This window comes from Sneathiella sp. HT1-7, assembly GCF_020731145.1.
Taxonomy (GTDB): Bacteria; Pseudomonadota; Alphaproteobacteria; order Sneathiellales; family Sneathiellaceae; genus Sneathiella.
The window spans coordinates 1031262-1080291 of record NZ_JAJFZN010000001.1 but is presented as its reverse complement, the minus strand read 5'-3'; the positions used below and the strand labels follow the sequence as shown (position 1 = coordinate 1080291).

Genomic DNA, 49030 nt, shown 5'->3' with positions numbered 1-49030 from the left:
CACCGCCAAGCGGATGATCTCGGGCGATGTCTTGAAATAGCGGAATGGATTATGATTTTTCATTCCAGAATTTTATGGAATAGCTAAGATATGGTCAAAGCCCAATTTTCCTCTGACAGTGCCCAGCTCCGGCACCTCCTCCAGCAGGCGGTAGGGCACGTCTTGCGCCGCGCGGACATCCTCCTCCCGGGTCAACCAGTTCAATATCGGCACGTAATCCCCTCACATACATATACGCGAATATATAGCCCCAATTCTTCAATTTCCGGATGAGGCCATGCCGGGCTATTATCAAGCCATGACAGACAATCGGTCAATAGCGGAGACGGAATTAATCGGGTGAGAAAATTGCGTACCGTTTATTTATTATCGGCACCTTTACACTTCATCTCTGATTTCTCTTTTCCCCAACCCATCACCCGCACATCGCGGATAAGTTGGCGCTTATATTGGTCCGTAACATCGAGTACCTGTGCATGGGTTATTAGGTCTTCTGGCGCCTCGGCGGGGACACGTGCGGTGGTCCTAATCTTTCTGGTTTCGCCCGGCTCGATTCCGCCGTTGATTGCCAGCGAAAAATCCCCATCCGCCCAAGGAACACTGCGACCGGCAGAAAATACCTGATAGGCGACACGGATTCCCGCGATCGCCCAATCAAGCCCATTCGTAACAACTACTTCGATATTATGGCCGGAATAATCCCTCTTCTTAATGACAGCGGATTCGATCGCTACTGTCTCTTGTAGACACTGGCGAAGGAATTCAGTTCTGTCTTCGACAGCAGCACCATCAGCGGCCATTTTAGTCGGCGTATCTTTATCGGCAATGCTTCGGCCCCGCTCTAGAATTTCCTCAAGCGTGCGGCCGTCCAACGTAATATGAGCGGCCTCGACGGCGGGCTGCATGAACTGAAGAAGCTGAAAGCCTTTCGCGCCGCGAGCAGCGGGGTATTCGGTGAGCATCAAGTTTAGCAGACCCCGTCCGAAATCTTTCTTGTCCTGTTCGTTGAGGCTATCGGCCATTGCCTTGATGCTACGTTCGTATGTTTCAACCGTCGTGCCGTCCACGACATATTCTTCTGCCAAAGCTAGCGAAGAGATCAAAACTAAAGCCAATATTGTGGCCAATATGTAAATATGCACCTTGCTTTTGATCACAGCCATCATTTGCCCACTAATCTTTTTCAACACATGGATGCAACTATGATACGATTTTATGCTCTTTATTCCAACAAATAGAAGTGCAGCTATTGCTGCAGAGTCAGAATATTACGGCTCAGGTATTTGTGCCTAAATCAAAGAAAATTTATTGTATCTGGATTAGGATTTGATCAACCGCCGTATAATTTTGGACATTAATGACATAGTTCGGACTACTCCCATGGCTCTGCTCAAAACTAAAATTTGCAATGGATTTTCTTTTCTAGAATGATATCGGCTATTAGGAGGGACGGGACCCTTTGCCCTTTCACCCCCCCCGGTAGGATCTCCATAGTTGGCTTCGAAACGCCAAATAGATGACTACGAGGGAATTGCCGCCGAAACTTCATTCTTAAAAATTCTATTGTCCCGCAATGGGGATACATTGTAGAACTTGATTTCCCTAAGTTTCCTAGTAGTTAGAGTTGTAGGTAGCAAAGAAGCAGTAAAATAGACTTCGACACCATCAGGCTTGTTGAGCTAAGAACACCTAATACCATTGGTCGCGTAGCCTGATCTTCTTGCGCTGGCAATCATCTGTAAGCGATATCTTAGGCTAATCTACCAACCGTAACATTTTCGTCGATGGTGACATATGCGACCTGTTACTCCCAATAATTACCTAGACAATAGATTTTCTTTTTCTCTACTTTTTTCTTGCCGCAGGAAAATTACACACCTCGCAGAATTACAGGTGTTAAGACCGTTTATTTAGTATTTTTCTCCTTTTCTCGGGCATGTTTTTCCTTACCAAATTGCTGTCTTTCTACCGCATATATAAGGGCTAAAGAAAAAAGGAATAATTTGATAAAAAATACCTGTAAGCCAATCAAGGTGCGGACTCCGCGATTTTCCAACCGTGGAAAATAGGGCGAGAACTATAGAGAATATAGTTAAAGGGCGATATAGGCGGCCCCTGTCAAACCATGGACCTCTTTGGACATTTCTACGATCTGAACTTCATCTCTGGCCACAGCCGTCGCAGCAACCCGGTCAAAGTCCTGTTTATCTAGTTTGCTTAGGATTAGCGCCTTACTGTGGGGCATGACGCCTTTTGAACAAGCCCTCCCATATCTTTTGTCACCGACATAGTCCGCAGCATTTCGTACATTTTTAAGGAATTTTTTAAGCTTTCCCTCGGTCATCGTATCGGCAACATTGTCTCGCAATCGAAGTATTAATTTTGACGTCGACCATTCAACAAAATCAACAGCCCATTCCACTTGTTCAACTGTAACTTGCGGTTTTTCTTGGTCCACACCAACGGCGAGGATCATGGCAATTTTTTCCGTTTGTTCGATGCTGCGCCCCCACAAGGCTTGCTCCCAGTCTTCCGCCAACGACCTTCTACGAGATAGAATTTTTCGACTGTAAGCCCCCATGGCTTCCCGAGCGGTGTCCGTCTTGGCAACTATAATGGGCATGCTAGGCTCCCCTTTAGCCGCTTTATCAGCAACTTCTTCAATCCAATTTACGACTTCTTCAGGTACATCATTTAGAGGTCGAGGATTTTTTTGTTCTGGTATCGGAGTATCGGTTTCTACGACTAAAAGCCTATTTAGATAACCGCTCTGGGCGTCGGCTGAACCTAGCGCCTTGTCCAGCATTTCACCAGTAGTGGTCCCATAAATTGAAAAACATGGATAATCGATGTCGCGCCGGGTACTCGTTTTATTGTCGCGATCTGCATAGGCTTTTCCTATGTACCTGCTACCCGACGACGAAAACATTTTCATCAAAGTCGATGAAATGTCTTTCAAATGTCCCGCACCGTTTGGATCATTGATGGCCTTTAACATCATACCAAATTCATCAAACAAGCCTAGGCTGTTGGGTTCTCGGGAAAGCGCTGTTTCAATAGCAGCCCCGGAAGTAACGTCTTCTGCTGCTATCAGGCTCAATTTTCCAGCTCTACCAAGCAATTCTTTTATGCCTTTTCGTGCCGCATCCTTACCACAGGAAGTCGGACCAACGGCGACCGTCATGATATTCGGTCGAATACCGGTTTCATTTGCATAGCCATTGCCCATCGATACAGCCATGAGGCAAAGAGCACCGGCCACACCAAATATTGGCTGTGGCATCACACCTACATCCGTCAAATATCCGGCTATATCTTTTGTAATACCGGGAGGATTCAAAAGATTGGTCGGTTTCTCGATAACCTCATTTTGGTATTTAGGGATGTTTAAGTTTGCCGGAGTTGGTAAATCTCGTTGCCATGGAGGTACCCAGCCTCTCTCTGTGGCCATATGTATCAATGTCGCGAACTTGATGCCGCCAGAAACTTTAAAAGTGCTCCAATGTTTTTCGCAATCTACAACATCCACATATTTGCTGCCATCAGTTGACCAATCGCGCCACAACTCGAAGCGACGCCCTTCGCTGTGAAGGGCCATCCCAACGGTCACCCAATCGTCGTAACTACAGTCAGGATCAATTCGGGACAACATGTCAGCAATCTGATCATCCGAAAACCTACCGCCATGGCCATGGCTGTGGCCACCGGCTCTCTGAGGCTCAGGCGAAGGCGGAACCGGCGTTCCTTTGACACAAAGGTCCTCCAGCCATTGAGGCGCTTCTGCGACGTCCATTTCGCCGGGACCATGCCCCTCTTTCCAGCGGTACTTGCCGCTAGACGCATGATTTGAAGGTGGCAAGACGATATATCCGCTATAGGCTTTTATATCCAAACCTATCAGGCTATGGCCATCCTCGCCGATGACTTTGCCTCTGTATTCGCAGACAGGTTTCTTGCGGAAGAGAAAATGAAAGCCATTGCCACCAGTTAGACTCGTTACAGTCGCTGGCAGCTTGCCATACTTTTTTTCAAGAGTAGCCAGTTTCTTGTCGCCGTCGTCTCGCGGATCAACATCCAAGGTCCAGAAACCGGCTTTGCACCAACACCCAATATTGGCCCCAACATGCGTACCGCTCCACCAGCGTTTTACCGTTTCAATATCAGAAGTCGCTGCTTTGTGGCCTTCAAGTGTTTTTGGATGTTTCCCCGCATTTTTGCAATCCTTAGCGCCGCAGGAACAGTCGCCTTGTTCGTTCACCGAATGAACAGGAAACACCGGCCATCCTAGCGCTGCGTAGTTCACAGCAGCACACAAAAGCTCGACCTCCTGCTGCGACAAGCTTGGAAAATCTTTTTGGGCTTGCAACAAAGAAGAACCGGAAGTTACGTCGTTTTCATTGGCTGCTAGTTCTTGATTTTCGGGCTGACCGGGAGTAGACTTTTCTTGTGAAGAAAAAGTGTTATCCGAAGGAGCCTCAGTTTTCGAATTGGGGCTTTTTCTTTGCATCATTCACCCCCTGCGGCTGGAAGATTTTCGAACCAAGCGCCAACTTCGGACAGAGGGACAAGGGTTCTACGCCCACATTTCTTGGCTCTGATACGACCGGCCTTCAGTTCAGAATAGAATTTAACTTTTCCAATCCCGACTGATCGGCAAAATTCTTCAACGCTTATTGCTGTGATATAGTTGTCATTCGCGGGACGGATAGGTTTCTCTTGCATTTCATAGCCTTTCTATTGGCAAAGTCCTTGTTCCAATTAGAACGTCTATGAAGGTGCCCGAGTTTCGGAAGAAACGTCAACAGCACATGTAAAATAAATAAATTAAATCAATATCTTATCTATCTTTAAGTGTCTTTGTTATCTTTTTTTATCTTTATCTATCCTCGAATTTCAATGACATTATTCACGTTTTCACTTTCGGGCTTAGAACAATACTCTGCCCAATCGTCCATGATTCGTTTTCGCTTGTCGAAAAGGTCGCCGCGCCGGTAGGCCGCTTCGACCTTATTACCGACGCTGTGGGCCAGAGCCATCTCGGAAACCTCGTTTGGATACGCCGTTCTTTCCGACGCCCAGTCTTTAAAGGTCGACCGGAAACCATGGGGGGTTACTCTGCCTCCGTACCCCATGCGCTTTATTAGCTGAAGAAGGGCCATGTTGCTGGCATGGCCTTTTCCATTGGCACCCGGCAGCACATATTCATTCTGCCGCACCGCCAATAATTTTTCCAACACTGCAATTACCGCTGGCGAAAGCGGCACCCGATGCTCTTTACCCGCCTTCATGTTTTCCGCCGGAATGATCCATTCCTTTTTGTCGAAGTTAAAATCTTCCCATTTTGCGTTAATCAGTGACCCGGTTCGACAGGCCGTAAGAATAATTAACTCCAGCCCCATCGCCGAGTAACTGTCCTTTTTACGCAGCAGCGACACGAATGCCGCAACATCCTCATATGGAAGGGCTTTAAAATGTTCAATTTTTTGTATTTTGGATGGTGAAGGCAACACCATATCAAGATTACCGTGCCATCTGGCAGGGTTTTCGCCTTCGCGGTATTTACGAACTTTTGCCCAATCAAGAATTTTCTCAATCCGCTGGCGAACACGTGAGGCCGTTTCCGTCTTTGTTGTCCAAATTGGCTCAAGGGCTTTAAGTACCAACCCCATATCGACATCCTTTACCGGAAGGGCACCAAACACGGGGAAGACATACTTTTCGAGGGTTGCGGACCATTGTCGCAAATGCTTGATATTTTTCCATTCCGGAGAACGGGCATCAATATACTTATCCGCACATTCCCTGAATGTTATGGTCTTCGCCGTATCGGCATATAGCGCCTGTCTAGCCGCTTTACGTTCTTCTATGGGGTCTAGGCCATTCCGAACCTTTTCACGGCATTCCTGAGCCATTTCTCTAGCTTTAGCCAACGAAATGTCGGGGTAGGGACCAAGCCCCATACTGCGCGACTTTTTGTTTCGCGTAAATCGGAATATCCAAGCCTTTGTTCCAAACTCGCTGATCTGGAAATAAAGATTTCCACCATCCGCATATCGACCACGTCCAGACAGCGCCTTGATCTGTACCGCCGATAACTTGTTCATTGATCTGGTCATATTTTCTACCTACATTTCTACCTACACCGTAACAGCGGCAGTAGGCGAACGCAAGCGAACACTTGAAAACAAGTTTTTACAAAAAACTCATTATAGACAGCCAACTATAAGAACATTAGGGAATTTTAGAGAATGTCGAAAAACAGGTAGGTGGCGGAGGGAGGGGGATTCGAACCCCCGATACGGTTCCCCGTATACACACTTTCCAGGCGTGCGCCTTCAGCCACTCGGCCACCCCTCCGCAGGGTGCGCCTTGTTTCACCTAAGGCGCGCGGCGAATATACTTGAGAGGCGAGAGAATGCAAGGGGGCAAACCGTATCAGACCCAATTTAATCACGCCCATATGACTTTCCGGTAAATAACCGAGAGAAGCTTTGAACTACTCACAGTTTGACCGTAACATGTCCAGATCAAACATGAAGTGGGCGATAAAGTGATCATAGGACGTATTCTCGGGTGGATCATGACCGGCAGCGCTTTTCTGGTGCTGGGTCATGATCTTCTGCAATATCTGGATAGCGAAGTCTGGCATTCCATCCTGCTTGGAGAGCTTTGGTTCATGATTAACCCCGAAGGGTTGAACCTGACTCAAGCCATTGTCCAGCGCTATATTTCCCCGACACTGTGGGATCCGGTGATCTTGAATCTTCTGCTCTGGCCCGCTTGGCTAGTCTTTTTGGTGCTCGGCTTGGTGCTACTTGTCCTCTTCCGTAAAAGACGAAAAGCGGAAGGACGCTTTCTGTCCTCCTAGTCGTCGCCCATTTTAAGCGCGGCCAGAAAAGCTTCCTGTGGGATGTCGACATTACCGACAGAGCGCATCCGTTTCTTGCCTTTTTTCTGCTTTTCCAGCAGCTTCTTCTTTCGAGTGATATCGCCTCCGTAACATTTCGCCGTCACATCTTTTCGAAGTGCGGAGATTGTCTCCCGTGCCACCACTTTGCCGCCAATGGCCGCCTGCAGTGCGATTTTAAATAGCTGGCGCGGGATCAGGTCCTTCAGCCGTTCACAGAGCTGTCGACCGCGCGCCTCAGCCTGATCGCGATGGACAATCATCGCCAGGGCATCGACAGGCTCTGAGTTCACAAGAATGGAGAGCTTGACGAGATCGCTCTCGACATAGCTGTCCATTTCATAGTCGAAACTCGCATACCCACGCGTGACCGATTTAAGACGGTCATAAAAGTCGAACACGACTTCATTGAGCGGTAGTTTATAGACAACCATCGCCCGGGAACCGGCATAGGTCAAGTCAGCCTGCACTCCGCGCTTGTCCTCACAGAGCTTCAGGACCTGCCCCAGATATTCATCCGGCACCATGATCGTCGCCTTAATCCAAGGCTCCTCAATCCGATCAATCTGCATCACATCCGGCATATCCGCAGGATTGTGCATTTCAACCAATGTGCCATTGCGCATATAGAGGTGATAGACAACCGACGGGGCCGTCGTGATCAGGTCGAGGTCAAACTCACGCTCCAGCCGCTCCTGAATAATTTCAAGATGTAGCAGTCCAAGGAAACCACATCGAAAACCGAACCCTAGGGCAGCAGAGGTCTCCGCTTCAAACGAAAAGCTTGCATCATTCAGGCGCAGCTTGCCTAGGCTTGATTTAAGTTCCGTAAAGTCCGCCGCATCAATCGGGAAAAGACCGCAAAAAACAACCGGCTGATTCGGCTTGAAACCCGGCAGAGGCTCCGTCGCGGGTTTACGCTCATCCGTGATGGTATCCCCGACTTTGGTATCCGCAACTTCCTTGATCGCCGCCGTCATAAAACCGATTTCACCGGGACCAAGCTCATCCACAACCAGTCCCTTTGGCGTGAAAACACCGACACGATCGACAAGATAGCTCGCCCTTGTCTCCATCATGCGGATTTTCTGGCCCTTCTTAATGACGCCTTCGCGCACCCGGAAAAGGACAACAACACCGAGATAGGCATCATACCAACTATCAATCAGCAGGGCGCGCAGTGGCGCATTTCGATCACCAACGGGCGGAGGAATATGGGCGACTACAGCCTCCAGTACTTCATCCACGCCTTTGCCGGTTTTTGCGGAAATTGGAAGTGCACCACTTGCATCGATGCCGATAACCTCCTCAATCTGCTCAACCACGCGGTCAACGTCCGCCGCGGGTAAATCAACTTTGTTCAGAACCGGGATAATCTCGTGATTAACTTCAATCGCCTGATAAACGTTGGCAAGCGTTTGGGCTTCAACACCCTGACTAGCATCAACGACAAGTACCGACCCTTCGCAGGCGGAAAGAGAACGGTTCACCTCATAGGCGAAGTCCACATGGCCAGGCGTATCAATCAGATTAAGGGTATAGGTCTCACCGTCCTTGGCATTATAAAGCAGCCGCACCGTCTGTGCCTTGATAGTGATGCCCCGCTCACGCTCGATATCCATGCTATCCAGCACTTGCTGATGCATCTCGCGATCATCCAGCCCACCGCACATCTGGATCAGACGATCCGCGAGCGTCGATTTCCCATGGTCGATATGGGCGATGATCGAGAAATTGCGAATTTTATCGAGATCGGTCATTGAAGCCCTTTTAATTCTGGAATTCTGATCTTCCAACTAACAGGTTTGCCGGTAAATACAATTGCTAACTTTCCCGCGGAAGAAAGACATCGGAATAACACCCCTTATCTGACGGGATTTTCATGATTCCGGAGCCACTGAAAGCGTTCTTGCCATCTGCAGTCAGGATGCAGGTTGCAAATAGCAAATTCCGGGTTTGCTTAATAAGCTCGGTGCGCCCTTCCAGCCAGGAACCTTCGGACACCGCAGATACAAAATCGCAGGACATTTGGATCGTTGGGATAAATTTCCGCAACTCCGATGCCGCCTGTGCCCCGACGCCAAGCTGCATATCGGCAAAATACATCAGCAGGCCGCCGTGACAAATGCCGCCAATATTGCAATGTTTTTCTTCCACCCGAAGGCCGAGATAGGCCGCGTCTTCCGTTCTTTTTATCCATAGCGGACCAGTTAGCTCAACAAAGCCGACATGCCCTTCGAATTTCTTAAACCCTTCTGGTATATTCAGTGTCATTTCTTCTTCTCCAGAAACAGAACAAGGGGAGCACACTAGGCTCCCCTTCATGTCTGAGTTTAGTGTGCACTATTGACGTAAGCTGCCGCCTGTTGCTTTCTCAATATTCCCAATCACCTTCGCCGCCACAGCATCAATTTCTTCTTCCGTCAAGGTCCTGTCCATTGGTTGGAGGCGAACTGAAAGGGCGACGGATTTCCGGCCCGCTGTTATTTTATCCCCTTGGTAGATATCAAAAATTGACACATCCGTGATCAGCTTCTTGTCACTACCGCGTGCTGCACGGATAATCGTATCGGCGGCAACATCCACGTCCACCTCAAAAGCGAAATCACGCTCGACAAACTGATAATCGGAAACAACCAGCGGCGGCCGCGCAGTCTCTGTCGACTTCGGAAGCGGTATATTATCAAGATAAATCTCAAAGCCCACTATGGGCCCCTTCACCTTCATGGCCTCTAGAACACGAGGATGAATTTCCCCGAAAGAAGCAAGACGGTTTTTTGGGCCGAGCTGCATCACACCGGAGCGGCCGGGATGATACCATTCCGGCGCACCTGTCACGACCTGAACAGAACTTGCGGGGCCACCCACAGCCTCCAGCAGAGCAAGAGCATCCGCCTTCGCGTCATAGGCATCAAACTTACGCCCGCTGCCAGCCCAATGGCGTGATGACGTTTGCCCGCCGCGAATACCGCCCGCGACCATCACTTGGCCTTCAGGCTGATCGGAATGATACTCTGATCCCACTTCGAAAAGGGAGATATCCGAGAAACCACGCGCGTGGTTGCGCCCTGCTGCCGCAATCAGGTTCGGCAATAGTGACGGCCGCATTGCGTCCAAATCGGCACTGATCGGATTAACGAGAACAATCTCATCCGGAACGCCGCCGAAAAGATCCGCATGGGCCCTTGGCAGAAAGGACCATGTCACCGCCTCCATCATACCCCGGGCAGCCAACGCTCTTTTTGCGATACGGACCCGACGCTGCTTTGCCGTCACCGCAGGCTTTGCGACAACATTTTCAAGCGGCAGGGCTACCGGCTCGATATTATCATATCCATGCATCCGGAGGACTTCCTCAACCAGATCAGCTTCTCCTTCCACATCCATGCGCCATGACGGCACTTCAGTTCGGATCACGTCACCAGAGTCTTCAGGAGCAAATCCCAACTTATCCAGGATTGTCACCATCTCCTGCACGGGAATTTCAATCCCGCCAAGCTCCTTGACACGGGACTTGCGGAGTTCCACCGATTTCTGCCAATCTGGACCATCGCCCGCGATTACGACTTCGCTTGGCTCGCCACCACAAAGCTCAAGGACGAGGCGGGTCGCAATTTCCATAGCCGGTTCGACAAAGGCCGGATCGACACCGCGTTCGAAACGATAGCGCGCATCTGATTCAATACCGAGCTTGCGTCCCGTTGTTGCAATACTGATCGGATCGAACAACGCCGCCTCAATAAAGACATTAGTGGTCACCTCGGAACAGCCGCTCAATTCACCGCCCATGATACCGCCAAGGCCCAAAGTACTGTCATCATCAGCAATGACGCAGGCATCTCCATCGAGTTTGTATTCCTCGCCATCAAGCGCCAGCAGTTTTTCCCCGTCCTTGGCCAGCCGGGCCTGAATACTGCCGTTTATCTTGTCCGCATCGAACACATGGAGCGGACGGCCCAGATCAAATGTGACGAGATTCGTAATATCGACCAGCGCCGAAATAGGGCGCAATCCAATTGCCCGCAATTTATCCTGTAGCCATTTCGGGCTCGGTCCGTTTTTAACGCCGCGCACATAGCGTCCAACAAATTTCGAGCAGGGCAGCGGGTCAGCATTATCAAAATTGAGTTTGACCTTGATCGGGCTTTCAAACGCTCCGGCAACCGCACTGGTGTCCAGCGATTTCAGCGTACCGAAACCGCTCGCGGCGAGATCACGCGCAATACCATAAACACCGAGTGCATCCTGATGGTTAGGCGTAATCGCAATTTCCACAACCGGATCATCCAGACCGGCAAGAGCCGCGAACGACGCGCCAATCTCTGTATCCTCCGGCATTTCAATAATACCGTCATGCTCATCTGAGATGCCCATTTCCCGTTCGGAAACAAGCATGCCATTGCTTTCAACACCGCGGATCTTTGTTGGTTTCAGCCAGAGGTCCGTGCCCGGCACATAGGCGCCAGATGGCGCAAACACGCCCTTCATACCAGTATGCGCATTCGGCGCACCGCACACGACCTGAACCACGCCCTCACCCGTATCGACCTTGCAAACGCGCAGCCGGTCCGCATCCGGGTGCTGAATTGCCTCAATCACATGGGCGACACGGAAGACAGCCAAATCCTTCGCACGGTCGGTGATTTCTTCAACTTCAAGACCGATTGCCGTCAAACGGTCAGACAAATCTTCCAACGAAGCATTATACTCAAGATGCTCTTTCAGCCAGGATACTGTAAATTTCATCGTGACAGCCCTCCGCCCAAAGTCGGAACATCCAGTGGGACAAATCCGTAATGTTTAAGCCAGCGCAGATCTGAATCAAAGAAGGCACGCAAATCCGGGATGCCATATTTCAGCATAGCAATCCGGTCAATGCCCATGCCCCAGGCAAATCCCTGATATTCCGCCGGATCAAGGCCGCAATGCTCCAAAACCTTCGGGTTGACCATGCCGCAACCGAGAATTTCCAGCCAGTCATCGCCTTCACCAACCTTCACATGGTCGCCTGCGAACGTGCAGCGGATATCCATTTCCGCCGACGGTTCGGTGAAGGGGAAATAGGACGGGCGGAACCGCATAGTAACTTCGTCCAACTCGAAAAATGCCTTACAGAACTCCGCCAGCACGCCTTTCAGATGTCCCATATGGCTCGTCTTGTCAATGACCAACCCCTCGATCTGATGAAACATGGGGGTATGGGTCTGATCGGAATCACTGCGAAAGGTCCGGCCGGGCACAACGATGCGATGAGGAGGCTTTTGCGACATCATGGTCCGAATTTGCACCGTTGAAGTATGGGTCCGGAGCAGCTGCCGTGAGCCATCCTCCTTCTCTGGCAGATAGAATGTGTCATGCATTTGCCGCGCCGGATGTTCGGGCGGGATATTCAGCGCCGTGAAATTATTGAAGTCATTTTCAATATCCGGACCTTCCGCGACATCGAAGCCCATGCCGGCAAAAATCTCGGTAATTTCATCCATCACCTGGCTTATGGGATGAATTCGGCCGATCGTCTCGGGCCGCACCGGCAAAGTGATATCAATTCGTTCTTCCGTCAGCTTTGCATCCAGCGTTGCCGCATGAAGCCCCGCCTTAGCGTTTTCAATCGCCTCGCCAACAGTATTCTTCAGCTTGTTGAGTTTTGGCGCGACCACTTGACGTTCCGACGGATCCATCTGGCCAAGTCCGCGCATCATCAGACTGACACTGCCCTTCTTGCCTAACGCGGAAATCCGCAATGTTTCCAGCGCATCCAAATCGGTTACATTGCCAATCTCTGTCAGCAATTCCTGTTCAAGCTTTTCAATATCCTGCATTACAACTCGCAATAAAAAAGGGGCCACAAACTGGGCCCCCTTTTAATAAAGTGGTCTACGAAAATGTCTAGGTTTTCGAGGGCCCGGATTATCAGGCTTTGGCCGCAGCCTGCTGTGCTGCATCAACCAATGCCTTAAAGGCCTCAGGCTCGCGTACGGCAATATCGGCAAGAACCTTGCGGTCCACTTCAATGCCAGCCAGCTTGAGGCCGTGCATAAAGTTTCCGTAAGTCATGCCCAACTCGCGCGAAGCTGCGTTGATGCGTTGAATCCACAGGCCGCGGAAATTCCGCTTCTTGGTCCGGCGATCCCGGTATGCATACTGACCGGCTTTTTCAACCGCTTGTACCGCGGCGCGGAACGTATTCTTGCGGCGGCCATAGTAACCCTTGGCTGCCTTGATAACTTTTCTGTGGCGGGCGTGCGTCGTGACGCCGCGTTTTACACGTGCCATGGTTCTCTCTCCTTAGCCGTAAGGCATAAATTTTTTGACGATGCGGGCATCCTGATCAGCAAGAATGGTCGTGCCACGCTGATTACGGATCTGTTTCTTGGTTCGCTTGATCATACCATGCTGTTTACCAGCCTGGTTGGCACGAACCTTCCCGGACGCCGTGAGAGAGAAACGCTTTTTCACGCTGCTCTTTGTTTTTAACTTGGGCATTTTGGCTTCCTCTAAAATAACCGTTGAAGCGATTGAGCAAACTCGGCAGCCCCAATTGGCCGGAATGCTCAGCGAAGCGAGGGTTATACCTTTGCTTTATGCCAAATTCAAGCCCTTTGAATGGCTTTATTTCCGCCGTTGTCACAAACGAGTTTCCCCGTCGTCTCCCATGCACTCAAACAACCTTTTTCAGGCGGCCGAATTAACAGCAACGCGAGGAGAAAATGAGGATTATTTTATCGAGATTTGGATTCTATGCGACTATAGGCAGTCTAGCCTTCCTGATACAGGCCAGCGCAACCAACAATAAAGCAGTTGCTCAATCGGCTGAGGCATTTTCGTTCCTCGCCATTTCCGATATGCCCTACACAGCACAGGAAGATTACACCTTGCGCCAACGCACACGCCCCGCAATCGAAGCCAGCGAATTCCCCTTTGTTATTTTCATGGGAGATTTCAAGAACGCCAAGCTTCCCTGTACGGCCGCTCTGATGACCCGGCGCCGCGATCAGATTCTGGGCCTGCATTCAGGGCGCGTCTTCTACACACCGGGAGACAATGACTGGACGGACTGTGACCGCCGACAAATCCGCCAGCGTTTTTCTGAACTGAACCGTCTCGACCTCTTGCGGCGGCTTTTCTTCAATAAGCCTATGGAACTACCGCCCGAGTGGTCTTACGCCCGGCAATCTCTGTTCCCGGAGAATATGCGCTGGGTATACAAAAATGTACTTTTTGCGACGGTGCATCTTGTCTCCACCAACAACGGGCGCGATGAGATACTGCTTGATGATACGCGACTCGCGCTGACGCTCACCGATGCACGGGACAGGGCGAACCTGATCTGGCTGGACAGCGCCTTTGCCGAGGCAGCAAGAATTGGCGCTACCGCAATAGTCATAGCGACCCAAGCTGATGTAACGCGTCATAAATATCAGACGCCCTGCACGACAGAAGTTCGCCAGAAATGCAACGCCTTTGCTGCAATTAGCCTGCGCCTGAGGTATTTATCGGCGAAATATGCGAAGCCTGTTCTCCTGATGCATGGAGACACCAACCCCTACTGTCTGGATAAAGGCTTTGGCGGGATCGCCGCACCAAACCTGTGGCGATTTAACTCAACAGGGGATTACGGACTAATTGACGCCGCTGTGATAACCGTTGATCCGTCGTATATACCAACCCCCTTCCATTTCACCTCCCTTACAGAAAAGAGCCCCCCCTGACCATGTTTGTTAACCTGGATATGATGCCTGTGATCTCGCATATAAAAAGGGCCGCCTTGAAATTTGCTTCAAGGCGGCCCTGACACTCAAAATTTCAACTTTTCTTGCCGATTGGAATTTTTTTTATTGAACTGGCCGATCCTTTTAACTTCGGTACTTTAATATGCAAAACCCCGTCATCAAAATGCGCTTCAATAGCTTCGGCCTTGACCTCCGCCGGCAACCGAAAAGTTCTCTGGAATGACCCATAAGTTCTTTCCGAAAAATATCTGGTTTCGTCTTTTTCTTCCTTTTTAGAATGCTTCTCCCCCTTGATTGTGAGCATGTTGTCATCAAGAGAAATATCCACATCCTTTTCCTTAACACCCGGCAATTCAATGGAAATATCATAGTCATTCTCTGTCGAGCCAGCTTCTGCCGTGGGTGAGAAAAAATCTTGAACGCGATATCCGAAAGAACGAAATGGCTCAAAAATATCCGGCCACCAGTCAGTGGTGCGATGCACAGGAACATTTTTAGACATGATTACACCTCTTTTATGAAATTCAATGGGATGAGATTTCACAAAATAACTTCTCGCCGTGACGAAACATTGACTCCAGTCAATAAATGGCGCGTTCTGAACAATAAAAAGCCCGCATTGTCCGAGAACAGATGCAGGCCTTATAATTACAAACTTAGAGTAGCCCTATTTCGTCGGCGCGATGACCATTGTCATCTGACGGCCTTCCATTTTGGGGTGCTGCTCGACTTTCGCTAATTCTTCCGTCTCATCACGAACCTTATGCAGCAGTTTCATACCGAGTTCCTGATGGGCCATTTCGCGGCCACGGAAACGCATCGTGACCTTCACCTTGTCGCCCGTTTCTAAAAACTTGTTCACCGCCCGCATTTTGACGTCATAGTCATGCTGGTCGATGTTCGGGCGCATCTTGATTTCCTTGATTTCAAAGGTCTTCTGCTTTTTGCGGGCCTTCGCGGCTTTTTTCTGTGCCTCAAATCGGGCTCGTCCAAAATCCATAAGCTTACAGACAGGCGTTTCCCCCGGGGAAACTTCCACCAAGTCCAGCCCTGCTTCATCAGCCAGACCCATCGCGGCCTGAATGGAAACCAGACCGATATTATCGCCTTCGTCGTTGATCAAACGTACATTGGCAACATTGATATCTTCATTCGTGCGCGGTCCGTCCTTTGTTGGAACGGTGTTTCTTTGTGGGCGAGCTATTTACTTTCTCCTTAAATAGTTGATCCAGTCCCCCTCCTCCTGGAAGGGTTTAGGCATGATATTTTATATTTTTTAATAATTTATTGCCACAGCTAGTTTCAGGAACCCGCGCAATTCATCGCCCGGGCACCTTTGCTTCCTCGACAAGTGCGGCAATTGCATCATCAAGCGGTAACACTTTCTGGTGTTTTTCCCCCAACCGGCGGACAGATATTGTCTTCTCCTCCGATTCACGCTTTCCGGCAACAAGCAAGGCCGGCACCTTTGCGAGACTGTGCTCCCGGACCTTGTAATTGATTTTTTCGTTTCGAAGATCAAGGCTCGCGCGAATCCCCTTCGCTTTAAGGGCCGTCAAAACCTCGCGGGCATAATCATCGGCCTCGTCGGTAATAGTGGCAACCACAACCTGCTCCGGCGCAAGCCAGAGCGGGAAGCGTCCTGCATACTCCTCGATCAGGATGCCTATAAAGCGCTCCATTGACCCGAAAATGGCCCGGTGCAACATAACCGGGCGATGCTTCGCGCCATCCTCACCAATATAATTGGCGTTCAGACGTTCCGGTAACACAAAGTCAACCTGCAAAGTTCCGCACTGCCAATCCCGACCAATGGCATCCGTCAGCACGAATTCCAGTTTCGGTCCATAGAAAGCACCTTCACCGGGGTTCATAGTGTAAGCAATATTGGTCGCCTCAATCGCGTCGCGAAGGGCGCCCTCCGCCTTATCCCAAATAGCATCCTCTCCAGCGCGGACTTCTGGACGATCAGAGAATTTTACTTTCACCTCAGTAAAACCGAAATCCTTGTAAATCTCCAACAGAAGCTCACAGAAAACCTCTGTTTCCGACATGATCTGATCTTCGGTGCAGAAAATATGCGCATCATCCTGCGTAAATCCACGTACCCGCATAATGCCGTGCAAGGCTCCAGAAGGCTCATACCGATGGCAGGAACCAAACTCCGCCATCCGGAGAGGCAAATCCCGATAGCTGGTAATGCCCTGGTTGAAGATCTGCACATGACATGGGCAATTCATCGGTTTAAGCGCCAAAGTACGCTCTTCCGATTCGGCGGTGTACATATGTTCCCCGAATTTCTCCCAATGCCCTGAAGCCTCCCAAAGCTTACGATCGACAAGTTGCGGGGTTTTCACTTCCTTGTAGTCGGCAATCTCCAGCTTATGGCGAATGTAATTTTCCAGCGTGCGGTAAAGGGTCCAACCCTTTTCATGCCAAAACACCATGCCGACAGCTTCTTCCTGCAAGTGGAACAGGTCCATTTCACGGCCGAGCTTACGATGATCGCGTCGTTCTGCCTCTTCCAGCCGGTGGAGATATGCTTTCAGTTCCTTCTCGCTGCGCCAAGCGGTGCCATATATTCGCTGCAGCATCTCATTTCGGGAATCACCGCGCCAATAGGCCCCCGCAAGCTTCATCAGCTTGAAAGCATGGCCAAGCTTCTTGGTCGAGGGAAGATGTGGACCCCGACACAAATCCTGAAAATCGCCCTGGCGATAAATACCAATTGGCTGATCTTCCGGGATTTCGTGAATAATGTCTGCCTTGTAATGCTCGCCGTTATTCTTAAAGAACTCGACTGCTTCACTGCGCGCCCATTCCTCGCGTGTAATTTCCTCATCCCGATCGACAATCTCATGCATCCGCTTTTCAATCTTCTCGAGATCGTCTGGAGTAAAGGGTTCCTTGCGGGCAAAATCGTAGTAAAATCCGTTCTCAATGGACGGGCCAATCGTTACCTGAGTTTCAGGATAAAGCTCCTTCACAGCCTCTGCCATCACATGTGCGGCGTCATGACGCAAAAGTTCCAACACTTCCTCGTCTTCATCGCGCGACGTGACAATCTCAACGGCAGTATCTTGATCAAGGATCATTTTCAGATCCTTCATCTCGCCATCAATTCTTAGGGCGAGAGCTGCCTTAGCAAGGCCCGGGCCGATATCCTGCGCCAACTCTGCGCCTGAAACCGGATTGTCAAAAACTCGTTTGCTCCCATCGGGGAGCGTAATTTCTACTTGTCCGTCACTCATTAAGTACCATCCATTCCATGATCGGTCCCGAACAACACCCTGTCCTGAATCCGCGATCATGCCGGGAATGTAGAAAACTGGCGGGTCATGTCAAGCGATAGACGCCATTGATGGCGATTTAGCGTGAAATCCGTTGTATTTAAGAACTAGCTACCGATCGAGAACGTCTTCATAAAGCGCAATCGTCGCATTGCACATATGTTCGATTGCGAAGTGGGTCATGACATGTTCTCTCGCCTTGATTGCGACCGCCTCGCGATCTTCAGAGGACAGATCTATCGCCTCTGCCAATGCCGCCGCCATCTCATCAACATCCCCAACCGGCACCAGCCAGCCCGTCTCCCTATCGATAATCGTCTCCATGGAACCTCCATGCGCCGTCGCGATGACGGGCCGACCCATTGCCTGTGCTTCCACCGCGATGCGACCGAACCCTTCCGGTACCGTCGTAGCAGAAACCACAACGTCGGATAGCATCAACGCCACCGCCATATCATCGCAATGGCCCTTTATCTGGACCCGGCCTTCAAGACCGTACGACTTCACAAGGGCATTCAGCTCCTCGCAATACGCCTCCCGTCCTTCCGTGCTCCCAACAAGAAGAGCCAGAAATTCCCTGTCCTTGATCCGGGAGAGGGCCTCGATAAATGTACCATGTCCTTTCAATCGTGTCAGACGCCCTGGTAACATGATGACTGGCACACCGTCGGGCAACCCCCAGCTCCGCGCCATATCTATAATACGTTCCGCATGAATCGCCGCGGGATTGAACTTCCGACCATCCACACCGCGCGGAATGATCACCACTTTCTCGGGCGCGATATCATAATTTCGAAGAATATGATGCGCGATGAAATCCGATATCGCGATTACCTTCTCCCCTTTGGTCATGATCGAGTTATAGGCATTCTTTAAAAATCCACCGCGAGTATAGGCCGCGTGAAATGTCGTGACAAAATGCGCGCCCGTCCTTTTTGCTGTAAAATAGGCGCTCCATGCTGGAGCACGGCTCCTTGCATGCAGGATATCAACGTCAAATTCACGAACTATCGCCGCGAGCCGGGAAATGTTCCGCCGCATCACAAAGGGGTTTTTGGAAGCCAGTGGCAAAGTGATATGGCGCACCCCGATGCGCTTGAGCTCATGGGTCATGATCCCGCCCGAAGAGGCAACGATAGGTGTCCAGCCCGCCTCTTTCATGGCCGAGGCCATTTCAATCGTACCGCGCTCCACCCCGCCGCCATTTAAACTTGGCAGGATTTGTAAAACAGTCGGATGACGGCTTTCGTTCAGTGATGAAGGAGTGCTATGCTCGGGGTCCATATTGCTCATCAACGGTTTTTTATACTCTCAAATGACGACGACTGACACACCTAGTATGCTGGCCCGGCCTGACGGTCAATCCCTCGCCTATCATCACACGGCAGGCTTTTCTCCCGGTGTAATTTTTTGTTCGGGCTTTATGTCCGATATGGAAGGAACCAAGGCGACCGCACTTGAGAAGGCCATGACTGCCCTTCACCGTAGCTATACACGATTTGATTATCTTGGGCACGGGCAATCAACAGGCAACTTTACAGAAGGCACGATAAGCCGCTGGACCGATGATGCTTTGGCGATACTGGACGACTGCACGGCGGGACCGCAGATCATTGTCGGCTCCTCCATGGGCGGATGGATCGGATTACGTATGGCACAGCTGCGCCCGGAACGTATTGCCGGTTTTGTCGGCATTGCCACGGCGCCGGACTTTACCACACGCATGTGGGATGACATGCCACAAAGCGGGAAGGACGCAATTGAGTCAAAAGGGTTCTGGGAACAGCCGTCTGAATATGCTGAAGAGCCCTATGTCATTACGAAGAAGCTGCTTGATGATGGGCCACGTAACTTTCTTCTAAACGGGCCAATAGATGTGACTTGTCCTGTTCACCTTCTGCAGGGTATGAAGGACGAGAGCGTCCCGTGGGAGACTGCTCTTAAAATTCAGGAAGCACTTGTTAGTGAAGATGTAACTGTCTCTTTGATTAAAAGCGGGGATCACCGCCTCTCCGAGCCAGATGACATCACGCGCCTGATCCTGGCGACGGAACGTATTGGCAATATGCTGTAACTAGCCGAAAAACTAGCACGAACTGCCGTAAAACCGTCATATTTTTCAGATATAGAGATAGAGATTATAGAGCCATCCATTGATGGGTAACTTATTGTATAGTAACACTCTTTTTAATTATTTGCGATTCGGCCCGAACGGTAATGGCCGCGCATGAAAAAAGAGTGATATTCATCACTGGAAATTGTTAAAATAAGTACCAAATAGAATGTGTAGCTTAGTACAGACGCTATCAAACTTTTGCTGATCCTTGGGAAAGTCCCCCTCTCCCATTGAAAGGCAATATAAAGCCGGATCGATCCCCCCTCTCGATCCGGCTTTTTTTATGCCTATTCTTTCAAGTTTGCCGGCGTCTGCATCCATCTTACAATTTTTGCAGCGGGGAAAATCCAGATGACGCCCACCACAGGGTAAAATATCAACTCTACCAGCCTATTTTCAGGCAGAAACTCCGTCGCGATGAAAACGCAGATCGCACAATAGATTCCCAGAAGAAACAGCAATCCGATCAAGCCTATTATTTTTCGAGAGGACGTCATAATTATACAAATTTTACAGTTTTCATTTCACTGGATATGATAGGCTAAACGGCAAGCCGCATGAGCAAACAACAGATAGTTATTGCCACACTTTTGACAAAATACCAACGCATGCCGGACATTATTCTATGGCCAACTCGGGAATATTTACGACGTTAGTACTATTGGGGAAAAATATGTTTCATAAGAAACCGAAATTAACCGATGCACCTGAAACCGATAAGGATACTTCAGCTCCTTCTGAACAGAAACTTGAAAGCAGAGTAAAACCGATGACAACAACTGGCGGAACAAGAAGCTTTGGCATTGATAACAGCGCACGCGCGAAACCCACAACCTATGGCGCAGCAACGGAAACAAAAAAAGAAGGCAGCAAGCTCCACGTCGGCGCGGATATCCACCTGAAAGGTGAAATTACAGCCTGTGACCGTCTGATTGTCGAAGGAAAAGTCGAAGCATCGATGACCAGCAAGGAAATCGAAATCAGTGAAAGCGGAATGTTCAACGGCACCGTTGATATCGATACGGCCGATATTTCCGGCAAGTTCGACGGCACGATGAAAGCGCGCAAGCGCCTGGTCATCCGGAAAACCGGCTGCGTAACGGGTACAATCAGCTACGGCGAGATTGAGATTGAGCCAGGCGGAGAGATTGGCGGTTCCATGCAAAAGATTGCCGGTGAACAGCCAAACCTGTTGACGGAGATGGAAAAAGAAAAAGAAAAAGAAAAGTCGAAAGTGACCGAAACCGAGGCCGAAAAAGAATCAGCCTAGCCACAAGACCCATTTCACGCCCCGAAGTCGTTAATGTAATTTCTAGCGACGGATTTAGCCCTGCCCTCCGTTTAACTATTAATTGTGACGGACGGCGGACTGCCGTTCCCGAGGAACCGTCAGGTGATAATGCATAAATCGAGCGAAATCGAAAAAGACGCAAAGCTTATGCAGGAAGTCGCTAACGGGAATGCTTCCGCAAGCCGAATGATTGCCGATCTCTATCTTGATCGGTCTTATCACTTGGCATTGCGTATCCTGGGGGACAACAGCCTTGCCGAGGATATGGCTCAGGAAGCTTTTATCAAGCTGTGGAAACAGGCGCCAAAATGGCAAGCCAAAGCACAGATCAGAACCTGGTTGCATCGCGTCACACATAACTTGTGCGTCGATTACTTGCGCGCACAAAAACGATATAGTGATGAAGAAGTCCCGGACATGCAGGATCCAAGACCAGACGTATTGCAAATTAAGGCTCAGCAGCAACTTGGTGATAAAGTCAGTGAGGCGCTTCAGAAACTGCCGGCCCGGCAACGAATTGCAATTTCGTTGGTGCATTTTGAGGAATGTGGAAATATAGAGGCGGCAGCCATTATGGAAGTTTCCGTTGATGCACTTGAATCTCTGCTGGCACGGGGGCGACGCAAATTGAAAGAATTATTGTTACCCACTCGACGTTTAATGGATGGAGAGGAGATATGAAGGAAGATCTGTCTGAAGAGCTTGAGCGGTTTAAAGCGGTTGTGGAAACCTATGGCGCCGAAGTAAAAGCCTGGCCGCTGGAAGATCTGCCCATGATGGAAAGATTGCTTGCGTCCTCCGACGTGGCCCGCAGCCTTCTGCGTCAGGAGCAGAAATTTGATCAACTTCTTCAGGATCTTTCTCTGCCCGCGCACCATTCATCGGATCTACTTGGTCGTGTATTGGTGAGTGCCGAAGAGGTCAACCCGGGTCCGCTTCTCAAAAGCCTCTGGCCCTTTGGATCTATCTGGCAACCGGCCGCAGGCATGGCGATGGCCGCCTGTCTTGGCATTCTGCTCGGGTTTACAAGCCCCAATATCTTGTCCGATGGAGATGAATATGCGCTCAATAGCACCTTTTTCAGCGGCAGCACCATGAGCGATTTGGAAAATGACTATGAAAATCTCTAGGCAGAAATTCCTGTCCGCGGCATTAATCCTTTCGGTCGCCGTAAATATCCTTATCGGCGGGTTTGTGGTTACACAATGGATCGACCTTGGACCGGATAAGCGGCATGGCGACAGGTTCCATTTTGATCGCCACGCAGCGGTTGCCGTGTTGGATGATAAGCAGCGCGAAGAGTTGAAGGATTTCTGGAAAGAACGCCGCAAGAATATTCGCCCCTACTTTAAGGAGTTTCGCGAGTATCGAGACAGGCTGGCGGAACTCTTTAGTGCCAAGGAGTTAGACCTTGTCGCCATCAATCAAACATACGCCGACATGATCGCGAAGCAGCTTCAGATCGAGAGCTATATGCAAGCCTCCATGCTGGAACTTGCCAAATCGCTTCCCGATGGCGATCGCGCTGCTTTCTTCAAGGAAGGGTTCCATCCGCCAAAAAGGCCGTCCAAGATGAAAAAAGAAGATCGGGAATGATGGACCGGCGGCAGTTCGCCCCTGCGACGGAGCGAAATCGGGAGCCTATTCTGGATACGCTAAAAGACTGGCTACCGGGTGATGGAACAGTTCTGGAAATTGCGAGCGGCAGCGGCGAGCACGCCGTTTTTTTTGCGCCTGCTGTCAAACCACTCAAATGGCAAACCAGTAATTTTGACCGGGAACAACTCGACAGTGTTACCGACTGGCTTGCCCATAAGCCATCAGACAATCTGCTGCCGCCAGTTATGCTGGACGTGACGCAAACCGAATGGTCGATTGAAGCTGCCGATTATTCGCTCAAGCCTATTACAGCCATTTTCAATGCCAACATGATCCATATTTCTCCCTGGCAGACTTGTGAAGGATTGATGGCGGGCGCTAGTCGGATACTCCCTGCCGGCGGGCGTCTTTTTCTCTACGGTCCATTTAAGTTTAACGGCCAGCATACTGCCCCCAGCAATAAAAAATTCGAAGAATGGCTAAAATCTCTCGATCCCGAGTATGGCATTCGAAACATAGAGGACGTGCGTGAAGAAGCGGTAAAAAATGGCATTCGCCATATAATCGCAAGGCCAATGCCCGCGAATAACTTTTTCCATCTATTTGAGAAGATCTGAGCGACAAGGACTACGGCCGGGCCCAGCCACTGTCACCAGACCATAAAAAAAGGGCTGCCTCGAAAGAAGGCAGCCCAATTTTTTGATCGTGTGAGAGGATCAGGCTTAGAAGCCCATGCCACCCATTCCGCCCATGCCGCCCATATCAGGCATTGCAGGAGCACCGGAGTCCTTTGACGGAAGATCCGCAATCATAGCTTCTGTTGTGATCAGCAAGCTGGCGATCGACGCAGCATCTTCCAATGCAGCGCGAACAACCTTGGCCGGATCGATAACACCGTCTTTAGGCAAATCAGTGTATTTGCCCGACTGAGCATTAAAGCCGAAAGTAGCGCTTTCCTGTTCCAGCAACTTGCCAACAACAACCGCTCCGTCGGAACCGGCGTTTTCAGCGATCTGGCGGCAAGGAGCCTGAAGAGCGCGGCGAACAATCTTTATACCAACATTCTGGTCTTCATTATCGCCTGTGAGGCCATCCAGCGCACGTGATGCATAAAGAAGGGCAACACCACCACCGGCAACGATACCTTCTTCGACAGCGGCACGGGTTGCGTGCAGCGCATCATCAACGCGGTCTTTGCGTTCCTTCACTTCAGTTTCCGTTGCCCCGCCAACCTTGATCACGGCAACACCACCAGCCAGCTTGGCAAGACGCTCCTGAAGTTTTTCGCGGTCATAGTCAGAAGATGTTTCTTCAACCTGCGCACGAATCTGGTTACAACGACCTTCGATGTCGGCTTTTTCACCGGCACCGTCGATGATTGTCGTTTCTTCCTTGGAGATGGTAACGGATTTCGCCGTACCCAGCATGTCAAGGCCAACATTTTCAAGCTTGATACCCAGATCATCGGAGATTACCTGGCCACCGGTCAGGATCGCGATGTCTTCAAGCATTGCTTTACGACGATCGCCAAAGCCCGGAGCTTTAACAGCAGCGATCTTCAGGCCACCGCGGAGCTTGTTGACGACGAGAGTAGCGAGTGCTTCGCCTTCGATGTCTTCTGCGATGATGAGAAGAGGCTTACCAGCCTGAACAACAGCTTCGAGAAGCGGCAGCATTGGCTGCAGGTTGGTCAGTTTCTTTTCGTGAAGCAGGATGTAAGGGTTGTCCATATCGGCAACCATTTTTTCTGCATTCGTTACGAAGTAAGGAGAAAGGTACCCGCGGTCGAACTGCATACCTTCAACAACGTCCAGCTCGGTTGCGAGGCCTTTGGCTTCCTCAACCGTGATGACGCCCTCATTACCAACGCGCTGCATTGCTTCGGAAATGATGCTGCCAATTTCAGCTTCGCCGTTTGCAGAGATCGTACCGACCTGAGCGATTTCTTCCTGACCGGAAACCGGCTTGGACATATCTTTGATAGACTCGACTGCTTTGGCAACAGCAAGATCAATACCGCGTTTCAGATCCATCGGGTTCATTGCAGCCGCAACAGCTTTCAGACCTTCCTGAATGATGGACTGAGCCAGAACAGTTGCTGTTGTCGTACCGTCACCAGCGATATCATTGGTCTTGGAAGCAACTTCCTTGACCATCTGTGCGCCCATATTTTCAAACTTATCTTCAAGTTCGATTTCCTTGGCTACACTCACACCATCTTTGGTGATGCGCGGAGAGCCAAAGGATTTGTCAATAACGACGTTCCGACCTTTGGGTCCAAGTGTTACCTTTACAGCGTCAGCCAGAATGTTCACGCCTTTCAGCATGCGCCGGCGAGCGTCTGTATTAAATTTGACTTCTTTTGCCATGTCTTTATTCCTCAATCACAAGTGTGTTGATTAGGCCAAAATGCCCATGATGTCTGATTCTTTCATGATCAAGACGTCTTCGCCGTCGACCTTGATCTCGGTTCCGGACCATTTGCCGAAAACAACCTTGTCCCCGACTTTTACGTCGAGCGGCCGAACAGAGCCATCTTCGGCGATTGCCCCGTTACCAACGGCAAGAACGTCGCCCTGGGACGGTTTTTCCTGCGCGCTGTCTACGAGAATAATGCCGCCAGCTGTTTTTTCTTCAGCTTCTATACGCTTGACCACTACGCGATCATGCAAAGGACGAAATTTCATTAAAGTCTCCCTCATCTTTGGATAAGTAACATATTTGTCTTTGTTAGCACTCTATCGAGAGGAGTGCTAACAAATTCGCTATGGATGTAATAAAATGTCCACCGAGTGTCAAGGGAGGAGAAAAAATTCCTTATGAATCTCAGTCACGAATTAAATAATTCGATCAATCGCGGGAGATGAAATCCCAAATCCCTTGGCCCCATCCCGATTTTCCATTAGATAGAGCGTCATTGCTTTCCCCGCAATTAAGAAAGCGGCGGCGTAAATACAAGTAAAGATATCAAACAAGGCCAGGAAATTTCTGTGACAACATCGCTTCTCAATCAATTAAGCCAGATCGTCGGTCAGGCCTTTTCAAACATTGGCATAGAAAATTCTTTTGGCAAGGTGTCCCCATCGCAACGCCGGGAACTTGGGCAGTTTCAGTGCAATGGTGCTTTGGCTGCCGCAAAGAAGGTCGGTCGCAATCCGCGAGAAATAGCGCAGGAAATTGTCTCTGAACTTGATAAAACGGGGCTTTTTTTGGAGTTAACCCTCGCTGGTCCCGGCTTCATCAACATGCGACTGAATGATGACTTTCTTCTTGGCCATATCAGCGATCTGGCCGAGGATACACATTTTGGCTGCCGCGGTGAACATGACTCTCAGAAGGTGATTCTCGATTACGGAGGGCCGAATGTCGCGAAGGCAATGCATGTTGGCCATTTGCGCGCTACCATCATCGGCGAAAGCCTCCGCCGCTTGCGCGAATTTCTGGGCGATGATGTGATTAGCGACGTGCATTTCGGTGATTGGGGCCTGCCCATGGGGTTGCTCATCAAGGAGATTGAGCGAGAACAACCGAACCTTCCCTATTTTGATGCCAACTTCACCGGCCCTTATCCAGAAACCTCTCCTGTCACGGTAGAGCAATTGCAAGAACTCTACCCTGCCGCTTCCGCCCGATCGAAGGAAGACGCCGCATTTCTCGAAAGCGCTCGCGTCGCCACCTTCGATCTGCAGAAGGGCCGCGCCGGCTATCATGCGCTCTGGCAGCATATGCGCAATATCTCAATCAACGAAACCCGTACTGACTTCGATCTTTTGGGTGCCCAGTTCACGGAATGGAACGGCGAAGCGGATACCAACGATCATATTCCGGAAATGATGACCCGCCTGAAGCAGGAAGGATACGCAGAAGTTTCCGAAGGTGCCATCGTTGTCGATGTAGCGGAAGAGGACGACAAGAAAAAGATGCCGCCACTCATCCTAGAAAAATCAGACGGTGCGGTGATGTATGGCACAACGGACCTCGCCACCATCGAGATGCGGCGGGAGCAACATGATCCGGATACAATCCTTTATGTAGTCGATGCTCGGCAAAGCCTCCATTTCGAGCAGGTTTTCCGCGCAGCCCGCAAATGCCACAGCATAAAGCCGGAGTGCCATCTTGAGCATATTGGCTTCGGCACGGTCAATGGCAAGGATGGCAAACCCCTCAAAACGCGGGATGGCGGAGTTGTTCGTCTGCGCAGCTTGATTGAGGATGCAATCGAGGAGGCCAGAAAAACAGTTGCGGAATCGGGTATGTCAGATCGGTTTGACTCAGCTGAGCTAGCCGACATCGCTACAAAGGTTGGCATTGCCGCCATCAAATATGCGGACCTATACAATCAACGCATGTCGAACTATGTTTTTGATATTGAACGGTTCACCAAGTTTGAAGGGCGCACCGGTCCCTATCAGATGTATGCCGCCGTACGTATAAAATCCATGCTCCGCAAGGCCAAGGATCAGGGTCTGAACGAAGGCCGCCTGCAGGCCACACATGATACTGAACGGAATTTGATGCTCGCACTTGCGGCGCTACCTGAGGCCGTGAAAGGAGCCGCAGAAAAGAATGCACCAAATATTCTCTGCGATCATGTGTATAGCCTGAGTCAGGAGTTCAACGCCTTCTATCATGAGTGTCAAGTCTTGGGCGAACCGGACTCCGTAATTCGCGCGTCCCGACTTCGGCTTTGTGCCATTACTCTTCGACAGATGGAACAGGTGCTTTATATTCTGGGTATTGACGTGCCGGAGCGGATGTAAAGAATTTTAAATATTTGTCTCCTATCTTTTCGCGCAGGACAAGAAAACAGTCATTTAAGAGGAATTAGACCGTGCAAGACGAAATCAAGAAACTGAAACCGGGTGTTGTGACAGGTGCCGACTATCTGGCCCTTGTCAAAAACTGCAAGGCGCAGGGGTTTGCCCTGCCCGCAATCAATGTCACCAGCACCAATACCCTCAATGCTGCACTGGAAGGCGCAATGCTGAGCAAGTCCGACATTATCATTCAGCTTTCCAATGGCGGCGCACAATTCTTCGCCGGCAAGGGCATCAAGGATGTTGACGAGGCGCGGGTTATTGGCGCCGTCTCCGCCGCCCGCCACGCACACACGGTCGCCAAAGCCTATGGCATCTGCGTAGTTCTACATACCGACCATGCAAACAAGGGGCTTATCCCCTGGGTTGAGAGCATGATTGACGCTAGTGAGGATGAGTTTAACGCGACTGGCAAACCGCTGTTCAGTTCCCATATGCTTGACCTCTCCGAAGAGCCGATTGAGGAGAACCTTGCAGAATGTGAGCGTATCCTGACACGCCTTGCAAAAATTGACATGAGCCTCGAAATTGAACTCGGTGTTACGGGCGGTGAAGAGGACGGTGTTGGCAGCGATGTTGATGTCATGGATAACAGCAAACTCTACACCCAACCCGAAGAAGTGCTGCAAGCCTATGAACGCCTCTCTCCAATCGGGCATTTTTCTGTCGCAGCAGCCTTTGGCAATGTTCATGGTGTTTACAAACCGGGGAATGTCCAGCTTCGCCCGGAAATCCTGCAAGCGTCACAAAATCATGTGCAGGGCATTTACGACACAAAGGACAAGCCGCTTGATTTTGTCTTCCACGGCGGATCGGGTTCCAGCCCGGAGGAGATCGCCGAGGCTGTCAGCTATGGTGTGTTCAAGATGAATGTCGACACGGATACCCAGTTTACCTTCTCCAAGCCGATCGGAGCCTATGTCGAGGCGAACCCCAAGGCGTTCAAATACCAGATCGATCCAGAAGACGGTACGCCCTTCAAAAAGCAATATGATCCGCGTGCATGGCTGAGGGAATGTGAAAAATCAATGGCAGAGCGTGTCCAGCAAGCCTGTCATGAACTTGGCGCCACGGGTAATTCCATCGCTGAGGCTTAATCTCACCTGACAGAAAGGCCGCATCATATATGCGGCCTTTTTTGTCGCCTTGCCAACTATAGCCATGGCAACTATGGTCTATTGGTATGTTGAGCAAAACAGATAATACGCTCGGCACGCTGGTTCATGAAGTGGCGCATCTGCTCAGAACCCATATTGACCGGCGGGTCGAGCCCTATAACCTTACCCGAGCCAAATGGCTTGCGCTTGGTGTGCTTGACCGCCGCGACGGGATTACCCAGACCGAACTTGCCGATTATCTCGAACTCGACAAATCGACCATTGGCCGTCTTCTTGACCGGCTGGAGGAACGAGGGTTTATCCGCCGTGAAAAAGATCCCAATGACAGGCGGGTTTTCCGGATATTCATTGCCAAGACTGCTTATCCAGTCTTAACCGAACTTGAGCAGGTCGCGGATGGCGTCCGCGCCCAAGCCCTTTCAGGCATCTCGGAAGAAGATAATGAAAAGCTGCTGGCATTACTAGGCCAAGTCAAGAAGAACCTGATTGCCGCCCGGGAAGGGTCGTAATCCATCCAAAAGCGCAATAATGCCCTACAAAATGACGCCTGCGGAACGTATCACACCTTAATGAAGTCCCTTAATAGGCGATTGCACAGCCGTCTTTTCGAGATTCAGAGCCGCCAGAGAGAACCCCGGTATCCGGATCAATAGCAATCATTTGCCCGCCGCCAAGGGGCATCGCTGTGTCCATAAGCTGATATCCCATAGCGGTTAGCTCAGCACGAACGTTATCAGGAATACCTTCTTCCACCTCAAGGGTGCCAGCGTTATAGAACGCGCGCGGACTATCAATGGCCTCCTGCACATCCATGCCGTAGTTCCAGATATTTGTGAGAACATGAGCATGACCGACCGGTTGATAGCCGCCGCCCATCACGCCATAGCTAATAGCCGCTTTTCCATTTTTCGTGACCATGCCAGGAATAATCGTATGCATGGGCCGCTTGCCAGGAGCAACACAATTTGGATGATCCGGCTCAACGACAAAGCCAAAACCCCTGTTTTGGAAAATGACGCCGGTCTGAGGACAAGCAATGCCTGATCCAAAATCCTGAAAGAGGGAATTGATAAAGGAGACCGCATTCCGATCTTTATCAACAACACTCAGATAGACTGTATCACGATGTCGCTCAAGCGCGTCAGCGCCTGTAGGGTCGCCGGCTTTTCCAACTTCGATATAACCGCAAAGATGTTCCGCGAACTCATCTGAAAGCAACATTTCGGTCGGAACATCAGCTTTTGTTGGGTCCGCAATGTATTTGTTGCGGGCGAGATAGGCGAGCCGAGCTGCTTCCGCCTCCAGATGCAGCCGCTTTGCGCCATTTGGATCGAGCCCATCAAGATCGAACCGCTTCAGGATATTGAGCATGATAAGTGCTGTGATGCCTTGTCCACTCGGAGGAATCTGATGTATGCGGTGCCCCTGATACTCGGAATGGATGGGCGTTACGAAATCGGCACTGGTCGCGGCGAAATCATCCGCCTCATGCAGGCCACCCGCCGCTTTAAGACTTTCCGCCATCTGCTCAGCAAGATCACCCTCATAAAATGCCGACCGCCCCTGTTTCGCAATTGCTTTCAAAGTCGCTGCCAATTTTGGCAAGCGCCAGACTGTACCGGCCGCTGGTGGTTTTCCATTTTTCAGGAAGATATCGCTGGCCGCCTTGTTTTTCAGAAGCTTTCCAACCGCGCCTTCCCAATCAACAGAAGTGCGTTGCGTGACCACAAAACCATTTTCCGCATAATCAATAGCTGGCGGCAGAATATCGGCAAAATCCATAGTGCCGTATTTTTCATGCAATCTGGTCCAGGCGTCAATCGCACCGGGAATTGTGACCGAATGGATATTTGTTGGATCCATTTTATCCATGCCATTGGACAGAAGGTAATCAGCCGTCAAAGCCATCGGCGCCTTACCGGAGCCATTTAGACCCTCAATCTCACCACCGCCGCCCATCGCGACAAGGGCGAAACAGTCCCCGCCAATACCGGTCTGCATTGGATCGACGACACATTGAATAGCACAGGCCGCAATTGCAGCATCCATCGCGTTCCCGCCCGACTTCAGAATGCTCAGTGCCGCCTGAGAGGCTTGCGTATTGGACGTAGCAACAGCGCCTGTCAAACCATAGGTTACGGAGCGGCCAGCTTTATAGAAATTACGCACGGAAAACCCTCTTTTTGATTTATGATTGGGAAACAGCGATACTACGCGATGTCGAACCGATGTGCAAAATCACAACGGGTCACAATAGAACTTTTCCGCCAAGTGGAAAAGAGGCGTGTTTTCTACCAGAGTTTGACAATCACGTACTTCGTAAAAGCATCATCAACCTTCATCTGGCTGGCGGCCCGCCAAGCGGCCATCGCGTCGTCATAACTGTCGAAAAACCCTCGTACATCCATATCGCCTGGATCGACAAAGTCCTTACTCCGAGTATCTGTTACCTTACCACCGAAGACAACAAACAGGCCCTTCGCTACCTTTGAGTTCGCCTCTGACATAACAATCCTTTTTCAAAATACCGGCTGCGTTTCATAAATACGGCCCGGTTATAGCAAGATTGCCTAAAGAAACAATAAATTGCGGTACAATATAAGAAAAATGTTATTCCCAATTATCACGCGATGCCGAAAGCCCGAAGGACACCACCGCGAGCGAGATCAAGACGTGATAAATGTTCAGCGGATCCATACCGGTATTCAGCGCCAGCCATTTAACGGCAACGTCCGACAAGATAAAGCAGACAACGCCAAGAATAAGATACATTGCCAGCACGCCGGAGGAGAGAAGCCTGACAAGGCCGACCAGAAAAATAATGCCGACGAGCGCCATCTGGACGGTCGGTGAAAATCGCCATTGCCCCAGCAATAGCGCTCCGCACAGAATAACAAGGAGTATCAGTAATATCCACCAATGGAACCGGATGAAAAAATCGGCGAAAAGCCCCGCCACCGCTCCGAGCGCAAATGCAGCCATGCCGATTGAGCCCGCGAAATATTTTGCGGTTAGGTGATATGTTTCGACCGCTTCAAAACCAGCAAATTTAAGCCCGCCAAGTGCCGCTGTTATGCCGATGCAAACCGCACCGAATGCCCAGAAAAGATTTGCTGGAAAAAAAGCCTGTCGCGCCAGATTTAGTGAAATCAGGCAACATACAACCAATATTGCTTCAAACGCGACAACCAGATTCATGCGAGGAGTATACCCTCTTGCACAGCTTTGTCTACAAACCCATATAGCGTTAATCTTTGATCATTTTCCTGCTTCATGCTATCGGAGGCAGCCGTAAAATCAGGAGAAACGCTATTACCAACCCGCCGAAAAGATCAATCAAATCCCTGCCAATTGCAACCGTCTTGGCATTTAGTTTCGGCACTTTGGTTGTCATAACCGTTGTCATCGTCCTCGGTATCAGTCTGGTCTCAGGCTTAACCAATACAAGGGATCTTCTGATTGATAAGGCGACGGCCGCAATGTCCGCTGCGCAAAATGATTTCATTGAACTTCTGAATCCGGCCGCGTACGAGGCCGTCTATATCGCAGAATTGATCAACGCGGGCAGGATCGACATTAACAATCGTGAACAGTTGGCTAATTTTTTGCTGGGTGCCATTGCAGGCACCCCGCAAATTAACACCCTAACCTTTGTGGCGCCTGATTTGCAGGTCACAGCCTCTCACCGGCAAAGTAAGGAAATCCTGAGGTTTGATGAAAGCAGCGATCCCGTTGCAAAACAGAGCATCGCCGATCTCTCAACTCATGAAAAAGGCAGTTGGGGGCCACTTGTTTATGTCCCGACGCTCCGACAAACAGTCCTAAACTTCAGAGAGCCCGTTTTTAAGGACGGAAAATTTGTCGGCGCACTGATTGCGACAATTACAGTGTCTTCAGTGAACACCCGGATGAATGCTGCGCCGACTTTGGACAACAGCAAACGGTTCATACTCTATGGCAACGATCGCGTAATGATGGAACAAGGTGCCGATCACACCTCAACGGTCCTTGATATTAAGGATGCCGTTCCAACGCTGGAAGAAATTGATGATCCGGTGTTAAAAGCCATTTGGTCCGAAAAGGCAGAAAAATTGAAGCTGATGGGCAATCAAACTGCCTTTAACAGCCATTATCTTGAGGTGGGTGGACAGGGCTACATCTATTTTTACAAAGAAATTACGGGATATGCTGACAAGCCCTTTACTGTTGGGTATTGGCTCCTTAACGACGAAGTTTCCGCGGAATTGCGTCGATTACTTATGGCAGGGCTAGCTGGGCTCGGCGTTATGTTCTTGAGTACGGTGGTTGCTATTGTTATTGGACGAAAGATCTCGCGCCCCGTCCTTGCGCTCTCTGAAGCGTCACGGCAAATCTCCAAGCTTGATTTCAATGCCGTCAAAGCCCTTCCCCAAAGCCGCTTTACCGAAGTGAATGAAGCGAATAACGCCTACAACAGCATGCTCCGTGGTCTATCCTGGTTCGAGACCTATGTTCCAAAGTCTCTCGTCCGGAAGCTTATGGAGAGTGGAGAGGCGCGGTCAGAACAACGCGTCGTGACCGTTATGTTTACAGATATTGCTGGCTTCACGCCACAGGCTGAAAACATGGATACAGACGAGGTTGCGGAATTCTTAAATCATCATTTCGAACTTGTTACCGCCTGCATTGAGGCGGAGGGCGGCACTGTTGATAAATTCATCGGCGATGCAGTGATGGCCTTTTGGGGCGCCCCCGAACGGCAGGAAGATCACGCAGCACGCGCCTGCCGTGCGGCACAAGCCATAAAAACTGCCATAATGGCAGACAATGAAAAAAGGCAAAACACCGGCCTCGACAAGGTTTATATGCGTATTGGCATTCATACCGGGCCGCTGGTTGTTGGCAATATTGGCTCCGCCGGACGGCTCAATTATACAGTCGTCGGTGATACGGTAAATATCGCTCAGCGCATGGAGCAATATGGCAAGACATTGTCGTCGGATCAAACGGATGAAGTGCTTACCCTGATGACGGGCGCCACTTTTAACGCCAGCCATAACGCCCACGCGGAAAAAATTGGCGACACCCTGCTAAAAGGCCGACATGATCCCGTGACTATCTACCGAATGAATGACTAAAACCTATCACGATGGCTGATAGTAAGGATTGGTTCCGTCCGCGTGATCGGTCACATCCAGCACTTCCGCTATGGATGGCACCAGTTTCTGAATTTCCACGGCAACACCCTGCTTCAAGGTCACATCCGCCATGCCGCAGCCCTGACAACCTCCGTCAAGACGGACATAGGCACGGTCCTTCTGCAGATCTACGAGAGTAATCCGTCCACCATGAGCAGCAATAGAAGGATTGACCTTCTCTTCCAGCAGATTTTGGATAGCCAGGCCTTCCGCCGTTTTCAGCCCCGGCTTCGGCAATGATTCGCGATAATCCAGCACGGCCGTAATCTCCGGAATATAATGACGGAGCATATTCTGAATGCCGGTCAGCATTGAAAAGGCGGGCCCCTGAAACTTCAGGTAAAGCTTACCATTTTTGTAGTTGTGAAAAGAAACATCCCCGCCCGACTGGGTCACTGCCGGTACAATCCGCGTTGAAAGCAGATCTTTAATCTGTTCAATAATCTCCGCATCGAATTCGCCCAGAGCTTCATCATCGGCAGTCTCTCTGACGGTCGCATCACCACTTTGAAAATGTGCAACGATAGCACCGAAAATTTCTGTCCGCAGCGATGACCAGTCTGCCGTCTCTGCCTTGGCAACGACAATACTCTCCTCTTTCAAGGTGACCGCCGTAACGCCGTCAATTGCGTAAAGCCGTGCCGCCAAGGGCGATTTCTCGGCGGCTTGCTCGCGCACAATGGCAAGTGGACCACTTTCAAAAACTTTTTCGGCCGGGAAAAATTCAAGCTCGGTCGCTGTGTCGCCTGGCTTCGTCTGAATAAACATCTTTTCGTCTCTATTGTCACTTATGTGAAGACTGACTCTTGTGAAAATGCAATAAAGGCCGCATCCACAGTCTTAAACTAATAAAAAAAACGGAGAAAACAATGACGAAGTTTGTCAGGACCGATCTTGAGGATACGCCAGAAGGCAAGATCGCCCGTGTTACCATCGATAACCAGCGGAAACTTAACACGCTGAACTCTATCGTGATCGGAGAGTTGAACGAGACACTCACTCACCTCGACAAAGATACGGACATTGGCATTCTCATCCTGACTGGCGCCGGTAACAAGAGTTTCATCGGCGGAGCGGATATATCCGAAATGGCGGGTCTGAACCCTGATACTGCCCGGACATTTATCACCAATATGCATCACGCCTGCCACAAGGTGCGATATTTCCACGCGCCAGTTGTTGCTCGTGTGAACGGTTTTTCACTTGGCGCAGGTATGGAACTTGCTGCAGCCTGCGATATGATTATCGCCTGCAAGAGTGCGCAGTTTGCCATGCCCGAAGTACGTGTCGGCATCCCGTCCGTAATTGACGCCGCGCTTTTGCCGCAGATACTTGGTTTCAATCTCGCCCGCGATCTTGTTCTGACAGGCAGGAGCTTGAGCGCGACGGAAGCGCGCGATGCCGGACTTGTCCAGCGCCTGGTCGAGGATGATGCACTTGATGCCGAAGTTGACAAGGTGATCGCAGAAATTCTTGATGGTGGTCGCAACGCAATGGCCATTCAAAAGCAGCTCTGCAACGATTGGGAAAATAATCCGCTGCGCGACGGCATCCAGTTGGGAATTGAAGCCTTTGCTCATTCCTATGAAAGCGAAGAGCCTCACAAGATGATGGAAAAATTCCTTAACCGGCCTCGCTAGTATTCCGATCCCGCCACCGACACCGCGCAAATTCATTACCTTTCATGACAATTTTTTGCTATGAAGGAGCGATGATTTTTGCCGCGTCGGGGGTGGGCAACAAGTGTTGGTTTACTTATACAATGTGTTTTCGGGAGGCAGCAGACAATCGCTGTCCGTTGAAGCAGTAGATCGCCTTCTTTCCAATGAGAGCCATTCCCCCCTGCTAAAACGACGCAGAGCTCGAGTTATCCTGTCACGTGTCCGGTTTTTAAGCCTTCTTTGTGTGGTTGCCTTTCCGCTTGGATTTCTGCTGGATTTTGCGACATTCGATGTTGAAAGTTATGTCACCCTTGGGATCACACGCGCATTGATAGCCGTCCTGTTTCTTTCCCTTTTCTTCGGGATAAGTGGCGGGGAAACCTTACGGGACGCGTATCGAGCACTCGGCATCTTTTTTGCGATCCTGCTGACCTTTCAAACGATGTATCAGCCCCTTCTTGATATCACCGGCATTTTTGCAGTCACCAACCTTGCCACCGCAGGGTATCTATTGTTCCCCTTCCTAATCGTTGGGTGTCTCGCCATCTTTCCGCTCACGATCAAGGAAGGGGTTCTCACGCTCATCCTCTTCTTCGTTGTGCAGATGTTTATTCTTATCCTCATGCCAGAAAATGCGGACCCACATCAACGGCTTGGGATCCTGCTCACCCTGATGGTGACAGGCCTACTATGTATTTTTGCTGCCATCAGCCAGCTTATGTACATATCTCTGCTGGTCGATCAGGCTTCCATCGACTCGCTGACACAATGCTATAGCCGTAACAGCGGCGAGGAAATCATTGATGTGCAGTTCAAGATATCCAAACGTCAGAACATGCCCTTCTCTCTCGTTTTCGTCGATTTGGATAACTTCAAGGCCATAAATGACCGCTACGGACATGAAGCCGGTGACAGGGTTCTTGCCAACGCCGCCGCGAGTATCCGCCGCAACGCTCGTGGATCAGATGTGATTGTCCGGTGGGGGGGAGAGGAATTTGTGATTCTATTGCCCAATACGGATGCGGAAGGGACGCTCAAATCCATTCGTCGGCTTAGGAATATCGGACTCGGCGCGCGCCCGGACGGCAAAATGATGACGGCAAGCTTTGGTATCGTCGATCGACAATCCGCGAATGTCGGGGCATGGTCCGCACTGGTTGATATCGCGGACAATCAGATGTATGAGGCGAAATCGCGCGGCGGGAATGATATTGCTGTTTATGTACCAACGGATGAAGCCCAAAGAGAATCTGAAGGCAGAGATCTGGCGGCCGCCGAATGATCCTGAAAATTCTCTCGGTTCTTTTTGTTGTCCTGTTTATTACACGAATTTTCTTCGCCCGAAAGCTGAAGGAAATGGGAAAGGCCGCCGACCGCACCCTCAATCTGTTCCTGATCGCCATCGCGATTTATCTTTGTCTGCAAGCGCTGTTTGTATATGCGACGGCGTGACACCAGATACTGAGACAAGCTGATACTTCAAAGGAGATCTGACATGTCTGCAACTAGAGTTGAAACGGATACGATGGGAGAAGTTTCTGTTCCCGCGGATCGCTATTGGGGCGCGCAAACAGAACGATCGCATGAGAACTTCAAAATCGGTACGGAACGTCTACCCGCGCCGCTCATTCGTGCGCTTGGTCTACAGAAAAAAACGGCGGCCCTCAGCAACCAGATGCTGGGAAAGCTCGATAGCAAGCTCGCCGATGCCATCATCATGGCGGCTGACGAAGTAATCGACGGTAAGCTCATCGAGCACTTCCCGCTGGTTATCTGGCAGACAGGTTCGGGTACGCAAAGCAATATGAACGCCAATGAGGTGATCGCGAACCGCGCCAATGAAATTCTGGGTGCCCCGCTCGGACAAAAAAGCCCGGTCCATCCCAATGATCACGTTAATTTAGGCCAAAGCTCCAACGACAGCTTTCCTACCGCCATGTCCATCGCTGCGGCAGAGCAAGTCTCACATCACCTGCTCCCGTCGCTCGCGCATATTCATCAGGCTCTACAGAAAAAAAGTGACGATTTCGCTGATATTATCAAGATCGGCCGAACGCATACGCAGGATGCCGTGCCCATCACACTCGGTCAGGAGTTTTCGGCATATGCCCGTCAGATAGAACTCAGCATGGCACGCCTGAAGGATGCGCTCCCCCGTGTGATGGAACTCGCGCAGGGCGGCACCGCCGTCGGCACGGGACTCAACGCCGCGCCGGGTTTTGCGGAAATGTTCGTCTCAAACCTTTCCGACTTGACCGGTCTTCCCTTTACCAGCGCGAAGAATAAGTTCGAGGCGATTGCCGCCCATGATGCACTGGTCGAGCTTTCCGGTGTTCTGAATGTGATCGCGACGAGCGCCATGAAAATCGCCAATGATATACGCTTCCTGGCGAGTGGACCGCGAAGCGGCCTTGGTGAGCTGATTCTCCCCGCAAACGAACCCGGCTCCTCGATCATGCCCGGGAAAGTTAACCCAACCCAATGCGAGGCGGTGACGCAGGTCTCGGCGCAGGTCATGGGCAATCATGTAACGGTCACCGTCGCCGGTTCCAACGGTCATTTCGAGTTGAACGCGTTTAAGCCGGTGATCATCTATAATGTCCTGCAATCGATCCGGCTCCTCGGCGACGCGCTCCGCAGCTTTACGGATAATTGCGTTACCGGGATCGAGGCGAACAAAGCCCGGATTGACGAGTTGATGGCACAATCACTGATGCTGGTGACCGCGCTCAACCCGCATATCGGCTATGACAACGCCGCCAAAATAGCCAAAAAAGCCTATGCGGACAACAGCAGCCTGAAAGAAGCCGCCCTCAAGCTGAACCTCCTCACAGAGGAGCAATTCAATGACTGGGTCCGCCCCGAAGATATGGTAGGGAAGTAGCAGAAAAAAATGGAGCGGGCGAAGGGAATCGAACCCTCGTCGTAAGCTTGGGAAGCTTCTGCTCTGCCATTGAGCTACGCCCGCATTCCAACAATTAAGTACAGAAAGTCTCTATTCACCGCAACAGAAATTCTTGACAGCCCATAACCATGGCGATAATCATTTCGATGTGGTGATTTGTGCCGACCGGCTTGCGGCCACGTAAAAGAAACGCTAAAAGGTCGGGGCTCGTAGGAACCCTGATCGATGGTCGGGGTTTTTTTATGCCTCGAGGATAACATGACGAACGAAAAAGAGACAGCGCAAGCCCGCGCCAAAAGCTACCGAACCGCCACAAAACTGGTGCGCGGCGGCACCAAACGCTCCCAATTTAACGAAACATCAGAAGCCATCTTTATGAATTCGGGCTTTGTCTATGACAGCGCGGAACAGGCGGCGGGTCGCTTCAAGGGCGAAAATGAGGGATTTATATATTCCCGCTACGCCAACCCGACCCTTTCCATGTTCGAAGACCGGATGATCCTTCTGGAAGACGGAGCGGAGGCAGCACGCGCGACCGCGAGCGGCATGGCAGCCGTGAATGGCGCGCTGATGTCCTTGCTTAAAGCGGGCGATCATGTGGTGGCACCCAAGGCGCTATTTGGTTCTTGCCTCTATATTATCGAAACCGTCCTGCCGAGGTTCGGTGTGAATGTCACCTTGATTGATGGCACCGACATCGATCAATGGAAAAGCGCAATCAATGAGAAGACGGCCTGTGTTTTCTTTGAAACGCCGTCCAACCCGGCGCTTGAGATCATGGATATCGCGGCTATTTCCGATCTGGCCCATAAGGTCGGCGCGAAGGTAATAGTCGATAATGTCTTTGCAACACCTGTCTTGCAGCATCCTCTCAGTCTCGGTGCCGATATCGTGGTTTATTCGGCCACTAAACACATCGATGGACAGGGGCGCTGCCTTGGCGGAATCGTTTTGGGATCGGAAGAGTTTGTCGAGGATACTCTCGCCCCCTATCTCAAGCATACCGGACCGGCCCTCAGCCCATTCAACGCCTGGAACTTGCTGAAAGGTCTTGAAACACTTGAACTGCGCGTCGATAAGCAGTGCAACAATGCAGAGAAAGTTGCCGCCTTTCTTGAAGATCATCCGGCGATAAGCCGCGTCATTTTTCCAGGCAGCGAAACGCATCCGCAACATGCCCTTGCCAAACAACAAATGGCCCGCGGCGGTACACTTGTCACCTTTGAAGTCGAGGGCGGGCAGGAAGAGGCTTTCTCCGCTCTCAACCGGCTGTCACTGATCGATATCAGTAATAACCTCGGCGATGCGAAATCACTGATTACCCATCCGACGACGACGACCCATTCCAGCGTTGATGACGCCATTAAGAAAGAGCTCGGCATCACCGAAAGCATGGTTCGCCTATCAGTCGGCCTTGAAGATGTGGATGACCTGATAGAAGATCTTGGCTACGCGCTAAGCCACCAAACAGATTGAGGTATGGGGCGGCGGGACTGATATTTCCGCCGCGCCGACACCGTTCTTTTACCGATTTACTGGACAAAACGGGCCCATAGGGCAATATTCAAGGGAATTGAGCCAATCGGAATGAAGGCGGGCAGGAAACGATATGACGGACGCGGGTGCTTATAGCAAAATCACGGAAAATGTTCAGGTTTCAGTGACACCCATCTACCTGAGCGACCGCTCCCGCCCGGAGGATGGGCTTTATGTCTGGGCCTATCAGGTCAAGATAGAGAATCAGGGAAGGCGGACAGTAACCCTTCGTAACCGTCATTGGCGCATTACAAATGCTGAGGGCCATACGGAAACAGTGGACGGCGAAGGTGTCGTCGGAGAACAACCGATCCTTGCGCCAGGCGATATTTATGAATATACCAGCGGAACGCCGCTTTCGACGCCGTCGGGCATCATGGTTGGCTCCTATGATATGGAATCGGAAGAAGGAAATTTGTTCGCAGTCGACATTCCGGCGTTCTCACTGGATAGCCCGGACGCCATGTCGTCCCTCCACTAAATGGCGGCGCTGCCCATCTCAGGAAATATTCAGATATGAACAAACATAGCCACCCTAAGAAACCAACGAAAGATCAGGCCGAAGAGGCCGTGCGAACCCTGATCCGCTGGGCAGGGGATGATCCGGAACGCGAAGGGCTGGTCGGAACGCCGGATCGGGTAGCGCGATCATATCTTGAGTTTTTTGCCGGCTACAATGAAGATCCCGACACGTATCTATCCCGCACCTTTGAAGAGGTAAATGGCTATGACGAGATGGTGGTCCTGAAAGATATTCGGGTCGAAAGCTATTGCGAGCATCACATGGTACCGATTATCGGGGTCGCTCATGTCGCCTATATGCCCAGCAATCGGGTTGTCGGCATATCAAAACTCGCGCGGGTCGTGGACGCCTATGCCAAAAGATTGCAAATTCAGGAAAAACTCACCCGACAGATTGCTGAGACAATCGAGAGGACGCTGCAACCGAAAGGCGTCGCCGTCATCATCGAAAGCGCCCATCAATGCATGACAACACGCGGCGTCCATAAGGACGGCGTCACGATGGTAACAAGCACGATGCTCGGCATATTCCGCCGGTCAGATATTACTCGGCGCGAGTTACTCTCTTTCATCGATAAAGGCTGAGTGCGGCAGGGCCGTGATCAACTTTCGCCTGATTTTCGCAATCAACGGAATTCTCCTTGTCTTTATCGGGCTCGCCATGCTTGTACCCGCCGCCGTCGATCTTGCCGTTGGCAACAGGGACTGGCAGGTGTTTCTCGTCTCGGCGACAGTGTCGATTTTCGTAGGCGGCGGACTGTTTCTTTCAAATCGCGGTAGCGGCCTGGAGCTTGGGCGACGTCAGGCTTTCCTGCTCACGACTGCCGTCTGGATTATCCTCCCGGCAACTGCGGCCCTGCCCTTCGCATTCAGCGAGATGAACATCTCCTATACGGACGCCTTTTTTGAAGCGATGAGCGGCCTGACAACCACCGGATCAACAGTTCTGACCGGTCTTGATACAGCGCCACCCGGCATCCTGATGTGGCGAGCTTTACTTCAATGGACTGGTGGCATTGGCATCATTGTGACAGCGATTGCGATCATGCCTCTACTCAGAATTGGCGGCATGCAACTTTTCCGTATGGAAGCCTCCGAGGCGACATCAGAAAAGGCTCTGCCCCGCGTTGCAGATATCGTCAAGGCGATCGGCTACATCTATCTCGTCCTAAGCTTGATTTGCACATTTGCCCTCTGGATGACAGGGATGAGCTTATTCGATGCTGTTACTCATGCAATGACGACAATCTCGACAGGCGGATTTTCTACCTCTGATCAATCCGCCGGTGATTTTGAAAGCCCGCTTGTTGAGAGTATCATGGTCGTTTTCATGATTTTGGGCGCCCTACCCTTTCTGATGTATCTGCATATCGTCAAAGGAAAACCGGGCAGCTTTCTTACGGATAGTCAGGTCAGGTGGTTTCTCTCGATCGTCCTGATTGGAATTGTAGCCATTACCATCTGGCAAATACGGCATGAGGGCATCTCTTTTTGGGTCGCCTTGAGACATGCCACTTTCAATGTAACCTCCATTATTACCGGCACAGGCTATGCCACCGCCGACTACAGCAACTGGGGTGGATTTGGTACGACAGCCTTCTTCTTTTTTATGTTTGTTGGTGGTTGTGCGGGCTCAGCCTCTTGCAGCATCAAGATCTTCCGCATTCAAATTCTTGTGGAAACCGCACGCTGTCAATTGATGCAGATGATCCGGCCAAGCGCAATTTATAAACCGCGCTACAATGGTCAGCCACTTGCCGAGGAAACCATTGGATCGGTCACCAGCTTCGTTTTTCTTTTTATTGTAATCTTCGCCCTGCTCACAATCGCGCTCGGCCTCACCGGTCTGGATTTCCTGACCGCGATTTCAAGCGCGGCAACATCCATCACGAATGTGGGCCCGGGCCTTGGGGAGACTGTCGGTCCGTCCGGGACTTTTAAATCGCTCTCTGATCCAGCAAAATGGCTGATGTCACTTGGCATGCTGCTCGGGCGCCTTGAGCTTTTTACCGTACTCGTGCTTTTCTCCCGCCGTTTCTGGCAGCGCTAATCGTTAATCAGCCTGAGCTTTCGGAAAGTAGAACGCCTTTATCCAGCCCGTCACCCGGCCGAAATCTGCCTGAATGACTAGCAAGGCTGGCACCAGAAAAAGAACCAAAAACGTCGCCGCCAACAATCCGAACACCAAGGTAATGGCCATCGGGATCAAGAATTGCGCCTGAAGACTGGTTTCAAAAAGTAGCGGGGTCAATCCGCCAACTGTCGTGAGGGACGTGAGCAAGACCGCCCGTAACCGATCGCAGGTGCCGTCGACTACCGCCTCCGCATATGCCTGCCCCTTGGTAAGGCGTTCATCAATCACACTAACCAGAATTATAGAGTTATTGACCAATATCCCCGATAATCCCAACAACGCAATCATCGAAAGGATGGTAAGATTAAAGCCAAGTAGGTAATGGCCAAAGATTGCCCCGACCAAGCCAAAAGGAATGATCGACATCACAACAATGGGTCGCCAATAGGATGAAAACACCCAGGCCAGAATAAGGTAAATCGCAGAGAGGCCGATTGTGGCACCAAACTGCATATCTGCGATCGTATCCGCCTGTTCCTCTGATTTGCCAGCAAAACGGTAGGTCAAACCATATGTCGAAGCAATCGCTTCAAGCCCGCCCTCCGGCAGAGCCGACAGCACCTGATCCGATGACGTCAAGTTTTCATCCACTTCCGCTGCAATGGATACTTCACGCACGCCGTCCTCGCGCTTGATCCGGGCGAAACCAACCTGATTCCGTTCGGTCACGACCGCGGATAGCGGGACCTCAATCCCAGAGGCACTTTTCAGGTAAAAGTCTCGCAAGGCTTCCATGGCGATCTGATCCCGCGGGAGCTGCACCCTAATTGTCACTTCCTCATCCCCGCGGGCAAATTTTCGAGCGATGACGCCTTCAAATCCGGCACGTACCTGAGACGCGATAGTCTCTGTCGTGAAGCCTAGTGCCCTGCCACGCGGCGTCAGCTCAAGAATTATCTCCTGCTTGCCATGCGGCAAATCATCCTCGATATCCGAAACACCCCGGAATTTCTTAAGAAGAGCTTTTACCTCCTCTGCCGCAACCTTCAACGTATTTACATCGTCCCCCTTTAACCGGATATCCAGTTCCCGGCCCGGCGGACCGCCGATCCTCTCAGTCAATGCAATCCGTTGAAGGCCCGGCATTTCCATGATCTCTTTCCGCCATGCCTTGACAAAATCCGCCGTCCTAACATTCCGAAGATCGGCGGAAATGAGCTCCACCATCATGCCGCCGCGATTATCACCAGAAACAGAGCTGAACTGATCACCGGTACTAATGCCGATCTTACCCAGCGCCATGATAATAAGGCCGCCCTCCCCATCCGTCAGATCGTTCTCGGCCTTATAGAGTGCACGCTCCAGCTCTTTGACCATGGTTTCCGTATCACCGCGCGCACTGCCGGGTGCAAAAACTACATTGGCATTAATCACATTTGCTTCGGGAGAGGGGAAAAAATTAAATCCGATCCGTCCCCCCAAAAAGAAGCCGAAAGAAATGATCAACATGGCAACGACAGCGGCAAGCGTCGCATACCGCCAGCTCACGGCGAGTTCCACCAGGCGCTTGAACAGATGAGTTTGGAAATAGCGAAATTTTTCATCGAAACTCTGGCGTAGCCGACTGGCACCATTTCCCTGAAACCGGAGCGCATGCCGCATATGTCCCGGCAATATTAAGAAGCATTCGATCAGGCTAGCGATCAATACCGCTACGACGACTGACGGGATGGCACGAATGATTTGTCCAATGATATCCCCAATCAGGAAAATCGGTAAAAAAGCGGCAATCGTTGTCAGGCTTGAGGCAAAAACCGGTGCCAACATCCTAAGCGCCCCTCGCTCCGCAGCCTCAGCCGCAGACATTCCGGTCGAACGCAGGTATGAAGCGTGTTCGCCGACAACAATCGCATCATCAACAATGATACCAAGGGACATGATAATCGCGAACAGGCTGATCATGTTTATCGACTGCCCTGTCAAAAGCATAACACCCGCAGTCGCAAAAATCGCAACCGGGATACCAGCCGCCACCCAAAAGGCGACACGAACATTGAGGAAGATAAACAAGATAATCAGGACAAGAGCCAGTCCACTCGCCCCGTTGTACAACAAGAGCCGGATACGATCTTCAATCAGGCCTGCCTGCACATCATACTGCTTGATCTCAAGTTCAGCTGGCCAGCGCCCCTTTTCCTGCTCAAAATAATCAGAAACTATCTTTGCCGCTTTCAAGGCATCCGTCGACTGGGCCCGCTGAATACTGATTTCCACCGCTGCGCGGCCATGGTGCAATCCTGTTGATCCTTTTTCGACAAACTGGTCGCGAACATTGGCTATATCGCGCAAGTAAATTTTCTGCCCATCGTCGAATGACTTAATCTCTAACTCTCCAAGAGACTTCGCATTGGTCTTCTGTTCGAGTGATCGCAATTGACGTTCAAAACTGCCGGAAACAGTCCCAAGCGGCACGTCTTGGGAATTATCGCGAATGATCGCAGCAATATCGGTAAGGCTGAGATTAAGCCGCCGCAAATCCCTCTTGTCGACATCAACCCAGATTTCCTCATCCCGTGCGCCGAAAAGAGTAATCTTGTCAATTCCGAGATCCAGCAGGTCGTCGCGCATTGTCTTGCCAATCTGCTTGAGGGCCGCCTCTGAATACGGCCCTGAGATCGAAAGGCGAGCTATGGGATCATAGATCACAGCCCGCTTTATAATGGGCGTTTCGATGGTATCGGGGAAGGTCGTGATTTGCGTAACGCCCTGTTCGACATCGGAAAGGGCCGCCTGCATGTCGGTTTCGGGCTCAAACTCCACAACAATTGCGCTGCTGCCCTCCACGGAATAGGAGGTAACGCGCTTGACCCCGTTGAGAAAGCGAACCTCCGGCAAAATCGCCGTTGTGATATTACCGTCGACATCCTCCGCGCTTGCGCCCGGCCAGATAATGCTGGTGGTGATCACCTCGGTTCCAAAGTCCGGAAAAAACTGCGTGTTGAGCCGATAGATGGACGCCACCCCGATGACAATCATCATGATCATCAGCAGATTGGCAGCATTCTTGTGACGGACAAATATCTTAACGAGGCGGCTAAGATCCATCAGCGGACATCCACTTTCAGATTAGGGCCGATCTCAGGTAGTCGGCTTGTTACAACTAACTCTCCCTCTTTAATATCTCCGCGGACAAATATCTCGCCGCCATTTCGCGCCACTATTTCGATCATGCGTGGCTCTAATCGTCCGTCCATCACAACATAAACTTTTGAGTTCTCATAAATGCTGCTGTCGGGAAGCTTGGCCACATCGGAATAACGATTTCCGGACAAAACCACCTCGACGAAGGCCCCTGGGCGGAGAAGCGGCGTATATTCGTTCGCCTCCAGAACGGCAAAAACCTCCACCCCACCAGTCTCAGAACTTATTTCCGGGCTGAGACGGGCCACCTGCCCGCTGAAGACGAGTTCGCTCTCTCCGGATTGCCAAGATACAATGACTGGTCGGCCGACGATGCCCGCGCTGCTGCCCAGAAGAAGGCCAAATTGGCTGTCGGAGAGTAAAAAACGCGCTTCCATCTGGGCCGCATCAATCAGCCTCGCCACTTTATCGCTCGCCCCGATATTCTTGCCAAATTCTGCACTTACTTCCGTGAGATAGCCTCTAAAGGGCGCGCGGAGGCTAGTATTCGACACGTCACGTTCGGCTCGCCTGACCCCCACCTCAAGCCGGTCAATGACAGCGCGCTGCTGACTAATGCGGGGTTTAATGATATCAAGCTGCGCTTCGCGCAATTCAACTGTCTGACGCTGACGGCTAAGCGCCGATCTAGCATCATCCAGAGATTTTACCGAGATGTTGCCCCTTTTGGCGAGGCTATTCGATCTTTCGACGTTACGTATTTCCCGTTCCAGCACTTCACGTTCGCGTTCCAGTGCTGTCACTTCCGACTTTTGCATCGCCAACAGCTCATTAAGGCGCGCCTGTGCTTCGAGCAGGGAAGCCTTGTTCTCATTGAGCTTTGCCTCAAACTCGAATGGATCAACGCGAACGAGCAAATCCCCCTTATTGAGAAGCGCCCCTTCACGAAAATTATCGCTGACCTCAATCACCTCACCTCCGACCAGCGATCTTAACTCGACGTCTCGCACAGCCTTCAGGGAACCGAATAGATTCAGGTCAACAGACTGGTCCTTAAACTCGATAGGAATCGCTGCAACAGTCCAGACGCGTTCCTTCACAGCCTCCGGCTCAATCACTGGCTTTGTCGCCACGAGGTAAGTAGTCAACGCAATCCCCGCACCCAAAATAACAAGCGGCAACAGTACCTTGAGCAGAAGCTTCACGCTTTTTATCCTTCTTTTATCTGACCGCAATATTCCCCTAGGTTAACGGACCGCAATACCATTTCCGTCGTTATTTTTTTAATTTTCTGAATTTCTGACGATCCGATCGACGACCATCCCATCCGCGCCTTCACAAGTTCTTCATTGAGTGCATATTGCAGGCAGAGCGAGAGAATTGCATTGGCTTCAAGCTTGATTTTCTCACTCGTCGGCGATTCCCCCGATATCTTGGCGAGTAATATTCCCAACAAGTCATGGATGATATCGACATGCCCCTCCATAAGCAGTTGAAAGCAATCCGTCGGCATTTCTGTTTCCCGCTTGAGCAAGCGCATTTTCCATCTTGTGGACGGTGAAAACGCGCTATCAACAACGCGGGAAACAAACGCGGAGATAAAATCGGCATAGGCTTTTCGGTCATCACGGGCTGCCGTCAGTTGGTTTTCCAACAAGATTGCAAGCCCGACCCGAACAGGTTTCAAATCCAGTATAATCTTTTTGAAGATTGCGCGATAAAGCCCATCCTTATTCTGGAAATGATAGGAAATGGCGGAAAGGTTAACCCCCGCAGCTGAAGCTATTTCCCGCGTCGAAACCGCATCGAACGGCCGTTCAGAAAAGAGTCGGCCCGCGGCTTCTATCATCCGGTCGGAAGCTGTTTGTTTTGTTTCAGGCATCAATTTAGGTCAATCGTTTGAACTGTTCGCAAAGCTAAGCCAAATTAGGCGAAAGCACAAGGATATCCGACGGAGATATATTGAATCAGCTGAGCGTCAAAGGCAGAACAATTTGCGCCTTAGCGCAGATATCCCCCCATGAAGGTCCGGATATTCTTTTCCATTTCCTTATCAAACGCCTGCATCAGCGCCTCTACCTGTGTGAAATAGGTTTTTTCCCGCTGATTGAGCGTAATCCCTTCCGGTACAGATTTCGACCGGGTCGCCTCCGCCGTTACAAAGGCGGAAGAACCCGAAATCTCGGTGATTTTAAGCTCCACCAGAACATGAAAGACGTAAAGCTCCGACTGATCCTTTGTTATCAGCCCTTTCAGACCGGTATCCTTATCCAAGCCCTTTTCAACGGCACTTGCGTCCTTGATGGTGATTGTCGCTATCGCACCGCTGTTCCCAGTTGTCCGCAGACGGTCCCGCACCCAGTTACGCACCGATTGATCAATGGAGACAGGCAATTCATGCTCTACGTGCGGATGCTTGAGCGGCGGCGTAAATTCGTCGACAATCTTGATCTCACCAACATTCAAATACAACGGATTTAAATGCTGAAAGGTTATTTCGGGATATACCGGGTTTGGCGGCGCATCCACGCACCCCAGAAGTGCGGTTGTCATGAGAAGGGATAGGGTTGTCAGAAAACGACGGAGGCCTGCCATGTTACTCTCACCTTTGCGAAGGATTGAACCGGCCCCACTCTATTACGGTCCTTGGACGAAATTCAACCCTCTGTTTCGGGTTGGCCGCGTATTCTGCCGCTAGCTGATATCCTCAACTCGAACTTCGTATTTACTGGAGCAAAACTGGCAATCCGCGGTGATCACACCATCATCTGCCATGTCCTCTAGATCCGCCCCAGCGAAGGTTTTAAGAGTATTCATCACCCGCTCAGCACTACAGCTGCATTGATCGGCGAGTTCCTGAGGATCATAAAGCCAAACCCCATCTTCATGGAACAACTTGTAGAGCAATTCAGCCGATTTAAGACGTGAGCTTGTCAGTTCTTCGGGCGTAATTGTGCCCGCAAGGGCTTGTGCATTGCGCCAGTTTTCCTCTTCCTGGTCCTGATTGAATTCCGTTGCGTTTTCATCCGGCAACCGCTGGATCATCAGGCCGCCAGCACGCCATTTCCCATCAACCTTGGTAACCGCTACGCGCAAGAGCGTGTCGATCTGTTCCGACTTATCGAAATAATTCTCCATACAGTCGG

Annotated in this window: 47 protein-coding genes, 2 tRNA genes and 1 riboswitch (1 of these 50 running past the window's edge); of the genes, 20 read left to right on the top strand and 29 right to left on the bottom strand. The window is 50.9% G+C overall.

The window, feature by feature from the left end:
- Positions 1–72 precede the first annotated feature (72 nt).
- The 6 genes from LKE13_RS05235 to LKE13_RS05210 form a co-directional block, all read right to left on the bottom strand.
- On the bottom strand, positions 73–213 hold the full coding sequence (locus LKE13_RS05235) for a hypothetical protein (protein WP_227948834.1): 141 nt from the start codon (positions 211–213) through the stop codon (positions 73–75).
- Positions 214–359: 146 nt separating this feature from the next.
- Positions 360–1115, bottom strand: coding sequence for a hypothetical protein (locus tag LKE13_RS05230; protein WP_227948832.1), 756 nt, complete (start codon positions 1113–1115; stop codon positions 360–362).
- A gap of 977 nt (positions 1116–2092) precedes the next feature.
- A complete protein-coding gene (locus LKE13_RS05225; RefSeq protein WP_227948830.1) occupies positions 2093–4510 on the bottom strand; it encodes a bifunctional DNA primase/polymerase in 2418 nt (805 codons plus the stop codon).
- Positions 4507–4722, bottom strand: coding sequence for an excisionase family DNA-binding protein (locus LKE13_RS18865; protein WP_227948828.1), 216 nt, complete (start codon positions 4720–4722; stop codon positions 4507–4509). Before LKE13_RS18865 ends, LKE13_RS05225 begins: the two co-directional genes overlap by 4 nt.
- A gap of 158 nt (positions 4723–4880) precedes the next feature.
- Entirely contained in the window at positions 4881–6104 is a 1224-nt protein-coding gene (locus LKE13_RS05215) for a tyrosine-type recombinase/integrase (RefSeq protein ID WP_227948879.1), read from the bottom strand.
- Positions 6105–6267: 163 nt separating this feature from the next.
- Positions 6268–6357, bottom strand: a tRNA-Ser gene (locus LKE13_RS05210).
- 193 nt (positions 6358–6550) lie between these two features.
- On the opposite strand from LKE13_RS05210, the gene LKE13_RS05205 reads away from it, so the two are divergent.
- A complete protein-coding gene (locus tag LKE13_RS05205) occupies positions 6551–6868 on the top strand; it encodes a hypothetical protein (RefSeq protein ID WP_227948826.1) in 318 nt (105 codons plus the stop codon).
- Here the strand turns inward: LKE13_RS05205 and lepA are convergent.
- From lepA to rpmI, 6 genes are all read right to left on the bottom strand, one after another.
- Complete coding sequence (gene lepA / locus LKE13_RS05200; protein ID WP_227948824.1) at positions 6865–8667, bottom strand: translation elongation factor 4; 1803 nt, start codon at positions 8665–8667, stop codon at positions 6865–6867. The two genes, LKE13_RS05205 and lepA, sit on opposite strands and share 4 nt — an antisense overlap.
- 64 nt (positions 8668–8731) lie before the next feature.
- Positions 8732–9181: a PaaI family thioesterase gene (locus LKE13_RS05195; protein WP_227948822.1), complete on the bottom strand. Its 450-nt coding sequence runs from the start codon at positions 9179–9181 to the stop codon at positions 8732–8734.
- A 69-nt stretch (positions 9182–9250) separates the two neighbouring features.
- Positions 9251–11653 (bottom strand): phenylalanine--tRNA ligase subunit beta, encoded by a 2403-nt coding sequence (pheT, locus tag LKE13_RS05190; RefSeq protein WP_227948820.1) that lies wholly within the window; start codon positions 11651–11653, stop codon positions 9251–9253.
- Complete coding sequence (gene pheS, locus LKE13_RS05185) at positions 11650–12726, bottom strand: phenylalanine--tRNA ligase subunit alpha (RefSeq protein ID WP_227948817.1); 1077 nt, start codon at positions 12724–12726, stop codon at positions 11650–11652. Before pheS ends, pheT begins: the two co-directional genes overlap by 4 nt.
- 91 nt (positions 12727–12817) lie before the next feature.
- Positions 12818–13180 carry a 50S ribosomal protein L20 gene (gene rplT / locus LKE13_RS05180; RefSeq protein ID WP_207042899.1) on the bottom strand — a complete coding sequence of 121 codons (363 nt, stop codon included), beginning with the start codon at positions 13178–13180 and terminating at the stop codon, positions 12818–12820.
- 12 nt (positions 13181–13192) lie between these two features.
- Positions 13193–13390, bottom strand: a complete 198-nt coding sequence (gene rpmI, locus LKE13_RS05175; protein ID WP_227948815.1) for a 50S ribosomal protein L35 — start codon at positions 13388–13390, stop codon at positions 13193–13195.
- Between the two features lie 224 nt (positions 13391–13614).
- Between rpmI and LKE13_RS05170 the strand changes: the two genes are divergently transcribed.
- Positions 13615–14616 (top strand): hypothetical protein, encoded by a 1002-nt coding sequence (locus LKE13_RS05170; RefSeq protein WP_227948813.1) that lies wholly within the window; start codon positions 13615–13617, stop codon positions 14614–14616.
- A gap of 94 nt (positions 14617–14710) precedes the next feature.
- Here LKE13_RS05170 and LKE13_RS05165 read toward each other — a convergent pair whose 3' ends face one another.
- The 4 genes from LKE13_RS05165 to LKE13_RS05150 form a co-directional block, all read right to left on the bottom strand.
- Positions 14711–15181 (bottom strand): Hsp20/alpha crystallin family protein, encoded by a 471-nt coding sequence (locus tag LKE13_RS05165; protein WP_227948803.1) that lies wholly within the window; start codon positions 15179–15181, stop codon positions 14711–14713.
- A gap of 123 nt (positions 15182–15304) precedes the next feature.
- Entirely contained in the window at positions 15305–15841 is a 537-nt protein-coding gene (gene infC, locus LKE13_RS05160) for a translation initiation factor IF-3 (protein ID WP_227948877.1), read from the bottom strand.
- Between the two features lie 115 nt (positions 15842–15956).
- Positions 15957–17888, bottom strand: coding sequence for a threonine--tRNA ligase (gene thrS / locus LKE13_RS05155; RefSeq protein ID WP_227948801.1), 1932 nt, complete (start codon positions 17886–17888; stop codon positions 15957–15959).
- Positions 17889–18038: 150 nt separating this feature from the next.
- Positions 18039–19220, bottom strand: coding sequence for a glycosyltransferase family 4 protein (locus LKE13_RS05150; RefSeq protein ID WP_227948799.1), 1182 nt, complete (start codon positions 19218–19220; stop codon positions 18039–18041).
- Between the two features lie 22 nt (positions 19221–19242).
- On the opposite strand from LKE13_RS05150, the gene LKE13_RS05145 reads away from it, so the two are divergent.
- Positions 19243–20001, top strand: a complete 759-nt coding sequence (locus LKE13_RS05145) for an alpha/beta fold hydrolase (RefSeq protein ID WP_227948797.1) — start codon at positions 19243–19245, stop codon at positions 19999–20001.
- A gap of 329 nt (positions 20002–20330) precedes the next feature.
- On the opposite strand, the gene LKE13_RS18860 is transcribed toward LKE13_RS05145, so the two are convergent.
- Positions 20331–20540, bottom strand: a complete 210-nt coding sequence (locus LKE13_RS18860) for a DUF2842 domain-containing protein (protein WP_227948795.1) — start codon at positions 20538–20540, stop codon at positions 20331–20333.
- 176 nt (positions 20541–20716) lie between these two features.
- Here LKE13_RS18860 and LKE13_RS05135 point away from each other — a divergent pair, with 176 nt between their 5' ends.
- From LKE13_RS05135 to LKE13_RS05115, 5 genes are all read left to right on the top strand, one after another.
- Positions 20717–21313 (top strand): bactofilin family protein, encoded by a 597-nt coding sequence (locus LKE13_RS05135; protein WP_227948793.1) that lies wholly within the window; start codon positions 20717–20719, stop codon positions 21311–21313.
- A gap of 129 nt (positions 21314–21442) precedes the next feature.
- Positions 21443–22015 carry a sigma-70 family RNA polymerase sigma factor gene (locus tag LKE13_RS05130; RefSeq protein ID WP_227948874.1) on the top strand — a complete coding sequence of 191 codons (573 nt, stop codon included), beginning with the start codon at positions 21443–21445 and terminating at the stop codon, positions 22013–22015.
- Positions 22012–22464: a hypothetical protein gene (locus LKE13_RS05125; protein WP_227948791.1), complete on the top strand. Its 453-nt coding sequence runs from the start codon at positions 22012–22014 to the stop codon at positions 22462–22464. The genes LKE13_RS05130 and LKE13_RS05125 overlap by 4 nt, the downstream gene beginning before the upstream one ends.
- Positions 22451–22930 carry a periplasmic heavy metal sensor gene (locus LKE13_RS05120; protein WP_227948789.1) on the top strand — a complete coding sequence of 160 codons (480 nt, stop codon included), beginning with the start codon at positions 22451–22453 and terminating at the stop codon, positions 22928–22930. Before LKE13_RS05125 ends, LKE13_RS05120 begins: the two co-directional genes overlap by 14 nt.
- Positions 22927–23550, top strand: coding sequence for a DUF938 domain-containing protein (locus LKE13_RS05115; protein ID WP_227948787.1), 624 nt, complete (start codon positions 22927–22929; stop codon positions 23548–23550). The genes LKE13_RS05120 and LKE13_RS05115 overlap by 4 nt, the downstream gene beginning before the upstream one ends.
- 105 nt (positions 23551–23655) lie before the next feature.
- On the opposite strand, the gene groL is transcribed toward LKE13_RS05115, so the two are convergent.
- A complete protein-coding gene (gene groL / locus LKE13_RS05110; RefSeq protein WP_227948784.1) occupies positions 23656–25302 on the bottom strand; it encodes a chaperonin GroEL in 1647 nt (548 codons plus the stop codon).
- Positions 25303–25332: 30 nt separating this feature from the next.
- A complete protein-coding gene (gene groES / locus LKE13_RS05105; RefSeq protein WP_265334755.1) occupies positions 25333–25620 on the bottom strand; it encodes a co-chaperone GroES in 288 nt (95 codons plus the stop codon).
- Between the two features lie 303 nt (positions 25621–25923).
- Between groES and argS the strand changes: the two genes are divergently transcribed.
- The 3 genes from argS (at position 25924) to LKE13_RS05090 (ending at position 29377) form a co-directional block, all read left to right on the top strand.
- Positions 25924–27693, top strand: a complete 1770-nt coding sequence (gene argS / locus LKE13_RS05100; protein ID WP_227948780.1) for an arginine--tRNA ligase — start codon at positions 25924–25926, stop codon at positions 27691–27693.
- Positions 27694–27776: 83 nt separating this feature from the next.
- Positions 27777–28847: a class II fructose-bisphosphate aldolase gene (gene fbaA, locus LKE13_RS05095; RefSeq protein WP_415776501.1), complete on the top strand. Its 1071-nt coding sequence runs from the start codon at positions 27777–27779 to the stop codon at positions 28845–28847.
- Positions 28848–28933: 86 nt separating this feature from the next.
- Positions 28934–29377: a MarR family winged helix-turn-helix transcriptional regulator gene (locus tag LKE13_RS05090; RefSeq protein ID WP_227948776.1), complete on the top strand. Its 444-nt coding sequence runs from the start codon at positions 28934–28936 to the stop codon at positions 29375–29377.
- 70 nt (positions 29378–29447) lie between these two features.
- Here LKE13_RS05090 and ggt read toward each other — a convergent pair whose 3' ends face one another.
- The 3 genes from ggt to LKE13_RS05075 all read right to left on the bottom strand — a co-directional run bounded on the left by ggt (position 29448) and on the right by LKE13_RS05075 (position 32066).
- Positions 29448–31037 carry a gamma-glutamyltransferase gene (gene ggt, locus LKE13_RS05085; protein WP_227948773.1) on the bottom strand — a complete coding sequence of 530 codons (1590 nt, stop codon included), beginning with the start codon at positions 31035–31037 and terminating at the stop codon, positions 29448–29450.
- 122 nt (positions 31038–31159) lie between these two features.
- Complete coding sequence (locus LKE13_RS05080; protein WP_227948771.1) at positions 31160–31375, bottom strand: DUF4170 domain-containing protein; 216 nt, start codon at positions 31373–31375, stop codon at positions 31160–31162.
- A gap of 103 nt (positions 31376–31478) precedes the next feature.
- Complete coding sequence (locus LKE13_RS05075; RefSeq protein ID WP_227948769.1) at positions 31479–32066, bottom strand: hypothetical protein; 588 nt, start codon at positions 32064–32066, stop codon at positions 31479–31481.
- A 164-nt stretch (positions 32067–32230) separates the two neighbouring features.
- On the opposite strand from LKE13_RS05075, the gene LKE13_RS05070 reads away from it, so the two are divergent.
- Complete coding sequence (locus LKE13_RS05070) at positions 32231–33985, top strand: adenylate/guanylate cyclase domain-containing protein (protein ID WP_227948767.1); 1755 nt, start codon at positions 32231–32233, stop codon at positions 33983–33985.
- Positions 33986–33991: 6 nt separating this feature from the next.
- Here LKE13_RS05070 and LKE13_RS05065 read toward each other — a convergent pair whose 3' ends face one another.
- Positions 33992–34813 carry a NifU family protein gene (locus tag LKE13_RS05065; RefSeq protein ID WP_227948765.1) on the bottom strand — a complete coding sequence of 274 codons (822 nt, stop codon included), beginning with the start codon at positions 34811–34813 and terminating at the stop codon, positions 33992–33994.
- A gap of 101 nt (positions 34814–34914) precedes the next feature.
- On the opposite strand from LKE13_RS05065, the gene LKE13_RS05060 reads away from it, so the two are divergent.
- The 4 genes from LKE13_RS05060 (at position 34915) to fumC (ending at position 38590) form a co-directional block, all read left to right on the top strand.
- On the top strand, positions 34915–35685 hold the full coding sequence (locus LKE13_RS05060) for an enoyl-CoA hydratase (protein ID WP_227948763.1): 771 nt from the start codon (positions 34915–34917) through the stop codon (positions 35683–35685).
- A 103-nt stretch (positions 35686–35788) separates the two neighbouring features.
- The gene (locus LKE13_RS05055; RefSeq protein WP_227948761.1) at positions 35789–36988 is read left to right on the top strand and encodes a GGDEF domain-containing protein; all 1200 of its coding nucleotides are present in this window, start codon (positions 35789–35791) and stop codon (positions 36986–36988) included.
- The gene (locus LKE13_RS05050) at positions 36985–37158 is read left to right on the top strand and encodes a hypothetical protein (RefSeq protein ID WP_227948759.1); all 174 of its coding nucleotides are present in this window, start codon (positions 36985–36987) and stop codon (positions 37156–37158) included. The genes LKE13_RS05055 and LKE13_RS05050 overlap by 4 nt, the downstream gene beginning before the upstream one ends.
- 43 nt (positions 37159–37201) lie before the next feature.
- Complete coding sequence (fumC, locus tag LKE13_RS05045; protein WP_227948757.1) at positions 37202–38590, top strand: class II fumarate hydratase; 1389 nt, start codon at positions 37202–37204, stop codon at positions 38588–38590.
- Between the two features lie 10 nt (positions 38591–38600).
- Here the strand turns inward: fumC and LKE13_RS05040 are convergent.
- A tRNA-Gly gene (locus LKE13_RS05040) sits at positions 38601–38674 on the bottom strand.
- Positions 38675–38749: 75 nt separating this feature from the next.
- Positions 38750–38827, top strand: a riboswitch (SAM riboswitch).
- Between the two features lie 42 nt (positions 38828–38869).
- On the opposite strand from LKE13_RS05040, the gene metZ reads away from it, so the two are divergent.
- The 4 genes from metZ to LKE13_RS05020 all read left to right on the top strand — a co-directional run bounded on the left by metZ (position 38870) and on the right by LKE13_RS05020 (position 42719).
- Positions 38870–40087 (top strand): O-succinylhomoserine sulfhydrylase, encoded by a 1218-nt coding sequence (gene metZ / locus LKE13_RS05035; protein WP_227948755.1) that lies wholly within the window; start codon positions 38870–38872, stop codon positions 40085–40087.
- Between the two features lie 133 nt (positions 40088–40220).
- Positions 40221–40628, top strand: coding sequence for a Co2+/Mg2+ efflux protein ApaG (gene apaG / locus LKE13_RS05030; protein ID WP_227948753.1), 408 nt, complete (start codon positions 40221–40223; stop codon positions 40626–40628).
- Between the two features lie 35 nt (positions 40629–40663).
- Positions 40664–41254 carry a GTP cyclohydrolase I FolE gene (gene folE / locus LKE13_RS05025; RefSeq protein WP_227948750.1) on the top strand — a complete coding sequence of 197 codons (591 nt, stop codon included), beginning with the start codon at positions 40664–40666 and terminating at the stop codon, positions 41252–41254.
- A 13-nt stretch (positions 41255–41267) separates the two neighbouring features.
- Complete coding sequence (locus LKE13_RS05020) at positions 41268–42719, top strand: TrkH family potassium uptake protein (RefSeq protein ID WP_227948748.1); 1452 nt, start codon at positions 41268–41270, stop codon at positions 42717–42719.
- Between the two features lie 3 nt (positions 42720–42722).
- Here the strand turns inward: LKE13_RS05020 and LKE13_RS05015 are convergent, their stop codons facing one another.
- From LKE13_RS05015 to LKE13_RS04995, 5 genes are all read right to left on the bottom strand, one after another.
- Complete coding sequence (locus LKE13_RS05015) at positions 42723–45848, bottom strand: efflux RND transporter permease subunit (protein WP_227948739.1); 3126 nt, start codon at positions 45846–45848, stop codon at positions 42723–42725.
- A complete protein-coding gene (locus LKE13_RS05010; RefSeq protein ID WP_227948737.1) occupies positions 45848–47089 on the bottom strand; it encodes an efflux RND transporter periplasmic adaptor subunit in 1242 nt (413 codons plus the stop codon). The genes LKE13_RS05015 and LKE13_RS05010 overlap by 1 nt, the downstream gene beginning before the upstream one ends.
- A 5-nt stretch (positions 47090–47094) precedes the next feature.
- Positions 47095–47766: a CerR family C-terminal domain-containing protein gene (locus LKE13_RS05005; protein WP_227948735.1), complete on the bottom strand. Its 672-nt coding sequence runs from the start codon at positions 47764–47766 to the stop codon at positions 47095–47097.
- A 119-nt stretch (positions 47767–47885) separates the two neighbouring features.
- Positions 47886–48479 (bottom strand): hypothetical protein, encoded by a 594-nt coding sequence (locus LKE13_RS05000; RefSeq protein WP_227948733.1) that lies wholly within the window; start codon positions 48477–48479, stop codon positions 47886–47888.
- 99 nt (positions 48480–48578) lie between these two features.
- Positions 48579–49030, bottom strand: the final stretch of a protein-coding gene (locus LKE13_RS04995) for an Hsp33 family molecular chaperone HslO (protein WP_227948731.1). Its footprint extends 454 nt past the window's final position; 452 of the gene's 906 nt are visible here — the last part of the coding sequence; its start codon lies off the right edge, out of view; the stop codon is at positions 48579–48581.

Bases quoted from the DNA above. Each gene is read 5' to 3' on its own strand.
- LKE13_RS05075 (WP_227948769.1), bottom strand. From the start codon at position 32,066: ATGAATCTGGTTGTCGCGTTTGAAGCAATATTGGTTGTATGTTGCCTG.
- thrS (WP_227948801.1), bottom strand. From the start codon at position 17,888: ATGAGTGACGGACAAGTAGAAATTACGCTCCCCGATGGGAGCAAACGA.
- LKE13_RS05080 (WP_227948771.1), bottom strand. From the start codon at position 31,375: ATGTCAGAGGCGAACTCAAAGGTAGCGAAGGGCCTGTTTGTTGTCTTC.
- LKE13_RS05000 (WP_227948733.1), bottom strand. From the start codon at position 48,479: ATGGCAGGCCTCCGTCGTTTTCTGACAACCCTATCCCTTCTCATGACA.
- metZ (WP_227948755.1), top strand. From the start codon at position 38,870: ATGACGAACGAAAAAGAGACAGCGCAAGCCCGCGCCAAAAGCTACCGA.
- LKE13_RS05120 (WP_227948789.1), top strand. From the start codon at position 22,451: ATGAAAATCTCTAGGCAGAAATTCCTGTCCGCGGCATTAATCCTTTCG.
- LKE13_RS05195 (WP_227948822.1), bottom strand. From the start codon at position 9,181: ATGACACTGAATATACCAGAAGGGTTTAAGAAATTCGAAGGGCATGTC.
- apaG (WP_227948753.1), top strand. From the start codon at position 40,221: ATGACGGACGCGGGTGCTTATAGCAAAATCACGGAAAATGTTCAGGTT.
- groL (WP_227948784.1), bottom strand. From the start codon at position 25,302: ATGGCAAAAGAAGTCAAATTTAATACAGACGCTCGCCGGCGCATGCTG.
- pheT (WP_227948820.1), bottom strand. From the start codon at position 11,653: ATGAAATTTACAGTATCCTGGCTGAAAGAGCATCTTGAGTATAATGCT.
- LKE13_RS05225 (WP_227948830.1), bottom strand. From the start codon at position 4,510: ATGATGCAAAGAAAAAGCCCCAATTCGAAAACTGAGGCTCCTTCGGAT.
- LKE13_RS18865 (WP_227948828.1), bottom strand. From the start codon at position 4,722: ATGCAAGAGAAACCTATCCGTCCCGCGAATGACAACTATATCACAGCA.
- LKE13_RS05050 (WP_227948759.1), top strand. From the start codon at position 36,985: ATGATCCTGAAAATTCTCTCGGTTCTTTTTGTTGTCCTGTTTATTACA.
- lepA (WP_227948824.1), bottom strand. From the start codon at position 8,667: ATGACCGATCTCGATAAAATTCGCAATTTCTCGATCATCGCCCATATC.
- LKE13_RS05135 (WP_227948793.1), top strand. From the start codon at position 20,717: ATGTTTCATAAGAAACCGAAATTAACCGATGCACCTGAAACCGATAAG.
- LKE13_RS05090 (WP_227948776.1), top strand. From the start codon at position 28,934: ATGTTGAGCAAAACAGATAATACGCTCGGCACGCTGGTTCATGAAGTG.
- fumC (WP_227948757.1), top strand. From the start codon at position 37,202: ATGTCTGCAACTAGAGTTGAAACGGATACGATGGGAGAAGTTTCTGTT.
- rplT (WP_207042899.1), bottom strand. From the start codon at position 13,180: ATGGCACGTGTAAAACGCGGCGTCACGACGCACGCCCGCCACAGAAAA.
- LKE13_RS05170 (WP_227948813.1), top strand. From the start codon at position 13,615: ATGAGGATTATTTTATCGAGATTTGGATTCTATGCGACTATAGGCAGT.
- LKE13_RS05125 (WP_227948791.1), top strand. From the start codon at position 22,012: ATGAAGGAAGATCTGTCTGAAGAGCTTGAGCGGTTTAAAGCGGTTGTG.
- LKE13_RS05130 (WP_227948874.1), top strand. From the start codon at position 21,443: ATGCATAAATCGAGCGAAATCGAAAAAGACGCAAAGCTTATGCAGGAA.
- LKE13_RS05060 (WP_227948763.1), top strand. From the start codon at position 34,915: ATGACGAAGTTTGTCAGGACCGATCTTGAGGATACGCCAGAAGGCAAG.
- pheS (WP_227948817.1), bottom strand. From the start codon at position 12,726: ATGCAGGATATTGAAAAGCTTGAACAGGAATTGCTGACAGAGATTGGC.
- LKE13_RS05215 (WP_227948879.1), bottom strand. From the start codon at position 6,104: ATGAACAAGTTATCGGCGGTACAGATCAAGGCGCTGTCTGGACGTGGT.
- LKE13_RS05005 (WP_227948735.1), bottom strand. From the start codon at position 47,766: ATGCCTGAAACAAAACAAACAGCTTCCGACCGGATGATAGAAGCCGCG.
- LKE13_RS05065 (WP_227948765.1), bottom strand. From the start codon at position 34,813: ATGTTTATTCAGACGAAGCCAGGCGACACAGCGACCGAGCTTGAATTT.
- groES (WP_265334755.1), bottom strand. From the start codon at position 25,620: ATGAAATTTCGTCCTTTGCATGATCGCGTAGTGGTCAAGCGTATAGAA.
- LKE13_RS05145 (WP_227948797.1), top strand. From the start codon at position 19,243: ATGACGACGACTGACACACCTAGTATGCTGGCCCGGCCTGACGGTCAA.
- rpmI (WP_227948815.1), bottom strand. From the start codon at position 13,390: ATGCCCAAGTTAAAAACAAAGAGCAGCGTGAAAAAGCGTTTCTCTCTC.
- LKE13_RS05115 (WP_227948787.1), top strand. From the start codon at position 22,927: ATGATGGACCGGCGGCAGTTCGCCCCTGCGACGGAGCGAAATCGGGAG.
- LKE13_RS18860 (WP_227948795.1), bottom strand. From the start codon at position 20,540: ATGACGTCCTCTCGAAAAATAATAGGCTTGATCGGATTGCTGTTTCTT.
- LKE13_RS05015 (WP_227948739.1), bottom strand. From the start codon at position 45,848: ATGGATCTTAGCCGCCTCGTTAAGATATTTGTCCGTCACAAGAATGCT.
- LKE13_RS05150 (WP_227948799.1), bottom strand. From the start codon at position 19,220: ATGAGCAATATGGACCCCGAGCATAGCACTCCTTCATCACTGAACGAA.
- folE (WP_227948750.1), top strand. From the start codon at position 40,664: ATGAACAAACATAGCCACCCTAAGAAACCAACGAAAGATCAGGCCGAA.